The sequence below is a fragment of the Arthrobacter sp. 2MCAF15 genome (assembly GCF_052115605.1).
In the GTDB taxonomy this organism is placed as follows: Bacteria; Actinomycetota; Actinomycetes; order Actinomycetales; family Micrococcaceae; genus Arthrobacter.
Genome location: NZ_JBFRGZ010000012.1, coordinates 170,579 through 216,190, shown reverse-complemented (window position 1 = coordinate 216,190; position 45,612 = coordinate 170,579). Strand labels below are relative to the sequence as shown.

Annotated in this window: 38 protein-coding genes and 3 pseudogenes (1 of these 41 running past the window's edge); 22 read left to right on the top strand and 19 right to left on the bottom strand. The window is 64.7% G+C overall.

Features of this window, described 5'->3' with window-relative positions; genetic code table 11:
• A partial coding sequence (locus AB4089_RS15025) for a hypothetical protein (protein WP_441410073.1) occupies positions 1–490 on the top strand: 490 nt, incomplete at its 5' end.
• Positions 491–944: 454 nt separating this feature from the next.
• Positions 945–2,207: a DnaJ domain-containing protein gene (locus AB4089_RS15020; protein WP_441410072.1), complete on the top strand. Its 1,263-nt coding sequence runs from the start codon at positions 945–947 to the stop codon at positions 2,205–2,207.
• A gap of 107 nt (positions 2,208–2,314) precedes the next feature.
• Here AB4089_RS15020 and AB4089_RS15015 read toward each other — a convergent pair whose 3' ends face one another.
• On the bottom strand, positions 2,315–2,518 hold the full coding sequence (locus tag AB4089_RS15015; RefSeq protein ID WP_441410071.1) for a hypothetical protein: 204 nt from the start codon (positions 2,516–2,518) through the stop codon (positions 2,315–2,317).
• Between the two features lie 120 nt (positions 2,519–2,638).
• On the opposite strand from AB4089_RS15015, the pseudogene AB4089_RS15010 reads away from it, so the two are divergent.
• The 7 genes and pseudogenes from AB4089_RS15010 to AB4089_RS14980 all read left to right on the top strand — a co-directional run.
• Positions 2,639–3,426, top strand: a pseudogene (locus AB4089_RS15010) (YegS/Rv2252/BmrU family lipid kinase); the annotation flags it as partial.
• A gap of 132 nt (positions 3,427–3,558) precedes the next feature.
• Positions 3,559–4,581 carry a LacI family DNA-binding transcriptional regulator gene (locus tag AB4089_RS15005; protein WP_441410070.1) on the top strand — a complete coding sequence of 341 codons (1,023 nt, stop codon included), beginning with the start codon at positions 3,559–3,561 and terminating at the stop codon, positions 4,579–4,581.
• A 137-nt stretch (positions 4,582–4,718) separates the two neighbouring features.
• The gene (locus AB4089_RS15000; protein WP_441410069.1) at positions 4,719–6,041 is read left to right on the top strand and encodes an ABC transporter substrate-binding protein; all 1,323 of its coding nucleotides are present in this window, start codon (positions 4,719–4,721) and stop codon (positions 6,039–6,041) included.
• 79 nt (positions 6,042–6,120) lie between these two features.
• Positions 6,121–7,203 carry a carbohydrate ABC transporter permease gene (locus AB4089_RS14995; RefSeq protein ID WP_441410068.1) on the top strand — a complete coding sequence of 361 codons (1,083 nt, stop codon included), beginning with the start codon at positions 6,121–6,123 and terminating at the stop codon, positions 7,201–7,203.
• The gene (locus AB4089_RS14990; RefSeq protein ID WP_441410067.1) at positions 7,200–8,132 is read left to right on the top strand and encodes a carbohydrate ABC transporter permease; all 933 of its coding nucleotides are present in this window, start codon (positions 7,200–7,202) and stop codon (positions 8,130–8,132) included. The genes AB4089_RS14995 and AB4089_RS14990 overlap by 4 nt, the downstream gene beginning before the upstream one ends.
• Positions 8,129–9,823: an alpha-amylase family glycosyl hydrolase gene (locus AB4089_RS14985; RefSeq protein ID WP_441410066.1), complete on the top strand. Its 1,695-nt coding sequence runs from the start codon at positions 8,129–8,131 to the stop codon at positions 9,821–9,823. Before AB4089_RS14990 ends, AB4089_RS14985 begins: the two co-directional genes overlap by 4 nt.
• Before the next feature lie 671 nt (positions 9,824–10,494).
• A complete protein-coding gene (locus AB4089_RS14980; protein WP_441410065.1) occupies positions 10,495–10,641 on the top strand; it encodes an SHOCT domain-containing protein in 147 nt (48 codons plus the stop codon).
• Positions 10,642–11,049: 408 nt separating this feature from the next.
• Here the strand turns inward: AB4089_RS14980 and AB4089_RS14975 are convergent.
• A pseudogene (locus AB4089_RS14975) lies at positions 11,050–11,361 on the bottom strand (amino acid permease); the annotation flags it as partial.
• 202 nt (positions 11,362–11,563) lie between these two features.
• Between AB4089_RS14975 and AB4089_RS14970 the strand changes: the two are divergent.
• Positions 11,564–12,415 (top strand): fumarylacetoacetate hydrolase family protein, encoded by an 852-nt coding sequence (locus tag AB4089_RS14970; RefSeq protein ID WP_441410064.1) that lies wholly within the window; start codon positions 11,564–11,566, stop codon positions 12,413–12,415.
• A gap of 54 nt (positions 12,416–12,469) precedes the next feature.
• Positions 12,470–14,092 (top strand): FAD-dependent monooxygenase, encoded by a 1,623-nt coding sequence (locus AB4089_RS14965; RefSeq protein WP_441410063.1) that lies wholly within the window; start codon positions 12,470–12,472, stop codon positions 14,090–14,092.
• Between the two features lie 222 nt (positions 14,093–14,314).
• Here the strand turns inward: AB4089_RS14965 and AB4089_RS14960 are convergent, their stop codons facing one another.
• The 4 genes from AB4089_RS14960 to AB4089_RS14945 form a co-directional block, all read right to left on the bottom strand.
• Positions 14,315–15,466 carry a flavin reductase gene (locus AB4089_RS14960; protein WP_441410062.1) on the bottom strand — a complete coding sequence of 384 codons (1,152 nt, stop codon included), beginning with the start codon at positions 15,464–15,466 and terminating at the stop codon, positions 14,315–14,317.
• Between the two features lie 15 nt (positions 15,467–15,481).
• Positions 15,482–16,915 carry an MmgE/PrpD family protein gene (locus AB4089_RS14955; protein WP_441410061.1) on the bottom strand — a complete coding sequence of 478 codons (1,434 nt, stop codon included), beginning with the start codon at positions 16,913–16,915 and terminating at the stop codon, positions 15,482–15,484.
• Positions 16,916–16,923: 8 nt separating this feature from the next.
• Positions 16,924–18,447, bottom strand: coding sequence for a 4-hydroxyphenylacetate 3-hydroxylase N-terminal domain-containing protein (locus AB4089_RS14950; RefSeq protein WP_441410060.1), 1,524 nt, complete (start codon positions 18,445–18,447; stop codon positions 16,924–16,926).
• A gap of 132 nt (positions 18,448–18,579) precedes the next feature.
• Entirely contained in the window at positions 18,580–19,665 is a 1,086-nt protein-coding gene (locus AB4089_RS14945; protein ID WP_441410059.1) for a zinc-binding dehydrogenase, read from the bottom strand.
• A 185-nt stretch (positions 19,666–19,850) separates the two neighbouring features.
• Here AB4089_RS14945 and AB4089_RS14940 point away from each other — a divergent pair, with 185 nt between their 5' ends.
• Positions 19,851–20,942 (top strand): Zn-dependent alcohol dehydrogenase, encoded by a 1,092-nt coding sequence (locus AB4089_RS14940; RefSeq protein WP_441410058.1) that lies wholly within the window; start codon positions 19,851–19,853, stop codon positions 20,940–20,942.
• Between the two features lie 105 nt (positions 20,943–21,047).
• Here the strand turns inward: AB4089_RS14940 and AB4089_RS14935 are convergent, their stop codons facing one another.
• The gene (locus tag AB4089_RS14935) at positions 21,048–22,571 is read right to left on the bottom strand and encodes a carboxylesterase family protein (RefSeq protein ID WP_441410057.1); all 1,524 of its coding nucleotides are present in this window, start codon (positions 22,569–22,571) and stop codon (positions 21,048–21,050) included.
• Entirely contained in the window at positions 22,568–24,559 is a 1,992-nt protein-coding gene (locus AB4089_RS14930) for a flavin-containing monooxygenase (protein WP_441410056.1), read from the bottom strand. The genes AB4089_RS14935 and AB4089_RS14930 overlap by 4 nt, the downstream gene beginning before the upstream one ends.
• Before the next feature lie 130 nt (positions 24,560–24,689).
• On the opposite strand from AB4089_RS14930, the gene AB4089_RS14925 reads away from it, so the two are divergent.
• Positions 24,690–25,403 carry a GntR family transcriptional regulator gene (locus tag AB4089_RS14925; RefSeq protein ID WP_441410055.1) on the top strand — a complete coding sequence of 238 codons (714 nt, stop codon included), beginning with the start codon at positions 24,690–24,692 and terminating at the stop codon, positions 25,401–25,403.
• Between the two features lie 69 nt (positions 25,404–25,472).
• Here AB4089_RS14925 and AB4089_RS14920 read toward each other — a convergent pair whose 3' ends face one another.
• From AB4089_RS14920 to AB4089_RS14905, 4 genes are read right to left on the bottom strand one after another with little or no spacing between them, the layout of a single operon-like run.
• The gene (locus AB4089_RS14920) at positions 25,473–26,279 is read right to left on the bottom strand and encodes an ABC transporter ATP-binding protein (protein WP_441410054.1); all 807 of its coding nucleotides are present in this window, start codon (positions 26,277–26,279) and stop codon (positions 25,473–25,475) included.
• 35 nt (positions 26,280–26,314) lie between these two features.
• A complete protein-coding gene (locus AB4089_RS14915; RefSeq protein ID WP_441410053.1) occupies positions 26,315–27,166 on the bottom strand; it encodes an ABC transporter permease in 852 nt (283 codons plus the stop codon).
• Positions 27,159–27,938 carry an ABC transporter permease gene (locus AB4089_RS14910; RefSeq protein WP_441410052.1) on the bottom strand — a complete coding sequence of 260 codons (780 nt, stop codon included), beginning with the start codon at positions 27,936–27,938 and terminating at the stop codon, positions 27,159–27,161. The genes AB4089_RS14915 and AB4089_RS14910 overlap by 8 nt, the downstream gene beginning before the upstream one ends.
• A 38-nt stretch (positions 27,939–27,976) precedes the next feature.
• On the bottom strand, positions 27,977–28,999 hold the full coding sequence (locus AB4089_RS14905) for an ABC transporter substrate-binding protein (RefSeq protein ID WP_441410051.1): 1,023 nt from the start codon (positions 28,997–28,999) through the stop codon (positions 27,977–27,979).
• Positions 29,000–29,136: 137 nt separating this feature from the next.
• Between AB4089_RS14905 and AB4089_RS14900 the strand changes: the two genes are divergently transcribed.
• Positions 29,137–30,642 (top strand): aldehyde dehydrogenase family protein, encoded by a 1,506-nt coding sequence (locus tag AB4089_RS14900; RefSeq protein WP_441410050.1) that lies wholly within the window; start codon positions 29,137–29,139, stop codon positions 30,640–30,642.
• A gap of 84 nt (positions 30,643–30,726) precedes the next feature.
• Here the strand turns inward: AB4089_RS14900 and AB4089_RS14895 are convergent, their stop codons facing one another.
• Positions 30,727–32,319, bottom strand: coding sequence for an FAD-binding oxidoreductase (locus tag AB4089_RS14895; RefSeq protein WP_441410049.1), 1,593 nt, complete (start codon positions 32,317–32,319; stop codon positions 30,727–30,729).
• Between the two features lie 146 nt (positions 32,320–32,465).
• Between AB4089_RS14895 and AB4089_RS14890 the strand changes: the two genes are divergently transcribed.
• Positions 32,466–33,416, top strand: coding sequence for a LysR family transcriptional regulator (locus AB4089_RS14890; RefSeq protein ID WP_441410048.1), 951 nt, complete (start codon positions 32,466–32,468; stop codon positions 33,414–33,416).
• 27 nt (positions 33,417–33,443) lie between these two features.
• Here the strand turns inward: AB4089_RS14890 and AB4089_RS14885 are convergent, their stop codons facing one another.
• The 3 genes from AB4089_RS14885 to AB4089_RS14875 form a co-directional block, all read right to left on the bottom strand.
• Entirely contained in the window at positions 33,444–34,751 is a 1,308-nt protein-coding gene (locus AB4089_RS14885; protein ID WP_441410047.1) for an NtaA/DmoA family FMN-dependent monooxygenase, read from the bottom strand.
• Positions 34,752–34,948: 197 nt separating this feature from the next.
• The gene (locus AB4089_RS14880) at positions 34,949–36,271 is read right to left on the bottom strand and encodes an MFS transporter (protein WP_441410046.1); all 1,323 of its coding nucleotides are present in this window, start codon (positions 36,269–36,271) and stop codon (positions 34,949–34,951) included.
• A gap of 236 nt (positions 36,272–36,507) precedes the next feature.
• On the bottom strand, positions 36,508–37,401 hold the full coding sequence (locus AB4089_RS14875) for a VOC family protein (RefSeq protein ID WP_441410045.1): 894 nt from the start codon (positions 37,399–37,401) through the stop codon (positions 36,508–36,510).
• A gap of 238 nt (positions 37,402–37,639) precedes the next feature.
• Between AB4089_RS14875 and AB4089_RS14870 the strand changes: the two genes are divergently transcribed.
• The 3 genes from AB4089_RS14870 (at position 37,640) to AB4089_RS14860 (ending at position 38,774) form a co-directional block, all read left to right on the top strand.
• Positions 37,640–37,783: an SRPBCC domain-containing protein gene (locus tag AB4089_RS14870; protein ID WP_441410044.1), complete on the top strand. Its 144-nt coding sequence runs from the start codon at positions 37,640–37,642 to the stop codon at positions 37,781–37,783.
• A 94-nt stretch (positions 37,784–37,877) separates the two neighbouring features.
• On the top strand, positions 37,878–38,123 hold the full coding sequence (locus AB4089_RS14865; protein ID WP_441410043.1) for a hypothetical protein: 246 nt from the start codon (positions 37,878–37,880) through the stop codon (positions 38,121–38,123).
• 300 nt (positions 38,124–38,423) lie between these two features.
• On the top strand, positions 38,424–38,774 hold the full coding sequence (locus AB4089_RS14860) for a DUF3846 domain-containing protein (RefSeq protein ID WP_441410042.1): 351 nt from the start codon (positions 38,424–38,426) through the stop codon (positions 38,772–38,774).
• Positions 38,775–38,882: 108 nt separating this feature from the next.
• Here AB4089_RS14860 and AB4089_RS14855 read toward each other — a convergent pair whose 3' ends face one another.
• From AB4089_RS14855 to AB4089_RS14845, 3 genes and pseudogenes are all read right to left on the bottom strand, one after another.
• Positions 38,883–39,455 carry a GNAT family N-acetyltransferase gene (locus AB4089_RS14855; protein ID WP_441410041.1) on the bottom strand — a complete coding sequence of 191 codons (573 nt, stop codon included), beginning with the start codon at positions 39,453–39,455 and terminating at the stop codon, positions 38,883–38,885.
• 87 nt (positions 39,456–39,542) lie between these two features.
• A complete protein-coding gene (gene pdxA, locus AB4089_RS14850; RefSeq protein ID WP_441410040.1) occupies positions 39,543–40,607 on the bottom strand; it encodes a 4-hydroxythreonine-4-phosphate dehydrogenase PdxA in 1,065 nt (354 codons plus the stop codon).
• 220 nt (positions 40,608–40,827) lie between these two features.
• Positions 40,828–41,916, bottom strand: a pseudogene (locus AB4089_RS14845) (four-carbon acid sugar kinase family protein); the annotation flags it as partial.
• On the opposite strand from AB4089_RS14845, the gene AB4089_RS14840 reads away from it, so the two are divergent.
• The 4 genes from AB4089_RS14840 to AB4089_RS14825 all read left to right on the top strand — a co-directional run.
• Complete coding sequence (locus AB4089_RS14840; RefSeq protein WP_441410081.1) at positions 41,824–42,069, top strand: hypothetical protein; 246 nt, start codon at positions 41,824–41,826, stop codon at positions 42,067–42,069. The pseudogene AB4089_RS14845 and the gene AB4089_RS14840 sit on opposite strands and share 93 nt — an antisense overlap.
• Positions 42,070–42,192: 123 nt before the next feature.
• Positions 42,193–43,767, top strand: a complete 1,575-nt coding sequence (locus tag AB4089_RS14835; RefSeq protein ID WP_441410039.1) for an ABC transporter substrate-binding protein — start codon at positions 42,193–42,195, stop codon at positions 43,765–43,767.
• 2 nt (positions 43,768–43,769) lie between these two features.
• Complete coding sequence (locus tag AB4089_RS14830) at positions 43,770–44,705, top strand: ABC transporter permease (RefSeq protein WP_441410038.1); 936 nt, start codon at positions 43,770–43,772, stop codon at positions 44,703–44,705.
• On the top strand, positions 44,702–45,612 hold the 5' portion of the coding sequence (locus AB4089_RS14825; protein ID WP_441410037.1) for an ABC transporter permease. Its footprint extends 40 nt past the window's final position; the window shows 911 of its 951 coding nt (coding positions 1–911); its start codon is at positions 44,702–44,704; the stop codon falls past the right edge of the window. Before AB4089_RS14830 ends, AB4089_RS14825 begins: the two co-directional genes overlap by 4 nt.

Genomic DNA, 45,612 nt, shown 5'->3' with positions numbered 1-45,612 from the left:
GGCAGCGTCGGACGCCACAACGATAGGCTCAGTCAAGGCTCGTGGTCCTGTTCCTGGTTTGAATGCTAGACACACTCATCCCAGCAGGGCCACGGGCCCCTTCTTTATCTACGACACGGAGTCATTTCCCCACGAACCACGAAGAGCCCCTTTACTCGTCCCGGGCGCCAAAGACCTCGATGACTTCAAGCATGCGAATCTCAGCGTGCTTGATATTCGTAATCAGGCCAAGCTTGCCGGCCGCGAAATTCTTCCTGCTTCCCCCGCTCAAGCACCCTTGTCGCAGATCATCAGTGCGTGCAACGAGTACTTGGAGAACAGCATGTATGCGCCCGACCAGTACTACTTCGGCCTGATAGAGCTCCGGAGTTCGATTCACAAATGTGTTAAGGATATTGCTGCCACGGATGCAAAAGTCACAGCGCTTGAACCGGGAATTTCCGCCTTTACCCGCGCCAGCCAGCAGCCAGTTGCACCGCCAAGTCTGTGACAACGTCAGCTGCTGGGGCCCAACGTCCCCATCGTCTCCCGCCATTAGCAACAAGTCGGGCTCCCCCAGAGTAGCCATCGACGACTCAAGCACGCGAACTTAAGCGTTCTGGACATACGGGAACAGACTAAACGTGTCGGTCATCACCTGCGCCCAAATTCCCCCGCCCAAGAACCGGTGCCTGGCTTGATCAAAGGCTGTAATCGGTACCTCGAAGCGGGGATGTACGAGCCTGAAAAGTACCATTATCATCAGCAGGAACTCCGGGGCGAAGTTCAAGCCTGCATCAACAAGATTGCAGCTGGTGACGACAAGATTAAGCCTCTCGATCCAGGAAGTTCAGCCCGCTGAATTGCGGTCAAAGACAGCTCAAAAGGAAATTAGGCGTCGAGTCAGGGGCAGAAGCGCGTCCCGCGGGTAGGCTGCCTGAAGGGGAACGAGAGGAACAGATCGAATGACACAAGCAGCCGTCACGCATTACGAGGTGCTTGGAGTACAAACGACGGCCGACACAGCCGAAATCAAAAAGGCATACCAGCGAAGCCTCAGGACGTCGCATCCGGATGTGGGTGGCAGCACCGGCTTATTCCGACTCATTCAGGAAGCCTACGAGGTCCTCTCCGATCCGGCTCGTAGAGCGGCCTACGACCGCACTCCGACGGACAGAAGCTCCGGGCACGCAGGAGGAACCAGCAGCCACGGGCCGCAACAGAAACAGTCACGGTCCAATTCGGACTCATCGCAGCAGACGGCGGAAGCAGGCTTCGCTGAAATGGAGCAGCCGCCCACCCCAACTCCGTGGAACGGACCGGCGGTGGAATACCTGCCTCCACTTGTCCCGCCGTCGGGCGGAGCCCGCAAGATTCGTCGGCCCGCACCTCCCTGGACACGCACTTGGCGAACCGTCTTCTACGTCTTGGGCAGCGTGTGCACCGTCCCTCCCCTGTTCAGTACGATCTGGTACTTCAGCACTACTCAGACAAACCCCAACTGGTTGGTAATGGGGCTAACCTGTCTTCTTATCACCGCCCTAACCGCCGGATTCTGGTTTGTCGCTGCCATGTTCCCGAAGTGGTGGACAAAAAGGAAACGCCCTGCTCCTCCCGCCATCCTTGCCAGCGCTTATCTAGTTGAGGAGATTCTCAGCCGCACCGCCCATGGTGTGCCCGGTCGGGGTCTCTCGGTGGGACGCTTCGGGGACAGGGCGGAGATCGGCGCAGAGGGCGAACGGCGCACGGCCCGGCTCATCACCCACTCAGTCCTTCCGGTAATCCCGTCTGCTCGACTCATCAACGGGCTCCGTTGGCCTGGGTCCGAACACGCCGACCTCGATCATGCCGTTATTGCCGGAAACAGAATCGCTCTGATCGACTCAAAGATGTGGGCAGACGGCGCCTATTGGTGGGACAATAAGCAGCTTTTTCGCAACGGCCGAGAGCTCAAGGCCTTTGGGCTGGGAGCAGGTGTCGAGGCAATACGTGCCGTCTATCCCGGATATATCGTTGAAGGCTGGGTAGTACTGCATTCACCAACGGGAAGACTCTCCCTACCGTCGGTTGAGCGTGCTGGCATGTTCCCGCATCCCGGGCGGGCACCCATTCGGATGGTTACTCCACAAGAACTTGTATCCGAGGTCCATGCTTTCTTGGTACAGGGCGATGCTCCGCATGTGGTCCAGGTCCCAGCTTTGGCCGGACTCCTCCGCTCCATGCTGTAGACAAGGAACAAGAGGCCTGCTGTCCCCAAACTCCAACTGTCCCGGCGCGCGGTAGGACGGCGTCTTTCTCGCAGCTTCGTCGATGTCGTCCACGGTCATGAGCGGCATCAGGCAGACGAAGCCGACGCCGTCGATCCCCTGCTGGCACTCGTCAGACCCTCCACCACATTGACGCTGCCGCGGTAGGCCGAAGCGGTCCAGGCGGTGGAGTCGGCCGCGTTGCCTGCAGACGCGTTTAGCAAGGAGGCCGCGGCGATGACGGCCAGGGCCAACGGCCGGGCGGGATAGAACTTGGACGGTCTGGCGATCAAGTACCCGAAGGTCCTCCGGGTCGAGTGAACGCCGCCGGCGGTTCGAGCCCGGCGCCTCCACGCTCATAGGACCGGATGAACTGTTACCGACGGCCGCCGGCGCCATAGGAAACGCACAGGGACGGGCATGACCTGGTGGTTGTCGGCGGCGGCGACGGGACGGTGTCCTACGCCGCGGCCGGGTTGCCGGCATGAACGTGGTGCTCGGCGTTCTTCCGCAGGGCACCGCCAACGATTTCGCCCGCACGCTTGAGATACCCAACAATCTTGCCGAGGCGTGCGCCACCATCGCCGAAGGGAAGGTGGTGGACATCGACCTCGGCCGGGCCAACGGCGAGCCATTCCTCAACGTCGCGTCCGTGGGCCTGTCGGTGTCTGTCACCGAAGCTCTCAGCCCCCGCCTGAAGCGATACATCGGGCCGTTGGCGTACAGCATCGCCATGCTGACGGCTTATGCCCGGCACAAGGCGTTCCGGGCCCGCTTCGAGTTCCCCGACGGGGACCACGAACCGATGGAACTCGACGACCGGCTCCAGGTGGCCGTCGGCAACGGCCGGCATTACGGCGGCGGCAACACTTTCTCCCCCACGGCGAGGATCGACGATCACACCCTTGACTTGTACGCCATCCTGGCCGGGCCCGTCCGGGAGCACGTGAGTATCGCGCGGCTGCTCAAAGACGGAAGCTTCATCAAACACGACAGTGTGTACCACCTGACCACCAGGCGTGTCCGGCTGGTCGCCGACCAGCAGCTGCCGGTGAGCCTCGACGGCGAGATCGCCACCACAACGCTCACCGATTTCACTGTCCAGCGCAACGCCGTCCACGTCGTGGTGCCCCAGAGCAGCACGAGTGCATTGTTCGACGGACCGGGCGCCGAGGCCCCTCCTGAGGGCGTTGTTTCCTAAACAGTCACGCCTTCGGCACGTCTCCCCTTACTGTTGATCCTGCACGTAACGAAACCGTTTACGTAAACCGTTTGCGCAACGCGTCCGCAAATGCGTCAACAACCCAGCAGACACCCTCAGGGAGGAGGAACAGTGGTTACCATCCGCGATGTCGCCAAGCACGCCGGCGTCTCTCCGGCCACCGTCTCCCGGGTTGTCAACGGGCTCGTCGGGTACTCCGACGAAACCCGGGAACGCGTCGAAACCGCGGTCAAGAGCCTCTCCTACGAAACGGACTACCTCGCCCGGGGCCTCAAAACCCGGCAGACGTCCGTGATCGGGCTGCTTGCCCCCATGGTCTCGGATGCCCTGGCCTCCCAGGTCATGCAAGGTGTGGAGGAGGAAGCCCAGGAACGCGGCTACGCCGTAATGCTCGGCCGGACCGGCGCCAAATCCGCCTACATCGCCGGCTATCTCCGGACCCTGCGCACCTACCGGGCCGCCGGCGTCATCCTCATCTCCGCGGTGATCACGCCGGAGACCAGGCAGCTGCTGGGTCCTAACGTCCCCATCATCTCCGTCGCCATCAGCGACAAGTCCGGCTCGCCCAGCGTGGCCATCGACGACGAGCAGGCAGCCTACGACGCGACCCGTCACCTGCTGCGGCTCGGCCACCGGCGCATCGGCCTGCTGACCGGCGACCCGGCGTCAATCTACGTCGCCCAGCCCCGCAAACGCGGCTACCTCCGCGCCATGGCCGAGGCCAATTGCACCCCTGTCACCGCCACCGGCAGCTTCTTCTACAAAAGCGGCGCTCCCGGCGTGGACGAGCTGCTGCAGCAGGAACCCGGGCTCACCGCCATCTTCGCGATGAGCGACGAGATGGGCGCCGCCGTCGTCAATGAACTGCAGCGGCGCGGGCTCCGGGTGCCGGAAGACATCTCCGTCCTGGGCTTCGACAACACCTCCACCTCCCTGCACGTGAACCCGCCGCTGAGCACCATGGCCCAGCCGCTCGAGGACATGGGACGGATGGCCGTGAAGAAACTGCTCCGCTCCCGCGACCTGGGGCCGAAGATCATGCCGCACCGGCTGATCGAGCGCGGCTCCACCGCGCCGCCGAACCCGGTTTCGGCGAACCCGGCCCCACCCGGCACCCAAGAACCAACCAGCTAGCACCACCAACACCACCCACCCACCCACGGCGACAGCCGGCACCTCCCCCGTGCCACCAGGCAACCCGCCGCGATTCCGCATGCACCAAACCACCCGCACCACCCCACGCGCACCAACCCCACAACAAGGAGCAACACATGAGGCAGCGCCGCCGCACCTGGCCGACTCTTATGGCCACCACAGCATCCCTGACCGTCGCCGCCGTCGCCCTCACCGGCTGCGGCGGGACCGCCACGGAGGCGAAGAGCGCCCCTAAGGCCGCCGCCGCGTCCTTCGAGGGCAAGGGCCCCATCAACTACGTCTCCAACCGCGACGCCTCCGGTGCCGCGAACAAGAGCATCGAGGAATGGAACGCCGCGCACCCGGAGGAGAAGGTCACGTTCATCGAACTGCCGGACTCCGCGGACCAGCAGCGCCAGCAGCTCATCCAGAACGCCCAGATCAAGTCGGACACCTTCAGCGTGCTGAACCTGGACGTCGTCTGGACCTCCGAGTTCGCCGCCAACAAGTGGATCCTGCCGCTGCCCCAGGACGCGATCCCCACGGACAAAATGATCCCCGCCACCGTGAACGCCGCGACGTACCGGGACACCCTGGTGGGCGCCCCGTACTACACCGACGGCGCGCTGTTCTACTTCCGCTCGGACCTTCTCAAGGCCGCCGGCATCGCCGCCCCGCCCAAGACCTGGGACGAGATGAAGACCGCCTGCAAGGCCATCCTGGCCCTCCCCGAAGCCGCGGGCATGTCCTGCTACGCCGGCCAGTTCGACAAGAACGAGGCCCTCACCGTCAACTTCTCCGAGGCCGTGGCCTCCGCCGGCGGCACCGTGGTGGACGCCGACGGCAAGCCCACCGTCAACACCCCCGAGGCCAAGAAGGGCCTGAACCTACTGGTGGACGGCTTCAAGGACGGCCTCTTCCCCTCCGACGCCATCACCTACCTCGAAGAGCAGGGCCGCCGCGCGTTCCAGGACGGCAAGCTCGTCTTCCTGCGCAACTGGCCCTTCCTGCACGCTTCCCTGAGCGCCACCGACGGCTCCAGCAAGGTGGCCGGCAAGTTCGGCATCACCTCCATCCCGGGCACCGACGGGCCCGGCGTCTCCACCCTCGGCGGTCGCAACCTCGCCGTCTCCCCGTTCACCGCGAACAAGGCCACGGCGCTGGAGTTCATCAAGTTCTTCACCAGCGAGGAGCAGGCCCAGAAGCGCCTGGCCCTGTCCTCCCGCGCCCCGGCGTACGCGTCCCTCTACGCTGACCCCGCCGTCGTCGCCAAGCGCCCCTTCTTCCCCACGCTGCTGACCTCGCTGAACAACGCCCAGCCCCGCCCCAAGGTGGTCCAGTACGGCGCCACCACCAAGGCGATCCAGGAAGAGGCGTACGCGGCCATCACCGGCAAGAAGGACACGGACACGGCCCTGAACGACATGCAGGCCAAGCTCACCGAGCTCTCCGCCAAGTAATTCCGCCCCATAGCATCAGCCGGGCCGGCCGGTTCACCCCGGCCGGCCCGGCAGCTGCAACCCCAGTGAGGTTCCCAGAATGACGACGACCACCGCCCCGCCCGCCGGCGCGCAGCCCGGCACGCCGCAAACAGCCAGCCCAGCCAGCCCGCGCAAACGCGGCAACCGCGGCAACCGCACTCCCGGCGAAGGCCGCATGGCCGCGCTGCTGCTCTCCCCCACCATCCTGGTCCTGGCCTTGGTGATCGTTTACCCGCTGCTCGCCGCGGTGCACCAGTCCCTGTTCCGCGCCGAATCGGGACTGGACGCGGACGGCTTCGTGGCCGACGTCGAATCCTTCGTGGGCCTGGCCAACTACGCTGACCTCTTCGTCGGTGAAACCGGCCGGCGCTTCCTCAACGCGCTCGGCAACACCACCTTCTTCACCATCACCACCGTGTTCCTCGAGACCGTCCTGGGCCTCTGCCTGGCCCTGGCCATGAACCGCGCCTTCCGAGGGCGGTCCTTCCTGCGCGCCAGCATCCTGGTCCCCTGGGCCGTGCCCACCGCGGTGTCCGGCCTGCTGTGGCGCTGGATCTTCCAGTCCGACGGCATCGCCAACACCCTGCTCGGCAGCGAAATTCTCTGGACCGCCGAGGGCAACGCCTCCCGCGCGGCCATCATCATCGCCGAAGTCTGGAAGACCGCCCCGTTCATCGGCCTCCTGGTCCTCGCCGGCATGCAGGTCATCCCCGGCGAAGTCTACGAGGCGGCCAAGATCGACGGCGCCGGCTGGTGGCGCCAGCTCGGCTCCATCACCCTGCCGCTGGTCAAGCCCACCCTCCTGGTCGCCGTGCTGTTCCGCATGCTCGACGCCCTGCGCATGTTCGATCTGCCGTTCGTGCTGATCGGCCCCGGCAAGGAATCGGTGGAGACCCTCTCGATGCTCGCGTGGGACGAATCCAACCAGCTCCGCTACGGCTCCGCCTCCGCGTTCGCAGTCATGCTCTTCCTGTACGTCGCCGTCGTCGCGATCGTGTTCGTCAAGGTGCTCGGCGCCGACGTCACCGGCGCCAAGGAACTGAAGCTGATCTCGAAGAAGAACCGCACCAAGGCAACCCGCACCCAGGCGAACACTGACCAGGAAATCGCTGAACAGAAGAAGGCCGAGGCCACCCGATGACCATCTCCGACCTCCGCAACGCCGCAACCAACTCCGGCGCCACGGGCGCCACTGATTCCGGCGCACCCGGGGCGTCCACCGCCGTCGGCCGTCCCGAAAAACCCAAGCGCACGTGGCGCTCCTACTCGGTGTACCTGGGCCTGGCGCTGATCTTCGCCTACTGCCTGGCGCCGTTCTACTGGATGCTGGTCTCCAGCCTCCGCCGCACCGCCGACATCTTCGACAACACCCTGCTGCCGGCGCCGTTCTCGCTGGAGAATTACGCCAAGGTGTTCGACGGCTCCACCATGTTCGGCCAGGCCCTGCTGAACTCCCTGGTCGTGGCCGGCACCACCACGGTGTTCGCCCTGCTCCTTGGCGTGTTCGCCGCCTACGCGATCTCCCGGCTGAACTTCCGCTTCAAGTCGGTGATCCTGGGCGTGATCATCGCGACGTCCATGTTCCCCGGCATTTCCGTGGTGGTGCCGCTGCTGCGCCTCTTCACGGACCTCGGCTGGATCAACACCTACCAGGCCATGATTGTGCCGAGTCTGTCCTTCGCGATCCCGCTGGCGGTCTGGAACCTCACCACGTTCATGAAGGCCCTGCCGTTCGACCTCGAGGAAGCCGCGATGATCGACGGCTGCACCAAGTGGCAGGCGTTCCGCCGGGTCCTGCTGCCGCTCGCCGCGCCGGGCGTCTTCACCACCGCGATCCTGACGTTCATCCACAGCTGGAACGAGTTCATCATCGCGCTGTCCATGATCAACGACCCCAAGATCCAGACCGCCACGGTCGCGATCTCCAAGTTCACCGGCGCCACCGAATTCCAGGCGCCCTTCGGCGAGCAGATGGCCGCCGGCGTGATCGTCACCGTACCGTTGGTCATTATGGTGCTGATCTTCCAGCGACGGATCGTCGAGGGCCTCACCGCGGGCGCGAGCAAATGAGCGCGCGTCCTGTGTGCCCGGTTGAGGAGACCGCTGTTGCGCCCGCCCCGGACTGGTGGCAGTCCGCCGTCATCTACGAGGTCTACCCACGCTCCTTCGCCGACGGCGACGGCGACGGCGTGGGCGACCTCGCCGGGCTCATCGCCCGGCTGCCCTACATCGCCGCCCTCGGCGTCGACGGCATCTGGATGACCCCGTTCCAGCCCTCCCCGCAGGTGGACCAGGGCTACGACGTGACCGACTACTGCGACGTGGACCCGCTGTTCGGCACCATGGAACAGTTCGAGTCGCTCCTTTCTAAGGCACACGCGCTGGGGCTGCGGATCCTGCTCGACGTGGTCCCCAACCACTGCTCCTCGGAGCACCCGCTGTTCCAAGCGGCCGTCGCGGCCGGCCCGGGCTCGCCGGAGCGGGACATGTTCCACTTTGTGACGGGTCCGGTGGACATGACCGACGACGACGACGCCGGGTCCGCGTCCGGCGCCGCATCGGGCGGCTCAATCGATTCAGCCAACGACGTCCCGCCGAACAACTGGCAGAGCGTCTTCGGCGGCCGGGCCTGGAGCCGGGCGACACCCGGTTCGGCGACGGATACGGACTGGTACCTGCACCTGTTCTCGGCCGGGCAGCCGGACTGGAACTGGCGAAATCCCGCCGTCGGCGACTACTTCGACGGCGTGCTGCGCTTCTGGTTCGACAAGGGCGTGGACGGGCTGCGCATCGACGTCGCGCATGCGCTGTTCAAGGCCGACGGGCTGCCGGACTCGCCCTCCACGGGCGGGGTGGTGGACGGGCTGCGGTCCAACCCGCAGGTCTCGGACCAGGAGGACGTTCACGAGGTCTACCGCCGCTGGCGCACCCTCGCCGAGAAGTACGAGCCGCACCGGCTGCTCGTGGGCGAGGTCAACCTGGAGCCGGCCCGCGCCGCCCGCTACACCCGGGCCGACGAGATGCAGCAGGCCTTCGCGTTTGCGTTCGTGAAACTGGGCTGGGACGCCGAGGCGTGGGCCGCCGTCGGGAATGAACTCGAGGCCGCCCGGCAGCTTCACGGCGCCGCCCCCACGTGGGCGCTGGAAAACCACGACATCGTCCGATCCGTCACCCGGTTCGGCGGCGGCGAGCTCGGCAGCGTCCGGGCCCGCGCGGCCCTGGTGGCTTTGCTCGGACTGCCCGGCGCCGCCTACATCTACCAGGGCCAGGAGCTCGTGCTGCCGGAGGTCGACGTCCCCGTGGAGGCCCGGGTGGATCCGATGTGGGCCCGCGGCGGCGTCTGCCGCGACGGCGCCCGCGTCCCGCTGCCCTGGACCGACGACGCGACGATGAACCACGGCTTCTCGTTGGCCGGGACCGCCGCGGAACCGTGGCTCCCGGTCCCCTCGGGCTGGGGAACCCACTCCGTCGAGCGCCAGGAGCAGGACCCGCAGTCCGCCCTGAATCTGACCAAGACCGCGCTGGAGCTGCGCCGGCAGTTGTGGAAGAACGAGATCTTCACCGCCAACGACGGCGGCAGCTGGCGGGTCGAGCCCGGACACCTTCTCATCTGCGAACGCAACGAGCACTTCCTGGTCGCCGTCGCGATGGGCGCCGAGCCCGTGCAGCTCCCGGCCGGCACGGTGTTGCTCAGCGCCGTGCCACTGGCCGAGGAAGGCCGGCTGCAGCCTAACAACGCCGTCTGGGTGCTTCGCGGCTGAGGGTTGGCCGAGCTGATACGGTAGCCGCCGTTGCCGCAGCATCGGAACCACTCGCGCCCGCGTTCTTCGGCGGGGCCCTGCCCCAAGCAACCGGCCTCGGCGGTTGCGCTGGAGACACCGAAGACTTCGATTTCGTGCCACCACCGAATCCTGTTGCGGACCAGGAGTCGAGGCAGGTGAGTGTTCCTTCGATGGAGCTAAACATGCAGAGGCGACGCTGAACCATTTGTGATCACTGGATCGCTATAGTCGGAGTGAAATCGGCGGCACAAGTATTGGTTTGCAGCCTTTACTAAGGGGGCTTTGTGGGACGCGTAAAAGTTGAGACAAGTTGCAGAGACTGCGCGAGGTGCACCGGCAGCGCCATCGGCAATTGGGGACGGAATTTGGGCCGCGGAACTGCTGCAATTGCCTCCGTGGGGCTCACAGAGGTCGGTATGCTCGCGACACAGGACTGCCGCGGATGTGGTCACAAGCTGAGCCTGCACCAGAATGAGACTGTTCATTCGCCATTTGGAGTGACGTCCCGGGTCTCGCCATCGCAGTACGGTCCGGATGCGATCATTGGCCGCTCCGGCTATCCGAGAAGCCCTGTCACGTTGTTCTTTGAACGACTTATCACGGGCAAAGAAGCAACGAACCATGCTCTCCCGGCGGCAGATGGGCCGACTGTGAGTTCCGCGCTCCCAGCCATGCCGTCGGTACCTCCGATGGCGGGTGTTGCCGATGAGCTCAGCAAACTCGCCGCACTTCGGGACGCGGGTGTCCTCTCCGAGGACGAATTCGCTGCCCAGAAGAGACGTCTGCTCGGCAACTGACGGCTGGCGGCGGCGTTGGCCATGGTCCCGCCGAATGAACAGCACTCGAACCGAACCGCACGGAAGCCGGCCTCCACCGATTCCACATGACCCCACCGGAGGCCGGCCGCTCCATCTCTCAGGCGAGTTCCTGGAGATCGCTCCTCCGTGGTTGCTGGTGTACTCATTCCGCTGGGAGGAATCGGCGCCGGACGACCGGGAAATCGTCGTCGACATCTCCCTCGGGAGTTCCGGCAAAGGCGCGCGTAGTGCTCTCGGAGGGACCGTTCCCGACGGAGGAACGGCTGGAGATGCACCGCAACGGTTGGACCGAGTCGATCGAGAAATTGTTGAAGACCATAATCTCGCGGGATTCCCCGTCCCCCGTGCAATCACGTAGAAGTTGACACCGGTCACGATGCACAGGGCCGTCACCTCAACCAGGATTAGCACGACGTTGAACTTCACGCTCTCCCCCACGCCGCGCAGGTTGATGACCGCCAGCAGCAGCATAATGCCCAACGCAACCAAGGTGACCACCTCCCGCTCGGGCATCTCCATCCAGCCCTTGATCGCCAACCCTCCAAAGAAGTTCTGGGCTAGGACGTTCGCGCACGTGGAGGCACTGCTGACGCCGGAGCAGACGACGGCGAACGCGACCAGGAAGGTGACGAAGTGGATCCCGAACGCCTTGTGAGTGTAGAGCGCCGCGCCGGCTGACTGGGGATATTGGGTGACCAGCTCCCGGTACGGGACTCAATGGTGCAGGACCTTCGTTGCGACGGGACACCACCCTGGAGCTCACTCTGGTCAGAATGCGTAAAAACAAGATAATGTATTCCTTATCAAAAGATGCACATTCCTCCTGTCTGGCAAAGCCGCCGACAGGGAAGGGACTGCGTCACCTCCCCGGCGCACCGCCGCCGCGAAAGGATCCACAATCATGAACTACGCAAGCTTCGTATCCGCAGACGGCTCCCCCACGTGGGGCATCATTGCCGACGGACAGGCGTACGATCTCGGCCCCAGCGGAACCAACCTTGCCCGCACGCTCCGCGCCGCCGTCGAGCAGGGCATCTTCGGCACGGTCGGTGAAGAGTTCCGCAGCGCCCCGTCCCGCGCGGAATCGGACATCAAGTTCCTCCCGGCCGTCACGGATCCCGGCAAGATCATCTGCATCGGCGTGAACTACCGCAGCCACCAGGAGGAATCCGGCAAGACGGAGCAAAAGGCCCCCACCGTCTTCACCCGCTTCGCCGACTCCCAGATGGGCCACCTGCAGCCGGCCCAAATGCCTGCCACCACCACCAAGTTCGACTACGAAGGCGAAATGGCCCTGGTGATCGGCAAGGAAGCGTTCCACGTCGCCGAAGAGGACGCCTTTGACTACGTTGCCGGCTACGCCGCCTACAACGACCTCAGCGTCCGCGACTGGCAGCTCGCGGCTTCCCAATGGATCCCCGGTAAGAACTTCCCCGGCACCGGCGGCTTCGGCCCCTACCTCGTCCCCGCCGCCGAGCTGGGCGACGTCAACGGGCTCACCCTGGAAACCCGGGTCAACGGCGACATTCGCCAGAAGGCCTCCGTGGCCGACCTGTACTTCACCATTCCGCAGCTGATCGCCTACGTCACCGGCTTCACCAAACTCTCCCCCGGCGACGTGATCGTCACCGGCACCCCCGGCGGTGTGGGCCTGTTCATGGAACCGTCTGGCCTGCTCTCGGAAGGGGACGTGGTGGAGGTGGAAATCACCGGCCTGGGCACCCTGAAAAACGCGGTGGAACTCGTCTCCTGACCGGCTCTGCGCCCGCCCCCGACTGCACTCTTAAGGAACGGAACTTAGATCGGCATGGACAAAATCATCGAAACCGACGTACTGGTCATCGGGGCGGGCCCCATCGGCCTGGCTGCGGCGAACCTGCTGGCGGACCAGGGCGTCAACGTGATGCTCGTTGAACGCCATGCCGGGACCAGCGATGAACCGCGGGCCATCAGCGCCACCGACGAGACGCTGCGGGTCATGCAGCAGATCGGCATTCTGGACCGGCTGGCGCCGGAGATGCTCCTGGACACGGGCGCCCGCTACTTCGGCCGGAAGGAACAGCTGCTGGCGGAGGTCCACCCGGCGAGCCCTCGGCTGGGCCAGCCCGGCAAGTCGCAGTTCGACCAGCCCGTGATGGAATCATTGCTCCTCGAAGCCACCCGGGCCCGTCCGCTGATCGACGTCCGCTTCAGCACCGAAGCGTTCCGCATCACGGACGGCCCGGAGCATGTGGACACGGTGCTGATCGACGACGACGGCAAACACACCGTCCGCTCCAAGTGGGTGGTGGCGTGCGACGGCGGCCGCAGCCCGGTCCGCTCCCAGCTCGGCATCCCCATGGAAGGTTCCACCCAGGTCCAGAAGTGGATCGTGGTGGACATCATCAACACCCCGGGTGACCCTGAGCGGTTCTCCGAGTTCCACTGCAACGGGACGCGTCCCGTCGTTGTGGTCCCCGGCGTCAACGGCCGCCGCCGCTACGAGTTCATGCTCCTCCCCGGCGAGGACGCCGCGGCGGTGACCTCTCCGGAGGCCATCATCAGGCTCATCGCGCCGTTCCAGAGAATTGCCCCGGCGGACATCCGCCGCGCCGCCGTCTACGTTGCCCACCAGCGAGTGGCCCTGAACTACCGCGTGGGGCACGTGCTCCTCGCCGGGGACGCAGCCCACATGATGCCCCCGTTCGCCGGCCAGGCCCTGAACGCCGGCATCCGGGACGCCGCCAACCTCGCCTGGAAAATCGCCGCGAACGTCCGCGGTAACGGCACCGATGTCCTGGTGGACACCTACCAGGCAGAGCGGCGCCCGCACGCGGTGGACATGGTGCGCCTGTCCCACCGGATCGGCAAAGTGGTGATGAACGTCAACCCTGCGCTCACCGCCATTCGCGACGCCGCCATCACCGCCTCCGGCATCATGCCGGCGGCCAAGGCCTGGCTCGCCGGCATGAAGTTCCTCAAGCAGCCGCACTTCACCGATGGCTGCGTGGCGGACCCGGGCACTGCAGTTCCGAAGCGGGCCGCCGCCCTGGTGGGCCGCTCCCTGTCCCAGCCGCAGGTCACGCTTCCCTCCGGCGACGCCGTCCCGCTGGACACCGTCCTCGGTACGGGCTGGGCGCTGTTGCACTTTCCCCACGACCGCCGCGCACCCCTTGAGGTCCGGCAGCTGGGCATCGATGGGAGCGGCACCGTGGCGAACGACGGCGGCGCGCGCCTGGCGCTGACCGGCTCCACCTCCGTGACCGACACCAGCGGCGTTTTCGCGGCCGTCGCAGGCAGCGGTATGACGCTGGTGGTTCGTCCCGACCGCTACGTTGCAGCAGCCACCACCCCGGGCACAGAGCAGGCGGCGTTTGAAGAACTGGCCGCCTACGTGCCGGACCTGGCCGGCCTGCGGCAGGTGGAAACACGGTTGCCGGCCACACGCTGACAAACAGCGGCAAACAAGACAACAGGAACAAAGGAGCGGGGAGCCAGTTGGGGCTCCCCGCCTTTTTGCTGTCTGCACGCCCAACTGACTGGCACGGGCCGTTCTGGACGCTCAGAACGGCCCCTGCCGGTACCTGGTTGGGAAGGGCGAACGACGGCGGGGCCGCACCCGCGGGATCGGAATCCCGGGGTGCGGCCCCGCCGTCGGACTATACGCTGCTTTTTAGACCTCGCCGCCGTGGCGCTCAATCACGTCGCTGGCCAGCTGTTTGCCGAAGGACGTGTGCAGGCGGAGCGCGTCCGCCGCCCGCGCGTGGTCATGTTCCTTCAGCGCTGCCGTGAGCTCCACGATGTGGCTGTGATCCATCTTCCGGGCCCACTCTTCACTATTGAGGGCCTGGCGCCAGACCGTGCCGACTCCGAGGCGGCGGAAGGCGTCGGTGAGCTGGGCGGAGCCCGCCACGCTCACCAGGCGGTTGTGGTACTTCGCGTTGGTCTTGAGGAAGGTGTCCAGCGCTTCCTGGCCGCCTTGGCGCAGCACAGCCAGCTCGTCGGTTAGCCGGCTCAGCTCCGCAATGTCCTCGTCCGTGAACTTCTCGAAGTGGCTAGCGAGGACGCCCAGCTCAATGGTGAGGCGGCCGTCGTAGACACTGTCCGTCAACTGGCGGGTGATGGGCGCGGGCAGGAATTCGCCCCTGTCTCCCCGAATAACGAGGGATTCGGCCGTCAACTTAACCAGGGCATTGTGGACGTTGTGAGGATCGGACTTGGCCTGGGCAGCGATCTCGACCGGATCCAAGGCGTGATGCAGCGGGGTGCGGCGGCCCAGCACCCAGTCACGCACGGCGTCGTAGGCCGCGAGCTCTTTGACCCTTTCCAGCCGTCCGAAGGCGCCGCGGAAGTACGCCAGCGGTTCGCCTGCGCTTGCCTTGGCGTCCGTGACCTGGCCCAGGAAGACGGTGTGCGTGCCGCCAGTGGGGGTTTCCGCCACCCTGCAGACGATGGTGGCAAGGGCGCCGTCCAGCATGGGAACCCCCTCCGCGGACATGGTGACGGAGACGCCGTCGAACTTGTCTCCACCCTTGCGTCCGAACTTCATGGCGAGGTCACTCTGGTCCTCGGCCAGGATGTTGATGCCGAACACTCCGGCCTTTAGCACGGCGTCGTGCGTGGAGCTGGAGCGGTTAAGGCAGGCGAGCATCATGGGAGGCTCCATGGACAGCGATGACACGGCCGACGCCGTCGTTCCGTACAGCTCACCGTCGACGACTGTGGTGATCACTGTGACGCCGCTGGCGAAATGGCCCACAACGTGACGGAAAGCGGCGGGATCGACGGTGATCTCCGCGGTGGGTACAACCTGGGGTGTATTCATTTCATCTCCTGGGATTTAGTGCTGAAGGTCGGGTGTGAAGAGCTTGATGAGGGGTTCCAGAGTGTCCAGCTCCTCAAGGCGCTGGATGAGCCGGACCGCTTCCTCGGCATTCCTGCGCAGGATCCTGCCGCCGAATTGGGCATTGGCGTGGTACTTGTCCAGGATTTCCGCCTCGCTCATCGGGCTGGCGTAGATGTCCCCCTTAGGCACGTCCGTCCTGGTCCTGAGCACCGAACCGTCCCGGAGCCGCAGCTCCACTTCGGCGGTGAGCGATTCCGCAGGCGGCAGTGAATCAACCAGCCGGATCTTGTCCAGCAGCCGCTGCAGCCTCGGATCCTGCATGTGCTCCAGCGTCAGGTGTTCCGGCCGGACCGTCCTATACATCAGGGCCGTGGCGGCGGTGAAACGGATGCTGAAGGCACCAGAAACCTCCGGGCAGTCCCCGATCACGAACGGCTGGCCCACGAAACCCTTCAGGGTCCGCGGGGTCACATGGATGAGGATCTCCTCGATCTCTTCCACGTTCAGCGGGTTCTCCGTGGCCAGCCGCACGCAGGCGTCCAGTGAGGGGTGGCTCGCCCGGCACGAGGCCCAGGGCTTGATCACGCAGTCTGCGTAGAAGGCGTGGCCAAGCCGACGGGTCACCATCTCCGGGGCCGGTGACGAGCAGTACATGTCCAGGAACCCGTGCGGACCCGCAATGGCGTCCGCCGGGCCGGTGAAACCGGCCTGCGCCAGCTCCGCGGACACGATCGAGTTGCGGGCGGCGAAGGCGATGGGCAGTTTGAACGCAAGCGTCTGGTCGAAGATGTTGGCCACGGTCCCGGACAGTTGGTTCACCGCGATTCCCAGCGCATTGCGGATCTGGTCCGCGTCGAGCCCCATGAGTTTGGCGGCGACGGCCGTGCCGCCGAGGCCGTTGACGGTACCTGTGTTGTCCTGGCCGCTGTAGACGTCAAAGCCCGACGCCGCGGCGAGGCGCGAGGTGAGGTCGTCCCCCAGGATCAGCGCGGTGAGCAGGTCGCGGCCCGAGGAGCGCTGCCGCTCGGCGACGGCCAGGGCCACCGGAACCGTGGTGCCGCTGATGTGGGCTGCGGACTGCGTCTGGTCCTCGTATTCCGCGCCGATCGGTTCGAAGTCGTAAGACCGCATCATGACCGCGTTGACCATCGCCGCGTTGTGTGCCGGCAGGCGGATGCCGTGGACCAGCACCCGTGATTCCTGGGCACCGCCCCAGCGGCGGGCGAGGTCCACGAGGGCGTCGTTGCCCTGGGCGCGGTGGCCTGCAGCAATGTTGCCCAGCGCATCGATGATGCGGATCTTGGCCCGGGCCACGGTGCCGGGGTCAAATGCCTCGAAGCTGGTGTCAGCGACATGCCGGGCCACGGTCCCCGTCATGTTTTCCAGGCTGCTTCCGAGGCCTGCGGCCTCTGATGTCTGCGCGGTCATGGCGAAACCTAGGCACGCGCCCCGACGGCGATCCGGTCGCTGGCGGGGGCGGCAGTTTCGCCGTCCGATGCAGCGCCGTCCGAGGCAGAGGGGAAGCCATCGATTTCCTCGAACATCGCATTGTAGGCGCCGGTCTCCCCGGCGGCCTGGGCCTTGCGGTGGTCCAGGGCGCGGGCGCGGCCGATGCTGCCGAGGTAGAACCGTTCGTAGAGTTCGATCCGGCTGCCCAGTGCCGAGCCGGCGAAGTCCCAGGCGGTGCGCATGATGCGGGCGCGTTCCTGGGCGCTGATGCCGTTGGCGCCGGGCAGGTACTTCGTCAGCAGCGGGCCCAGGCGCGGATCGTTGAAGGCGCCGCCCGTGGGAGTTGCCAGCAGGTTGTGCGAGCCCATGGACTTGATGATTTCGTTGATCCGGATCATCCAGCCGGGCATGATGGCCCGCAGGGCGCTGATGTCGTCGTGGCAGAAGAAGGCTCCGCCTCCCCAGTCCGAGGCCCGCAGTTCCGCGGAGTGGATGGCCGCGCGGGTGAGGCGCAGGTAGGTGTAGATCTCACCGAGCATCGCGCCGACGTCGGGCTTGTTCTCGGTACCGGTCACCTTGGCGATCTGCGTGCAGAGGTCGTAGGCGAACTCCAGCTTCACGGCGGCGCGGATTGCCGTCTGCTGCTGGGTGTTGCCGGAGGCGGTGCCGGCGTTGATGGAGTTGTAGACGTCCAGGTTGCCATCGATGAACACGCGGTCCCAGGGCACCAGTACGTCGTCGAAGATGATGACGGCGTCCTGCTCGTCAAAGCGCGAGGAGAACGGCCTGTCCGCAACGTCGGCGTCGACGCCGTAGTGGTCCCGGCAGACGGCGACGACGCCCGGAGTGGCCACCGGAATGGCAAATGAAATGGCGTATTCCTCGAAGCCCTTCTGGATGGGCACTGCCGGGTAGACATAGAGCTCGTCGGCGATGGGGCCCAGCGTGGCCAGCATCTTGGCGCCCTTGACGATCAGGCCCTGCTCGGTTCGCTCCACTACGCGCAGGGTGAGTTCCTCGTTCATGCCCTGGAGCTCGCCGACGCTCTTGTCGATTGCGGCATGCACGATGGTGTGGGTCAGCGCGAGGTCCTTTTCGATGACCTCGCGGTGGTACGCCGCCAGCCGCTGGTGGTACACGGGGTCCCCGGAGCGGTCGAAGATGTCCTGGCGGGAGACGTGACCGGCCAGGACCACATTGACGTAGTCCGGCGTGCGGCCAAGCATGCCGTTGGAGTACCGGGCCAGGCGGTCGAAGGCACGGTGGCGGCGGGCAATGTCCTCCCCGTTCCTGGGGAGCGAGTGGCTCACGTTCATGGCCTCACCTGACATGGGGTCTGCGGTCAGGCAGTCCGCCGCGTATTTGTGCTGGTAGTCGAAGTAGCCGGCCATGCCCTCGACGGAACCCTTGAAGGCCGGGTGCTCGAGGACGGAGATGCGCTCCGCTCCCAGCCACACCTCGCGGCCGTCGGCCAGGCCCCGCTTGTACTCTGCTCCGGTGCGTGCAGTCACTGTGATCTCCTTCTTGGCTGGCACCTGTGGTGGCACCCGTGGAACCTTCACAACATTGTGAGGTAAAAATATATTCTTTGCTTGATTTTATATAAAATGGCTAGGCTTGGCAATGCCTCGACCGCCGTTGCGTCAGAACGACGTGATGACACTGCGGGCGATGGCACCGGATTCCTGCAGACGGTAAGCCTCATTGATCTCCCCGAGCGGAATTTCCTGGGCCACCAGGTCATCGAGGTTCAGCCGGCCCTGCAGATAGAGTTCGGCGTACATCGGAATGTCCCGGCGGATGTTGCTCGACCCCATGTAGACACCCTGGATGCGCCGCTGTGATGCGATAAGGGAGCGCAGCACGTCCACTTCCAGGGGCGCGCCTTGGGGTATGCCGATGAAGTAGGCGCCGCCGCCCACGCGGGTCATCTCGATGGCCTGGGCCTGGGTTACTCCAAGCCCGATCGCCTCGAACGAATGGTGCACTCCGCGGTCGCTGATCGCCCGGACCTTGGCCACAGCATCCTCTTCGCTGGAGTTCACCACGTGCGTGGCGCCGAAGCGGGCAGCCAGTTCGAGCTTTGCCGGATGCACATCCACACCGATGATTGTGTTGGCCCCGGCGATCCGGGCGCCGGACAGGATATTAAGGCCGATGCCGCCCAGGCCAATGACGGCAACCGTGTCGCCGGGCTGGACCTTCGCCGTATTAAGCGCCGCACCCACGCCCGTGATGGCCGCACAGCTGAGCACGGCGGCCTGCGGGAAGGGCAGTTCCTTGGGAATCCGCACCAGCGTGTTGGCGTGGCAGATGGTGTACTCGGCAAAGGCGGCGACACCAAAGGCGTGCACATCCCCGCTGCTCCTGCGCAGCTTGGACCCGGCAGCGGGCGGTCGGGAGACCTCGCCGGGATTCACGCACCGGTAGCTGTGGCCAGCCAGGCATTCCTCGCAGTGCCCGCAGAACTTCACTTCAGAGCCAACAACATGGTCCCCGACAGCGAGGTCCCGGACATCAGGACCGACGGCGGCCACGATGCCGGCCATTTCATGCCCAACAACCATAGGGAGCGGGCGCCCCCGGTCGATCGAGGCGACCAGCAGATCCGAATGGCACAAGCCTGCAGCCCTAACTTCCACGAGAACCTCGCGGCCCACCGGAACCCCAATGCTGATCTCCTCCACATCAAACCTGCCATTGATTTCGTTGATGACTGCAGCTTTCATCCTGGACTCCCTCGTCTGGTCATACGTCTGCCTGCTTGGCGAGCCTGGGACCCGCCTTTGGCTCAACGTCAAATAATCGATTATTTATATATTTTGCACTTCATTAACCACTATATTTATATTTGTGGTCTGAGTCACGTCCATGCCGGTGATTCCGGCTCACTCATTGAGGGGAACAAGCGGTCATGAAAGCAGCAGTACTCGACGGTGTGGGTCAGCCGTTCCAAGTCCAGGACATCGACATCGCCGATCCGATCGGCCGCGAGGTGCTTATCGATGTCCGCGCAAGCGGTCTGTGCCACAGCGATATGCATGTGGCCGAGACCAATGTGGGATTCCCCATGCCCGCGTTGCTCGGCCACGAGATCGCGGGGGTGGTGGCCGAAGTTGGCCCGGACGTCACGGAATTCCGTGTGGGCGACCACGTTGTGTCCTCGCCGATCCACAGCTGCGGACACTGCCGTGGGTGCCTGACCGGCCGCCCCTACCAGTGCCGCCATCCGCAGGAAACTCAGCGGACCCAGGGCCAGGGACCGCGGCTGAGCCGCAACGGCGACGCACTGACGCAGTTCATCGGCGTCGGTGGTTTTGCCGAGCAGGTGCTCGTCCACGAAAATACGGTGGTCTCTGTCAGCAAGGACATCCCGTTCGACCGCGCCGCCCTGCTGGGGTGCGGGGTGGTGACCGGGGCCGGGGCGGCCATAAACTCGGCCCGCGTCCGCCCCGGAGATACCGTTGCCGTCATCGGTTGCGGCGGGGTAGGGCTCAACGTCATCCAGGGCGCCGCCCTGGCCGGGGCGCGCAGGATCATCGCAATCGATCTGCAGCCGGCCAAGCTCGAACTCGCCAAGGTCTTCGGTGCCACGGACACCGTCAATGCCGGGGAAGGGGACTCCGTGCAGACCGTCAAGGACCTCTCCGGCGGCGGGGTCACCTGCGCCTTCGAAGTGATCGGCCTGAAGCAGACAGCGATGGACGCCGTCGCGATGCTGGACATCGGCGGCACCGCGTTCCTTATCGGCGTCCAGAAACCCGAAACCCGACTGGAAGTGACTCCCTTCGGCGACCTGATGGGCAAGCAGAAGGGCATCCGGGGCGTGGCCATGGGCTCCACCAACCTCAAGATCGACATCCCGATGTACGCGGAACTGTATCTTCAGGGCCGCTTCAAGCTGGATGAACTGGTCTCCCGGCACATCTCGCTGGACCAAATCAATGCGGGTTACGACCTATTGCGCGGCGGATCGGTGGCCCGCTCGGTCATCACCCATTTCTGAAGTTCCTTCGGATCCCCCACAGACCCCTGACACCAGTGGAGCCGCCCTTTTCGGACGGCTCCACTGGTGTTTTGGGTCGCTTGTTTTCGGTCGCTTGCAGCGGGCTTAGCGCCGTGGCCGCAGTTCAGGCTCGACGCCGCCCGGCCCGGCGCCGGTTTCGGTTACGACGTACAGTTCCGGGCTCCTCGGATCGAAGCGCGGCACGGCGTGGCCTTCGGGCGTCCGTGGCACGCCGTCGGCGACGAAGCCGAGCAGGAGCGGCTGCAGCAGGTCCGATACCGAGTCGAAGACGTCGCCTGGGAAGCCTTCGAGCATGGGCGCATCCTCCCAGTCCGGGCGGTTTCCGAAGAGGAAGGGCAGTTCGAAACAGTGCGGGCTTCCGGCGCCGTCGAGCCTGCTGCGCACGGAGAACCGCAGCAGCGTGGCCGGGATGCCGGCCTGGGTCGCCTGGCCGGCAAGTTCGGTGGCGGCGAGCCGGAATTGGTGCAGGCTCATGGCTTCCACCAGCTTGACGTGGTCGGTCGCCGCGGGATGCCGTGCGTTGATGAAGGACAGTGCCTCGGCCGGAGCGTCGTAGTGCGCGCCGACGAAGCCTGCCAGTTGTTCCGGGCCTACTGCCGGGACAGGCAGTGCATGAAGGAACGCGGCGGCTTCATCATCGGTGCTGCTCAACAGCAGCGCATCCACATGCATCGCGGCCGCCGCGGCCTCGAAGTCCATGGCCCATGAGGGAACCGCTTCCCCGTCCGCGGCCGGCATCAGGCCCAGCCCCCTCCCGGCATAGGCCTTGGACACCGCGGCCTGGGCGGCCAGGATCTCCCCGGTCGTGGCCGCGGGCTCCGGCGAACCAGCCCCCGCACCGTCACCGGCACTGTCAATATCGCCGGTGCCGAGGGCGGCCGCGAACAGCGTGGACCGCTCGGCGAACTCCGCGGCGTTCAGCGGAGGCTGCCAGGGAAGGCTGAACAGGGCGGTCCGGCGGAAAAGCCCCCGCGCCCGGTCGGCGAAGCTGAGCACGTACGCATACCACGCCCCTGCGGAATGCCCCGCCAGGGTGGTGGCCCCGGGATTGCCGCCGAACGCTTCGATGTTCCGGTGAATCCATGTCAATGCCTGCAGGATGTCCCCGGCGGCAAGGTTTCGCGGACCGGGGTTCGCACCGCCGTCCACGCCGCCAGCGCCGCCGAGCAGTCCGAGCGCACCCAGCCGGTAATTCACGGTGACCACCACGGCGCCGCCCTCCCGGGCGAGCCGGGCGCCGTCGTACCAGCGGACATTCCCGGCGCCGCTGATGAAGGCTCCCCCGGGCAGGAAGACCAGCACCGGGAGGTCCTTGGCGCCCTCGGGCGCCCAGATGTCCAGCAGGAAGGAATCCTCGCTCTGCGGCATCCGGGACAGTGCCGGGCCGAGCAGCCAGTCCAGGGAGCCGGGACCCTGCGGGAAGACCGTCGCGGCTGCCTGCGGCCGCTCCGGTGACGGATCCCCCAGTGCGGAGAAGCGGTCTGCGGGATCCAGCCGCTCACCGTAGCGGACGCCGCGGACGCTGACGACACCGTCGTGCGTTTCCTTGACGTACACGGCGTCCCCGGCGCTGAGGACCGCCAGCGGTTCCGCTGAGGTGGCGCTCATGCCAGCTGGTTGTAGTCGTCGAGGTTCACGGTGCGGGTGATTTTCCAGAAGTCCAATACCGGGTGGGGCCAGATCTGGGAGACACGGCCGTACTTGTTCTTGTACCAGGTGTGCACGCTGGGATGGCCCCAGGCCTTCGTGGCGTTGGCAGCGTCGAGGCCCGCGACGAACTCGTCGAGGACTTCCTGCTTCAGGTCCAGGGCCTTGAGGTCGTTTTTGATGATGAGGCGCAGCGACTCGAGGATGTATTCCACGCCGTATTCGATCATCGAGTACAGGCTGCCGTTGACCACGTGGCCGGTGTTGGGGCCGGTGATGATAAACAGGTTGGGGAAGTTCGGAACGGTCAGGCCCGCGAAAGCCTTGGCGTCGCCGCCCCAGTAGTCGTGCAGGTCCGTGCCGTGGAGTCCGGTGATCTTCAAGGGCTCGAGGAACTCCGAAGCCTGGAAACCGGTGGCGTAGACGATGATGTCCACCTCGTGGAGCACCCCGTCCTTGGTGACGATGCCCTGGGGGGTCATGCGCTCAATGCCCTCGGTGACCAGCGTGGACTGGGGCTTCTTCAGCGACTCGGCCCAGACGCCGTTGTCCCGGAGCATCCGCTTGCCGCCCACGATGTAATCCGGGGTGACCTTGGCGAGCAGGTCCGGGCGGTCCTGGTACTGCTCGGCCAGGATGTCGGTCAGCCCCTGGCGCCACTGCGCGTTGACGGCGGACACACTGCCCGGTTCGTCCCAGCCCGGTTCCGCGACGGTGGTGTGCTGCCGGCCCTCGACGCCGAGCCAGTGCTGCCAGAACCGCAGCCATTGCCCGTAGTGCGGGAGCTTGCGGACCAGCCACTGCACCGAGTCTGGCATGTCCGCGTAGTAGCCCTGGGTGGGCAGCATCCAGGGTGAGCTGCGCTGGAAGACGGTGAGTGCGGAGACCTGGTCAACGATGGCGGGGACGATCTGGTAGGCACTGGCGCCGGTGCCGATAACGGCCACCCGCTTGCCGGTCACATCGACGCTGTTGTCCCACTCGGCCGAGTGCATCTGGATCCCGGCAAAGTCCTCACGTCCCGGGACGTGCGGGTATTTGGGGCGGTCGAGCTGCCCGACGGCGGAGAGCACTGCATTGAACTGGCGGGTGGCCGGCCTGCCGGCGGCATCGATGATGTCCACGTTCCACAGTCCCGCGCCCTGGTCGTAGCTGGCGGAAGTGACCTCGGTGTTGAATTCGATCTCGCCAAGGATTCCGCCGCGCTGGGCGACCTGCCGGGTGTACTCAAAAATCTCCGAACCCTGCGAGAACTGCTGGGGCCAGTCGTCACGTTGGGCGAAGGAGAAACTGTAGGCGTAGTTCGGCGTATCGAGGCGCACACCCGGGTAGGTGTTCTTCCACCAGGTGCCGCCGACGGTGTGCCCCTTTTCGAACACGGTGTAGGGGATCCCGGCCTGTTTCAGCCGGTAGGCGGCGGCCATGCCGGAGACCCCGGAGCCGATCACGGCCACGCTGAAGTCACGGCCCAGGGCGATCTCGTCGAAGTCCCACGCCGGCTTGCCGCTGTTGCCCGCGACCAGGGCCATGTCATGCATCAGCATGGGGTGATACTCCGGGTTAGCTGCGTTGGTGATCCAGGTCAGGATGTCCTCGGCCTGGGCCTCGGTCAGCATCCCGACGCTGGTCAACTGTTCCTCGCGCACCCGCTTCAGCGCCTCGAAGGCCAATCCGCGGGCACGTGCCTGCTGTTCCGGGCTCATCCCGCCATGCGGCTGGCCGATGATCTCCGCCGGCGGCTGCGGAGGACGCAGGTTCTCGCACAGGAGGGAAAAGTCTCCTGTTACTGCCGCCAGCGCCACCATCAGCGCAGGAAGATCGGACGTGTCCACGATCCTGCCCAGGAACTCGTCGTCTTCGGTGATGGCTTCGTACCTGTCCCGCCAGTAGAGGTCGTCGACGGCGCACTCCTGGCGGGTCTGGACTGCTTCGGTGGTGGAGTTGGTCACGGCGGTTCTCCTAGGTAATGACGGGATCTGTTGTGATTCAGGTCTCTCCGTACGGCTGATACAAGTTTAGAGTGGAATTTGCATAAGTCAATCAAGAAAACATTATTTGCTAGCCGGTACAATAATGCACATGTCGAAAAGTATCGAGTCTGAGACCCTCAGCACGCAGATCCGGGACTCGCTCCGGGATGACATCCTGGCCGGGCGCTGGGCCGCCGGAGACAAACTCCAGCTGGTTGCGCTGACCAAGCACTACAAGACCAGCAGTACGGTAATCCGCGAGGCGTTGACGCGGTTGGTGGGAGACCGCTTGGTGATCCTCAAGCCGAACCGCGGGTTCTTCGTGCCGACGCTGTCTTTGGCCGAGATCAAGGACATTACGGAGCTGCGCTGCGTCTCGGAGGAGTTTGGCGTTGGACTGGCGATCCAGCGCGGGAACCTGGCCTGGGAGTCCGAGCTCATCGCCGCCCACCACACGCTGGAGCGGACCCCTTACCGCGAGGCGAGCGACAATGGTGAGCTGACGGAGGCGTGGGACCGCGCCCACCAGGCATTCCATGCCAAGTTGCTCGAGGCCTGCGGGGTTCCGGTGCTGATCGACCTCGCGTCCACGCTGTCCGATTTGTCCCAGCTATACGGCCGCTGGGCAGGCCGCGCCACGCGCTATCTGGGCCGCGACATCGCCCAGGAGCATCGGGACATCCTGGCCGCCGCGTTGGACCGCAATCCCGAAGTCGCCTCCCGGCTGCTCCGGACCCACTATGAGACCACACTGAACGCCATCCTGAAGTCCGGGATCGATGAGGACGCCGCGGCGAGCGGCCGCGAGAAAGCCAAGGCCTAGGCGCAGAAAGCCCTCCGGAATCCCAGTAAAGGGAACGCGGAGGGCTTTCTCGGCCGGGGGGCGCTGAGCCTAGTGGTCGCGCAAGCGGTGCAGGATGCGTGCCCGCGCCTCAGCGAAGCGGGGGTCCGCCTTGGTTTCGACCTGGTCGCGGTGGTCGCCGAATCCGGTCTCGATCACGTCCACCACGGTGGCGGGCTTCTCCGCCAGGACGATCACCTTGTCCGCCAGGTACAGCGCTTCATCGATGTCGTGGGTGACCAGGATGATCGTGACGCCCAGGTTCGCCTGGAGGTCGATCACGAGGTCCTCAAGATCGAACCTGGTCTGCGCGTCCACCGACGCGAACGGTTCATCCATCAGTAAGACCTTGGCGTTGTAGGCCAGGGCCCGGGCAATGGCCACACGCTGCTGCATGCCGCCGGACATCTCCCACGGATACTTGTGGCCCTGGCCGGCCAGGCCCACTGCCGCGAGGTTCTTCTCCGCGGTTTCATTCCGCTCTTTCTTGCCCACCCCGCGGCCCTGCAACGGGAAGGCGACATTCTCCAGCGTGGTCATCCAGGGCATGAGCGAACGGCTGTAGTCCTGGAAGACCACGGCAAGGTCCCGGTGCGGGCCGTTGATGACTTCCCCGCCGACGCTCACGGTGCCGCTCACGGGTTGGATGAGGCCAGAGAGGCACCGCAGCAGGGTGGTTTTGCCGACGCCGGAGGGACCGACGATGGAGACGAATTCGCCGTCGTTTACCTCGAGGTTCAGATCGTTCAGGATCTTGTTCTCTAAGTCGCCGAAGCCGTAACTCATCGTCAGCCCTTGGACCTGGAGCAGCGGCTTCGTCGCCACCTGCACGTCCTCGAATGCTGCCTGAATGGCCATGGGGACTCCTTCATTTTTCTGTTGGATCGGGGGTGTCATTTTGCGCCTGACTTGAAGTACCAGCTCAGGATCCTGCGTTCAAGGACGATGAACAGGAGCGAGAGGATATATCCGATGACGCCCACGAGCAGGGCGCCCGCCCACGTCTCAGGCACCATGAAGGTCGCGGAGGAATTGAGGATGTAGAAACCCAGGCCCTTGTTGGCGGCGAAAAGTTCGCTCACCACCATGACCGTGATGCCGATCGGAAGCGCCACACGCACACCGGCCACGATCTGCGGCAGCGCGGCCGGGAGGACCACCTTGCGGAAATGCAGCCCGCGCGGGATCCGGTAGACCTTCGAGAACTTCCGGATGGTCGGTTCCACGCCCAGGACACCGTCTATGGTGTTCAGCAGCACCGGCCACATGCAGGCAAACGCGATGGTGTAGATCTTGGGCCCCTGTCCGATTCCGAAAGCGCCGATGATCAGCGGAACCAGTGCCGCCTGGGGAACGGAGCGGAAGAAGTGGATGACCGGATCCACAATTTCCCGCAAACGCTTCGTCTCACCGAGGATCAGTCCCCCGATAATGCCGACGGCCACGGCGATCAGGAGGCCGGCGGCCAGGTTCCCCAGGCTGTAGGCGGCTCCCGAGGCGATCACCCCATTGGAGAGGTCCCTGGCCAAGCTGACCAGAATTGACTCAAGGGAGGGGATGAAAACGTTGGTGCTGTCCGCCGTCGCGATCCACCAAATGGCAACCACTACGACGATCAACCACGTCCGCTGCAGCACGTTCAAGGCCATCTGCACGGGACGGCTGCGCGCGCGCTCCGCCTCCGGCCCCCCTGCCCGAACCGCATTTTCCAGCTTTGGTGCCGAACGAAGGGCTGTCTCAGTCATTGGTCTGCCTGTTCCATTTGAGGATCCGGCCCTCGGCGAAGTTGAGCAGGCTTGCGATGCCCCAACCCACCAACCCGGCGAAGAAGAGATATGCGAATGCCGAATCCCACCGCTGAGCCTGCTGGGCCAAGGTGATCTGCCGGCCGATTCCCGGCGTCTGGCTGAGCACCTCGACGCCGACGGCGACGAGGATGGAGATCGAGGCGGAGATCCGGATTCCGGTGGCAATGAAGGGGGTGGCGCTCGGGAGCAGGACCCGTCGGAACCTGAGGAACGCGGGAATCTGGAAGATCCGCACCGTGTCCACCACCGCCGATTCCATGCGCCGGGCGCCGTAGATTGTCTGCACGAGTACCGGCCAGAGGCAGGAGAGGGCGACGACGACGGTTTCCATCTGGGCGGTGGCACCCAGGAGCATGATGACCACCGGCATCAGCGCCAGCACCGGGAAGGAACGCCCGAAGTCGATCAGGATCGACGTCGAACGGTCCAGCGCGCGGACGGAGCCGATCAGCAAGCCGAGTACGGTTCCAACCACCACCGCGATCAGCCAGCCGCTAACGGCAGCCGTCATGGTCTGCACCAACGCTGACCAGAACGTTGCCGAGGTCAGCGCCGCGCCGATGGAGGACGCAAGGGCGGCGACCCCTGGTGTCATCGAAGGAAGCGTGCCACTCCAGATGACCACCTGCCAGATGGCCAGGAGTGCAGCCACCGCCAACAGCCGCTGGGTGGCCAAACCCCAGTCCAGCGACTTTGTGCTTGTCTTCATATCGATCTCTCCGTCATGTTCCTGATGCCCGGGCGGCCTTACTTGGTGAAGCGCGGGGCGTCGGCCCAGAGCATGGCCTCGGCGGTCAACGGCTTGGTGACGAACCCGAGCTCTTTCATGGCGTCGATGCCGGCCTGGCCGGTGGCCAAGTTGATGGACGTGTTCACCGGAACATAGGCCTTGGGATTGACCTTGGCGGCGTCCACCTGTTTGATCCGTGCGGTGATGTCCACGACCGCCTTGACGTTTGCCGGGTCCGTGTAGAACTTCGCGGCTTTGGTCATTGCGTCATTGAATTTCTTGGCCGTTCCGGGGTTGCTCTTGAGCCAGGCGTCGGTGGCGGCCCAGACGGTGACAGGCATGTTGCCCTGGAATTCGCGCACCGGACTGGCGATGCTCTTGAAGCCCGCGTCGACGAGCTGGTGGTAGTAGGTATCCGCCGCGAACGCCGCATCCACCGTTCCCTGCTCCAAGGCGGCCTGCATGCCCGCGTAGGGCACGGCGATTTCCGTAATCGACTTGGGATCGATTCCTGCCGCTGCCGCAGCCTGGAGCATCGGGATGTCGCCGCCGGTGTTCACGCCGACGACGGCAACGTTCTTGCCTTTCAGGTCAGCGACCGTGTTGATGCTGCTGTTCTTGGGAATCAAAATTCCCGAGTTGTCCACGTTGGGATCAACAACGCCATTTCCGGAGATCACCTTGACCGGCATGCCCTTGGCCGTGGCGGTGGTCATCACGCCCCAGGACGCGGTGGTGATGTCGGCCTGCCCGCTCACGGTCTGGGCCAGGTTGGCCGAGGGATCGGCGCCGGGGACAATTTCCACACTCAGGCCTGCCTCATCGAAGTAGCCGTTTTCCTTGGCGACGTATGCCGTTTCGAACTGTATGGGCGCCACGACCACCTTGATGGACGTCTTGCCCTCCGAACCGCCAGCGGCATCGCCGGCTCCGCCGGCACTGCTTGAGGCTCCACAGGCGGCCAGGGACAGCAGGGCAAGACCGGCAACAGCCGGTGTCAGAACCTTGGCCAACAGTGAGTGACGTTTGTGCTTTTCCATCCAGATTCTCCTCATTGAGTACTGACTCGAATAAATGCATAATTCCTAGAACAATGTATCTTGGAGATCGAGATGTGGCAACCATCACAGATTGCATAACCCGACAATCCAGCACTCAGCCTCCCGGAAGGAAGCCCATGACTCCCGTTACCCAGACCCTCCCCACCACGGCGCGGCCGGACCTGCTGGGCAGGCCACTGCGTCTGTTGATCGACGGCGCTTGGGTGGAAGGCGGAGCCGAACCGCTGTCCATCCTCGATCCCTCCTGCGGCGAGCATCTGGTGGATTCCGCTTCTGCGAGCGCCGATGATGTGGACCGCGCGGTTCAGGCCGCACGCCGGGCCTTCGACTCCGGTCCGTGGCCGGCAATGTCGCCGGCCCAGCGGGGCCGCTTGATCTGGAAGCTCGGGGAGGCCATCGATGCCGCCGCCGACGAGCTGGCCCTGCTCGAAACGCTCAATACGGGAAAGCCCCTGGGCGTTGCCAGGGCGTTCGAAGTTGGTGGGGCCGCGGAGTCATTCCGCTACAACGCGGGCTGGGCGACCAAGCTCAATGGCGAGACCCGCAATGTTTCCCTGCCCGGTGAGTGGCATGCCTTTACGCTCCGTGAAGCCATGGGCGTCGTGGGTTTGATCGTTCCGTGGAACAGTCCGCTAGCCATCACCGCCGCCAAACTGGCGCCCGCCTTGGCGGCAGGCTGCACTGTGGTCCTGAAACCCGCGGAACTCACGCCGCTGACCGCGGTGCGGCTGGGCGAGCTGGCCCTTGAGGTGGGCTTCCCGCCCGGCGTGCTGAACATTGTCCAGGGCCTCGGCACCGTTGCCGGCCAGCGGATCGCGGACCACCCTCTGGTGGACAAGATCTCGTTCACCGGGTCGACGGCCGTGGGCAAGCGCCTGCTGTCCTCCTGCGCGGGGAACCTGAAGCGCGTCTCGCTGGAGCTCGGCGGAAAGTCCCCTGTGGTCGTCTACCCGGACGCTGACCTCGAGCGGGCGATCGACGGCGCGGCGATGAGTATCTTCGGAAACACAGGGCAGGTGTGCGCTGCGGGCTCCCGCTTGTACGTCCACGAGGAAGTGGCGGATGAGGTGATCGCAGGAATCTCGCAAAGGGCCACGGCGCTCAGGATCGGTGCCGGGACCGACCCGCAGACCCAGATAGGTCCGGTGATTTCCGCCCAGCAGCGCGAAAGGATCCTCGGCTATATCCAGAGCGGCCGGGAGGAGGGCGCGGAAGTCGTCACGGGCGGCGCCGCAGTCCCCGGGAACGGCTTCTTCATCCAGCCGACCATCCTGCGCAACACCACCCACGACATGAAGGTGGTCCGTGAGGAGATCTTCGGGCCCGTGCTCTCCGCGGCAACCTTCGGCGACTCGGACAGCGTGGCAGACATAGTGGCACGCGCCAATGACACGGTCTACGGCCTCTCCTCCACCATCTGGACCAAAGACATTTCCAGGGCCCACCAGTTCGCCCGAAGGATCAAGGCCGGCAATGTGCGCGTCAACGCTGCGGGCGGCATGGATGCGAATATGCCGTTCGGCGGTTTCAAGCAGTCCGGCTGGGGCAAGGAGAACGGCCGCGAAGGGGTGGAGGCCTACACCGAGGTCAAGTCCGTCGCGATCAATATCAGCGGCTCTTAGCCGGCGGGCGGAAGAGGGGCAGGCGGAAGGGGCCGGGCGCTGGTCAGCCAGCGTCCGGCCCCTTCCGCTGTTAAGGGCAGCCGCCTACAGCGGGACAGCCGATTCGGCGACGCCGTCGGGCGCCTCCGCGCCGACCTCGCGGTAACGCCGAGGCCAGACGCCTTGCTTGCCGGGTGACAGGATGCCGTTGGGATCCAGCGCGTCCTTCAGCGTCTCCTGCAGCCGCCGGATGGCGTTGTTGTTGTAGTCGAAACCGTCGGCGATGACGTCCATGTAGTCCACATGGCTGCGGTAGGGTGCGTAACCATGGCTGCGGGCGGCCGCCAGCAATGCCGAGTACAGCGCCCGTGCGCGCGCCAGCTGTTCCTGGTTGTCGTTCTCGAAGAAAATCATGGTCACATGCACCATGTGGCGCTGGTAGAGGTGGTAGCCGATGTACAGGTCGAAGCCATACTGGCGGTATAGTTCCTTGGCCTCCCGGTAGAACGCCCACACTTCCTCCCCGCGCGCGGGAATGATAGGGGCTGCATCAATGTGACCGCCGTTTTCCGCCGCCCAGGCCACCGTGGACAGCGGCTTGAGCGTGGGCACGCCGGCCATCTGGGTGCGGTCCATGTCGGCAATGTCGTCATAAGCCACCTGCACGCCTTCGGCACCTTCATAGAGCCGGGCTTTGACGGTGAACCCTTCCAGCCCGGCGAAGCGCTCCTGAATGATCTCAAGCCTGCGTTGGGAGAGCCCTTTGTCGCCGTAGATGGCGAATTTGGCGTTCCACTGGCCGATGCCCATTTCCTGGCGCATTTCTTCGAGGCGGTCGTCCGGAATGGACCCCTCCCCCTCGTACCAGCGCGATCGCGGCCCGTTCATGGTGGCCGCCCGCACCACGTTGCCGCAGAGGGCGTTGTTTTGGATGACGTCCTCGCGCCGGAGTTGGGTCAGGATGTCCACCAGCTTGGGCATGTCCTCCTCACGCTCCACCACAACGTCGCCGTTGATGTATACGTCCGGCCACGGCATCAGCCAGAGGCCGATCTTGGTGACGATGCCGAGGTTGGACTGGGTGAAAATGCCGTCCAGGGTGGGGCCGAAGCCGCCTTTGAAGATGGGCCCGAGCTCCGTTCCCTCCATGGCCCACATTCCCGTCCGCACCAGCTCGCCGTCCGGCAACACCACCTCCATGCCGCAAATGGACTGGACATGGTCGCCCATCGGCGTCATGCCGTAGCCGCGGTCCAGCGCATTGCCGAGGATTGACCCCCATCCGAGGGCGGGAACGGACATCCACAGCTTGAGCCCCTTTTCCTGGATGTGTTCGAAAAGGTCGAAGAAGCTGACTCCGGGCTCGATGACCGCGTAGTTGAGGTGGTCATCGACCTGGATGACCTTGTTGAGGCGGCTCAGGTCGAGCGCCACCATGCCACGTGTGCGGGGTTCCGGTCCCCCGTACCCCAGGTTCTTGCCCTTGGAGAAGGACCACAACGGAACGCCGACGTCGTTAGCGAGCCGGACGATCGCTTGGACCTCCTCCACGCTCCCGGGACGCACGCCCGGCCACTTCGCCCGCCCGGGGTTCAGTGGGTACGGATCGATGTAGCCCTCTTCGGGCGTGGCCCGGACAACATTGTCGGCGCCGACAATGGCTTCTGCCTGGTCGAGGAATGCGGCTTGGGCGTCCATTTTCGTTCACGTCACTTTCGGGAGGGTGCCGCCGCTGCGGCATTAACTGGGGCGCCGTCGTCGGCGTCATTTCTTTCATGATGGCAAGCTGACCTGCTCAAGTAAATCGTCTATTTGTGCTGTTGATTGTCAGTAGAATTGACAATGTGAATATCACCCTTAACCCCTCGATCACACTGCGCCAGGTCCTCCACTTTGTAGTGGCGGCTGAAACCGGAACCATGAGCGAGGCGGCACGGCGGCTGCATATGGCGCCGTCGGCCATTTCCATGTCCATCGCGGAACTGGAGCGGATCGTCGGAGCTCAGCTGTGCATCAAGCGCAAGTCAAAGGGGCTCACCCTGACTTCGACGGGCATCGTCGTGTTCCGTCAGGCGCGCCAATTGTTAGACCTCGCGGATGAAATCGCGTCGCTTTCCAAACGGGACAGGACGGACATCCGTGGCCCGCTGACCGTCGGCTGCTTCATGCCCCTGGGACCCACCATCATTCCCCCGATGCTGGCCGACTTTGCGGATCAATGCCCGCACGTGGAAGTGGACTTCATCGAGGGATACCACGAGGACCTTCAGGACCGGCTGCTCAATGGTTCCATCGACGCCGCCTTCGTCTACGACATGGACATTTCCCCTGCCCTGAAGACGGCGCCGCTGCTGTCTGTGGATCCTTACATCCTGCTTCCGGCAGACCATCCCCTGCGCGAGGCAGAGGTGGTTTCGCTCCGGGACGTGGCAGCCAGTCCGCTCATTTTCTTCGACGCCCCACCCATTTCCACGCGCATCATGGACATGTACCGCGATTCCGGGCTAACTCCCGACATCCGGCACCGCTCGCGCAGCTACGCCACTGTCCGGTCCCTGGTGGCTAGCGGCCGCGGCGTTGCCGTGCTCTTCCAGCAGCCCATGCTGGACGCGCCATATGAAGAGCTGAAGGTTGTCCTCAAGCGGGTTGCCGAGCCACGTGTCCACACCCGCGCCCAGGCCACAGTTTCGCTGGCCTGGACCCGGAGCATGCGGCTGAACGCCCGCGCCCAGGCATGGGTGGATGTCGCCGTCGAACGTTTTGGTTCCGCAGGCCCCCAGGCTGAGCGGCCCTGAGCCGAGGGCTCCTCAGCCGAGCGGCCCCTAAGCTGTCGGGCGCGAGAGCCCGAGGTTGTCACGCAGGGTGGTGCCCTCATACTCGGACCGGAAGTAGCCGCGGTCCTGGAGCTCCGGCACCAGCTTGTCGCAGATCAGCTTGAAACCCCCTGGGTTGAAGGGAGCATTGAGGTTGAAGCCGTCGCAGGCCTTGGACTCGAACCAGTCCACCATGCGGTCAGCGACCTGGGAGGGAGTGCCGGCCATCCATTGGTGTCCGGTGGAACGAGCCAGGTCCACGATCAGCTCGCGCAAGGTCATGCCCATGTCCACGCTCTTTTTGCGGTAGATCTGGTATCGGCTGCCCATCCGGGGGTCGTCGGAGAACCATTCGACCGGGATCGTTTCATCGAACTCCAGCTCGGAAAGGTCCATCTTGAGGTCGGCGCCGACCTGCTGGCGGCCGTTGCCCAAGTGCACATAGCCGGCCAGCTCGTTCGCGAGGTCCTGCGCTTCCTTCTCGGTGTCGCCGAGAATCGGCAGGATGCCCGGAATGATTTTGACGTCGTCGGGATTCCGCCCCTTCTCGGCCAACATGTTCTTGAACTTGGTGTAGAACTCAATGGACGGTTCCTTGAACGGCTGGGCGGTATAGATCCCGTCGGCCACGGAGGACCCCAGGTCCATGCCGGGTCCTGAGGATCCCGCCTGGACCAGAACGGGGCGTCCCTGCGGCGACCGCGGCATGTTGATGGGCCCCTCAACTTCAAAGAACTCGCCCTTGTGCCGGATGGCCCTGAGCTTGCTCCGGTCCACGTACTCGCCGGAGGCCCGGTCCACCACGATGGCGTCATCAGACCAGCTGTCCCAGAGGCGCTGCACAACGTCCACGAACTCGGTGGCGCGCCGGTATCGCACCGCCGGGTCGGGAACGTCCTCCACACCGTAATTGCTGAAACCGTCCGACGACGTGACGATGTTCCAGCCGGCCCTGCCGTTGGACATGTGGTCCAGTCCGCACAGCTGCCGGGCAAGGTTGTACGGCTCGGAGAATGAGGTGGACATGGTCCCGATCAGGCCAATGTTCGTGGTCCTGGCGGCTAGCGCCGCAAGCACGGTCATCGGTTCGTAGAACCCGTTCATCTTGATGTCGCCCCGCATGACCGTGTTGGCATGGACGATGTCGCCGAAGAATACGGCGTCAAGTTTTGCGGCCTCGGCCATGGCCGTCAGGTCTGCCACAAAATCAAGGTTGCCCAGTTCTTCGGCCCGGCTTCCTTCCATCCGCCAGCTGTCCTTGTGGTAGCCCGCGGGCAGCATGAAGGTGGTGAGCACCATGTGATTCTTAGGCTTCATTGCCTGGTTCCTTTCGTGATGTGCGCCTATCCGAGCGCCTAGCTGCCTCCAGCATGGCAGTCACCTCTTCCTGCGTAAATGGAGAAGTTTCAGCGCAATCAGTTCAATAAAATTGACAATGTTACTGGCGGTGAACCCACGCCGAACTGACAACGCCTTGCGGGCAGATCAGCCGGGAGTACCGCGTTCGCGAATGCCTAAACTGCGTCGAGCTTGAGGCGCGAGCCCTCACGCGTCAGGCGCACGGCCACGAGGCCAGCAGCCAGGATCACGATCCAGAACGCGGCCACCATCCATACGCCACCGCCGGCTGCGAGAACCAGGCCCGTGGCGATCATCGGGGTGAAGCCGGCACCGATCATCGAGGCTCCCTGATAGGACAGGGACGCGCCCGTGTAACGGACGCCGGTGGGGAACTGTTCAGAAATATAAGCACCGATGGGTCCCGCGAGCGCCCCCTGGACCACTCCGTTGCCGATCACCACTGCCACCGCAAAGCCCCAGAGGGTTCCGTTCGTCAGCAACATGATCAGGGGAAATGCCAGGAGGACGGCTGCCACGCCCGCGCCGGTGAGGACAGCACGCCGGCCAATCCGGTCACTGAGCCGTGCTGAATAGAAGCAGACCGCCACCGTCACGACGGCGGCAACCCCCTTCCAGTTCAGGACGCCGGAGCGGTCCACACCGCTTGCCACCGCCATGGAGACACCCCACACAGTCAGCAGTCCCTGGCAGGCGTAGAATCCCAGCGTCGCCACGAGGGTAACCACCACGAGGCGAGGGTGGTGGCGGAGCACCTGCATCAAGGGTGGATGCTTGATTTTGGCGGCTTCCGCGTCGAGCTCCTGGAAGACGGGGGTCTCTGCCACCTTGAGCCTGATGATCATGCCAATCAGGATCAGCAGGGCGCTGAGCAGGAACGGTATCCGCCAGCCCCAGACCAGGAACTGGTCCCCGGTCAGGGCGGAAACGGCGGAAACCACGAGGGTGGCCAGCAAGCCGCCGGCCGGTCCGCCGGCATTGGCGAACGCTGCTGCGAGTCCGCGCTTTTTCGCCGGGGCATGCTCCAAGGCAATCAGCGTCGCCCCGCCCCACTCCCCGCCAACCGCGATGCCCTGGATGATCCGGAGGAGCACCAGCGCAATTGGGGCGGCAGCACCTACTTGGGCCGTTGTGGGCAGGAATCCGATCAGGACAGTGGCGCCGCCCATCATGAGCATCGAGAGCACCAGCATTTTCTTCCGGCCGATGCGGTCGCCGAAGTGGCCGAAAATGATGCCGCCCAGAGGCCGTGCGACGTATCCTGCTGCAAGCGTCGCGAAGGAGGCAAACAGGGAGAGTCCAGGGCCGAGGTTGGCGAAGAAAACGCGATCGAACACCAGGGATGCAGCGGTGGCGTAGAGGATGAAGTCGTAGTACTCGATGATGCTGCCAATGAGGCTGGAGCCAAGGATACGGCGCATGTCCTTGGTGTTCAGCGAGTCAGCCGCTGCTGGCTTCCTGCTCGAGGGCAGGTTCACCGGCCCCTGACTTCTCTGGGCTGTTTTCGGGGTCAACATGGTCTCTTTTCGGAAGCTGTGAGAGTTCGGTGGCCGACGGCGTTGTTGGTCACATCCCGAAGCAAGCCCTTCGTTCGCATTTCCAAGCATGGCGCAGATCACACCGGAAGGCCAATAGATTACGCATAACCTTGGCGAATGTGTTTAATCCAGTGGATAGGGCTCCGGGATTCGGGAAGGAATGACCACGGAACGCGTCAGCGGTGGAGGCTGCTTAGGGACCGGCGGTCTACCGGAGCGAGTCCGAACTTGCGGAACTCCAAGGGGCGGTATTGGCCCCACATGTTGTACCAGTTCTCATCCTCGCCCCACACCACCGGGGGACGTGCGTCGTCGTAGATCTGCTCCAGATCCGTGTAAAGCTCGACGACGGCCCCCGAGTTTTCCACATAGTATGCAGCGATATTGTGGCCGGCCCCGTGACGGACCGGACCCCAGATCAGATCCCGGCCAAGCTTATTCAGCCTGTCACCAAGCTTGCCAAGGTCAGCAATGCTTTGCGTCTGCCACGCATGGTGATGCAGGGTTCCTTCGCCGCGGACCAGGGCAATGCCGTGGTGGTCAGGGTTGCAGCGCATGAAATAGGCGAAGTCGTCCCCGATGACGTCCGAGAGGCGGAAGTCCAGGACCCGCTGCAGGAACCGCATCATCCCGCCGACGTCCCGGGGATGGAAATTGATGTGGCCGTAACGGTCCGGACCGAAGGACTGCTGGAGGGCAATGTTCTCCTGCATGCCGACGTAGATTTCGAACACGAAGCCCTCGGGCCCGATGAAGGAGAAGCCGTCCTCAATGCCGACTCCGCGGGGCTTGTTGCTGAGGATAGTGAAGTTTTCGTCCGCCACGCGCCGGCGGATCTCGCGCAACGCATCGCCATCCGCCGCTACCAGGCCGAAGCCATCCACGCCGTTGACGTCGGACTCGACGTAGACCAGTTCGTGGTGGACATTGCCGGCAGCGAGGTACACGGCATCGGACGTCCGCTCGGTTTCACGGAGTCCAAGGATCTGGGTCGCGTCAAAAACGGAGTTGGCGAGGTCCGTCGTCTGAATGCTTATGTGGCCCATGGCGCTAATCAATCCCCAAGACATCCTTGTCTCCTACTCGTTGCACGGCTCCTTCAGATCGCGTATTCACGGATCTGTGACTAAGAAAACACTATCCTATTTAGAATCGATTATCTAGATAAAAAAGCACAATCCACGCTGCGGGGCGCGTTTCCGCCGCACCGCACTCGGTGGGGCCGCACTAGGTCGGGCCCTCGGGCCGATGACGCTTGGATGCCAGCCCGGTCCGCTTCCGTAAGTGCCGGCACGATGCCAGAGTTGAATGACGCCACCGGACGGCGAACAGTTCCACCTGTCAGGCGAGTTCCTGGAGATCGATCCGCCGTGGCGACTGGTGTACACATTCCCCTGGGAGGAACCGGCGCCAGACGACCGGGAAACGGTCGTCGACCCCTCACTTAAGTAGTCGCACCTGAGGAAGCCCCAGGATGTGGATTTACTCCCTCTTTGGCGACGTCCTGTGATCCTTCGCTCTAACGGGAGCGGCAAAGAACAACAAAATGTCCACCCCCAGGAAAATCCACGACTGCGCGCAAAAAGACCGACTGGCATTTAAATTTAAAGTAGGTATGGTGATGTGTAGTCAGAGAGATAAGAAAGGCCGATACTCCATGGCAGGAAAAAGCATCAAGAAAATCACCGGAAAAAAGCCCGGGAAATCGCTTCTTGAGAAGAGAGCCGACAAAAGAGCCAAGGCTGAAAGCCACGAGTCACTTTTCCAGAAGCCGCGCAAGAATCACCGCTAAACACCCCCAGTGAAGGCTTTGGTGTCCCCAAGGGCTGGAGTCCGAGGGCGGAGAGGTCCGCCTCCGGAAGTGCCCATGCCGGTCCGCCGTTTCGCTCTAACGTCTGACGTGCCGGGGTTGACGGCCGGCGAACGCGTCTCGCGAACACCGAGGAAAGGGGACAGTCCCGACCGAGACTAAGGATTTACGTTGCGTGACAATTACTTGGAGCACGTCACTGCTCAATGCCGTTTCAGTTGTAATTCTATGAAGCGACTTCACATTTTAAACCGAATTTGTTCCTGAGGGAAAGGACCAATCATGGGAACGATCTGCGCCGCCCTGGTTATCCCGCATCGCCTTAGTAGCCCTATTCGTATCGAAGACATCGATCATGATTTGGTCTCTAGACAGGTCCTGGTGGAGGGAAATGTTAATGCAATCAGTTACATGGATTGGGTCGTTTATCTGAATGACGAGGCCGAGGCTATTCCGTTACCTCTCAACCTGCGAGCCGAAGTGCTGATCCGGGAAGCGGGTGTCCCGCTTGCGGCGGCAGTCGGGGGGACCGCCGTCTTCCTCGGCAACGGGACCAACGGCTGGGATGCAGATGCACCCGTACATCTGCTTCGTTTGGCCGAACGCCTCTTCGGAGCGGACCTGGCCGCGTAGCTGCCGGCGCACCGCCCAGTGGGACCGGCCCTCTTCCGGCTCGAGGCGGCCGGGCACTTCCGGATCCTCGGGGATGAACAGACCGCCCGCACGATTGTGGAATCTCCGTTATGGCGATTGAGTCCGGTCTAGCTCCCATTCAGTTCGGGAGATCGCGTACTCGACATCGCCATGTTGATTGCCAGGAATGGACACGGGCCACTCAGCGACGAACGTACGTACTAGACGCATCCCGGATTTCTCCATCACCCGTCGCGAGGCTGTGTTGACTGCCATGGTGGAAGCAACGACCCGTTGCACGTCAAAGTCGGCAAACCCCTTGGCGATCAGCGCACGGGAACCCTCAGTCGCATACCCCTTTCCCCAAGCCTCGCAACGCAAGCGATAGCCGAGTTCCGGCTCATCGAGTGGATCCCCGGGGGCGGGCCGGTAGTGGAACCAGCCGAGGAAGTCATTAGTTGACTTCTCGATCGCGGCCCAGAAGCCGTAGCCGGGGAATCGCTCGTAGTAGCCAAGGAACGCGGGAAGGTACTCGCCTTCAACCTCATCCCGGGACGTCGAGGCGCCGCCCGTGATGTACCGCATCACGCGCGGATCGCCGTCCAACTCCACGAGCAGGTCTGAATCGTGATGATCAAACTGCCGCAGCAACAGCCGCTCCGTCTCCAGGAATATGCGCATGCGCACATTCTTGCACCCGGGCCGTAGGACGCCCACAAAGGCCTCCGACTGAGCGGCAAGTGACACCGCGCTGCTTATAGGGCGGTCCTACCCCTGCAGCACCGGGCTCGGGGACATCTCCGCGGCCTGGCGCAGGGCCTCGATCATGCTGCGCACGTCCACGATGCCCTTGCCCGCGATGTCGAAGGCCGTGCCGTGGTCCACGGAGGTGCGGATCACGGGCAGGCCCACCGTGATGTTGACGCCGGCCTCGATGCCCAGGACCTTCACCGGGCCGTGGCCCTGGTCGTGGTACATCGCGACGATCAGGTCGAAGTCGCCGCGGCCGGCCAGGAAGAACGCGGTGTCCGCCGGGAGTGGGCCGCGGGCGTCGATGCCGTCGGCCTGCAGCTTCTCGATGGCGGGGGTGATCTTCTCCGCTTCCTCGCCGTAGCCGAACAGGCCGTTCTCCCCCGCGTGCGGGTTGATGGCGCAGACGCCGATCTTGGGGTTGGCTATCCCGGCGCGCTGCATGGCGCTGTAGCCGCGCCGGACCGTGCGTTCCACCAGGCCCGGCTGGATCTTGTTGATCGCGTCGATCAGGCCGATGTGCGTGGTGACATGGATGACCTTGACCTTGGGCGTGGAGAGCATCATGGACACTTCCTCAATGCCCATGAAGTGCGCCAGCAGCTCCGTGTGGCCCGGGTAGACGTGCCCGGCCTTGTGCAGCGCGGCCTTGTTCAGCGGCGCGGTGCAGATCCCCTGCACCTCCCCCTTCATCCCGAGCTCGCAGGCGATCCGGATGTAGTGGTACGCGGCGTTGCCGGCCTCGGCCGATTCCACACCCCAGGGAAGGTCGGGCGAGAGCAGCTTCGGATCAATCACGTTGATGCGGCCCGGTTCGAACACGGCCTCGGTCACGTCCTGGATCTCCACGATGTCCGCCACGACGCCCAGCGCCTTCGCACCCAGTTCCAGCCGGTACACATCCCCGATCACCACCGGGCGGCAGTCCCGGTAGGCGTTTTCGGCCAGCAGCGCGCCCACCGTCACTTCGGGGCCGACGCCGGCGCCGTCGCCCATGGTGACGGCGATGACGGGGCGGGTGTCCGGTGCTGTTGCCTTCAAATCGGCGGCATTCAACTCGGCGGCTTTCAAGACTGAATTCATGGTTTCTCCAGATTTTGCGGAAGGGTCGAGTGGTTCTTGGCGTGCTGTGCCGGCCGGTTCGGTGGCCCGGCGGCTTTGGATCGAGTGATAGAGCTGCAGCAGGGCCTGGCCATCGCCGAAGCTGCCAGGCTTGGTGCCCCAGCCTGCCGTCGTCGGCGAGGCTGACCACCGCACCGTGCTGTGGGGCGCCGAGCGGTTCCAGCGCCCGGATGCCGAGGCGGTCCAGCACCTCGCGGGCGGTCTCGCCGCCGGTCAGGATGAGATCGGGGAGGACGACGTCGAGTCCCGACTGGGGGACGACGGCGGCGGACACGAAGTCCGCCAGGTTGCCGACAATCTCGCCGGCCTCGCTGGGATCCACGTTCTCGGCGACGACGGTCACGACTACAGGCTCGCCGGCGGCCAGGGCCTCGCGGACCGCGCTTAGCTTCGCGGCCGTTCCGGGCTTCCGCAGTTCCTGCGGACTCAGCCCGACGAGCTTAAATCCTCCAGCCTGAAGCTCCCGCAGTTGCCGGCGCGCGGCCTCGGACGCGGACCCGACGACGGCGAGCACCGGCCGTGCTGCCCGGTGTCCTGTCGGGTCCGTGGTGCTGGAGTCCGCTGCCGCAGACTGCGCATTTCGCGCAGCCTCAGGGGATTTCGTGTCCGCCGCCGTCCGCGCCGTCCGCGCCGTCGGCCGCACTGTCTGCGCGAGTACTGCAGCGATGCCGCCCGTGCCCACGAGGACGATCCTGCGGCCCCCGACGGCATAATCCAATCCCGCCAAGGCTGCGACCACGGCTTCCAGGTCGGCCTCGATTTCGCCGTCGGCCACCACGGTCACGGACCCGTCACCGGAGAACAACTCACGGAGCTTGTCTGTGAGGTTCGTGGAGCGCACTGCGGCGAGATCCAGCCCCAGAACGGGACTCTGCGGCAGAACATCCGCGATCAAAGAGGGCGGCATTGCTGCCTCAGCCTTCCAGAGTGCTGTTTCGGCCAGCGGCACACCGTCGGCGTAGGGACGTCCGTCCAGCACGGTCCGCCCCAACTGCGGCAGCGCCCCGGCAACCAGCACGTGGAAACCGAGATCCGTCAAGGACGCCACTTCGGCGCCGACGTTGCCCCGCCACAGCGAGTCGAGCTTCTTGAACAGCACGGCTGTCTCAGCCGCGGCCGACCCGGCAAAGACACGGGCCACGGCGCTTGCAGCCTCCTCCGCAGAGGAGGACCTCGAGTGGGTGTCAACAACGATCACGTCGGAAGTCGCGGAAGATGGTTCGAGCAGGATCCGCGTGTCGAACCCCTGCCGGGCAAAGCACTCCCCCACTTCAGCGGCGCCGGAAAAGTCGTCGGCCTGTACGAGCACTGTTGCCATGTCTCCCTCCTCCCTTGGATCGGACCGGTCATCGAACTGGCCATGGAGCCAGTAATGAAGCTTGCCATCGAGCTCTTCATCAAGCCCTCGATGTCCTCATCATGACACAACTGCGCGAATCGCGCTAGAACTATTGCGCGAATCGCGCAAACGTGGCAAGGTGATCCATGTAACACGGCGCAGGCCATCCGGTCGCCAGCCGTCCCCCGTTCTACCGAGAGGTCAACGATGACCGTTCTTCCTCAAGGACCCGAGATTTCCCGGCGCCGCCTGCTGCAATTCGGCGGACTGGCCGGACTTCTCCTGGGCACAGGCAGCGTCGCCGGATGTGCCGGCCCCACCGGCCTGCCAGGACCCAGCACCTTGACCCTGGCGCTCAACCGCTCCCTGGTCAGCCTGGACAACAAACTCAACCAGTTCGACGCCGCCGTCACGGTCCAGCGCGCCGTACGCCAGGGACTCACCGCCATTGGCCCCGAGACCAAGCCCGTCCTGGTCCTGGCCGAAAGCTTCGTCATGACCTCCCCCACGGTATGGACGGTCAAGCTCCGCGAAGGCATCAAGTACTCCGACGGCACTCCGCTGCAGATCGAGGACGTCGCCACGGCCCTGAAGATGTACCAGCAGGTCCAGGGCTCCTTCGTTGCCGGCTTCTTCCCCGAGTTCCCCACCGTGGTACCTCTGGATGACCGGACCTTCCGGATGGAATCCAAGAAGCCGATTCCCATCCTCGATTCGCTCATGAGCATGATCCTGATCAGCCCCGCGGCCAAGAACAAGCCCGAAGAGCTGCAGGAAGGCGTCGGCACCGGCCCGTACGTCGTGACCAAGTTCAACCGCGGCGCCGGCACCTACAGCCTCAAGCGCAACGAGAACTACTGGGGCCCGGCACCCGCGGTGGACACCGTCGAGGTCCGGTTCCTCCCGGAGGAATCCAGCCGCGTCATCGCCCTGCGCAGCGGCGAGGTGGACGTCATCGACTCCATCACACCCGACTCGCGCGAACAGCTGGCCGGACTTCCCGGCGTCGTACTGAGTGAAGCATCCAGCCTCCGGCTGAACCAGATCTTCTACAACTTCCGCAAACCGGCCGGGCATCCGCTGGCCGACGTCCGGGTCCGGGAGGCCCTCAGCTGGGCCATCAACGGCGAAGCGCTGGTCAAGGACGTGCTGGTGAACTCCGTCAGCCAGGCCGAGGGTGTCACCCCGTCCAGCTTGACCGGCTTCGCCAAGACCGGCACCTACGTTTACGATCCCGAGAAGGCCAAGGCAACCCTGAAGAGCCTGGGCGTCAACGACCTCAGCCTGAAGATCATCTGGGAAACCGGCGAATTCGCTTCCGACACCTCCGTCATGGAGGCCCTCGTGGAGATGTTCGGCAACATCGGCGTCCAGGCCCAGCTCCAGCAGTTCGAAGCCGGCGGCAACATCTCGGCCTGGCGCCAGGGCAAGCAAGGCGACTGGGACCTGCTGGGCAATGGCTTCAGCAGCCCCACCGGCCTGGCCATCACCATGATGCAGGGCATGTACGCCGGCACCGCGGAGAAGGAAAAGACCCGCGACACCTACCAGGGATACGTGAATCCCGCCGTGCACGCCAAGATCCAGGCCGCCGCCACCGAAGTTGATCCCGTACGGCGGCAGCAGCTGCTCGCTGTGGCCCAGCAGGCCATCTGGGAGACCTGGCCCTGTGCCTGGGCGTTCGTGCCCAAGTCCGTGCTGGCCCACCGCAACCGGGTGGGCGGCCTTTCGCTGGCACCCACCAACTCCTACCCGCTCGCTGACGTCCGACTGGAGGCCTGACCATGACGAAGTACATCCTGAAGAGGATCGGCCAAGGCCTGCTGACCGTGTTCCTCACGGTTTCCACGGTGTTCATCCTGATTCGCCTGGCCCCGGGCGATCCCGCCGTGGCCTACGCCGGACCGCTCGCCACCACCGAACAGCTCGCCAAGGTCCGGGAGCAGTTCGGCCTGGACCTGCCCTTGATCCAGCAGTACTGGATCTTCCTGCAGGAGCTGTTCACCGGCAACCTCGGCACCTCCTACTCCTTCCAGGCCCCGGCCGTGCAGGTGGTCATGGAGCGGTTGCCGTACACGCTGACCTTGGCCACGTCCGCGATCCTGCTCACCACAGTGGTCGCCATCCCGCTGGGCGTCTGGATGTCCCGCCGGCCGGACACCAAAAAGGAATTCGGCGTCAACGTCCTGACCATCGCCGGGCAGTCCATGCCGGACTTCTGGACCGGCATCATGCTGCTCACCTTCTTCGCCGTCCTCATCCCGATTTTCCCGGCCTCCGGCTTCGCCACCTGGGGCAGCCTGGTCCTGCCGACCGTCACCATCGCCATCCTGCAGATCGCCCTGATCTCCCGGATGGTCCGGCGGGAAATGACGGCGAACTTCGCCGCACCCTACCTGACCGTTGCCCGCTCCCGCGGCGTCCGGAATTCCCTGCTGACCTGGCGCTACGCCATGGGCAACTCCGCCATCCCCGTCTTCACGGCCCTCGGCACCCGCTTCGCGGCCATGCTCAACGGCGTGGTGGTGGTGGAAGTGGTGTTCGCGTGGCCCGGCGTCGGCTCCCTGATTGTGCGGGCGCTCGAAACCCGCGACTACCCGCTGATCCAGGCCACGGTCCTGATCACGGCTCTGCTGGCGGTTGGAGTCCAGCTGCTTGTCGACCTCGCCTACCCGCTACTTGATCCCCGCATTCGTCTTGGAAAGGCGGCCACAGCATGAGCATCAGCGACACCGCAACTCCTTCCGCAGTCCCTCCGGCAGGCGTACCCACCAAGCCCCCGGCCAGGAAGTCCTCCCCCAGCGCCGTCACCAAGGAGCTGATCGCCAAGGCCGGCGCCACCCGCCGACGGGCAGGCGCCAAGTTCAAGATACGCACCGGCGTCATCTGCACGCTGCTGGTGGTCGTTCCCATCGTGCTGGCCGGGTTCCTGCCGCTGGCGGACCCCAACCACCAGGACCTTGCCCACCGGCTGCTTCCACCGCTGAGCGAGGGTCACCTGTTCGGCACCGACCAGCTGGGCCGCGACCTGCTCTCCCGGGTGCTGCATGGCGGCCAGGTCTCGCTCACCATCGGTGTCCTGGCCGTGGTGGTCTCCGGCACCATCGGCATCATCTTTGGTGCGGCAGCCGGGTACTTCGGCGGCAAGCTGGACACCGTGGTCTCCCGCCTGATCGAGGCGCAGATGTCCCTCCCGCTGCTGATGATGCTGCTGCTGGTGGTGGCCCTGTTCGGCCCGTCCATTCCGGTCATTACTTTCGTGATCGCCATTGCCCAATGGCCCGAGGTGGCGCGCCTGACGCGGTCCATGGTGCTGGTGGAACGCGAAAAGCCCTACGTCTCCGCCGCCCGGATCCTGGGCCTGCACCGCGTGCAGATCCTGATCCAGCACATCATCCCCAACGTCATCAAGCAGGCCACGCTGGTGGTCCTGCTCCTCCTGGCTCAAGCCGTGCTGTTGGAAAGCGCGCTCGCCTTCCTCGGCGCCGGCCCGCAGCGGCCGTTCGCCACGTGGGGGCGCATCATCTCCGACGGTCAGGGCTACCTCACCACCGCCTGGTGGCTGGTGACGGTGCCCGGCCTGGTGATCGCGATCATGGTAGTGGGCGTGAACCTGCTGGGCGACGG

Coding starts and splice junctions, on each gene's coding strand:
- AB4089_RS15020 (WP_441410072.1), top strand. CDS start 945: ATGACACAAGCAGCCGTCACGCATTACGAGGTGCTTGGAGTACAAACG.
- AB4089_RS15000 (WP_441410069.1), top strand. CDS start 4,719: ATGAGGCAGCGCCGCCGCACCTGGCCGACTCTTATGGCCACCACAGCA.
- AB4089_RS14995 (WP_441410068.1), top strand. CDS start 6,121: ATGACGACGACCACCGCCCCGCCCGCCGGCGCGCAGCCCGGCACGCCG.
- AB4089_RS14990 (WP_441410067.1), top strand. CDS start 7,200: ATGACCATCTCCGACCTCCGCAACGCCGCAACCAACTCCGGCGCCACG.
- AB4089_RS14985 (WP_441410066.1), top strand. CDS start 8,129: ATGAGCGCGCGTCCTGTGTGCCCGGTTGAGGAGACCGCTGTTGCGCCC.
- AB4089_RS14970 (WP_441410064.1), top strand. CDS start 11,564: ATGAACTACGCAAGCTTCGTATCCGCAGACGGCTCCCCCACGTGGGGC.
- AB4089_RS14965 (WP_441410063.1), top strand. CDS start 12,470: ATGGACAAAATCATCGAAACCGACGTACTGGTCATCGGGGCGGGCCCC.
- AB4089_RS14960 (WP_441410062.1), bottom strand. CDS start 15,466: ATGAATACACCCCAGGTTGTACCCACCGCGGAGATCACCGTCGATCCC.
- AB4089_RS14955 (WP_441410061.1), bottom strand. CDS start 16,915: ATGACCGCGCAGACATCAGAGGCCGCAGGCCTCGGAAGCAGCCTGGAA.
- AB4089_RS14945 (WP_441410059.1), bottom strand. CDS start 19,665: ATGAAAGCTGCAGTCATCAACGAAATCAATGGCAGGTTTGATGTGGAG.
- AB4089_RS14940 (WP_441410058.1), top strand. CDS start 19,851: ATGAAAGCAGCAGTACTCGACGGTGTGGGTCAGCCGTTCCAAGTCCAG.
- AB4089_RS14935 (WP_441410057.1), bottom strand. CDS start 22,571: ATGAGCGCCACCTCAGCGGAACCGCTGGCGGTCCTCAGCGCCGGGGAC.
- AB4089_RS14925 (WP_441410055.1), top strand. CDS start 24,690: ATGTCGAAAAGTATCGAGTCTGAGACCCTCAGCACGCAGATCCGGGAC.
- AB4089_RS14920 (WP_441410054.1), bottom strand. CDS start 26,279: ATGGCCATTCAGGCAGCATTCGAGGACGTGCAGGTGGCGACGAAGCCG.
- AB4089_RS14915 (WP_441410053.1), bottom strand. CDS start 27,166: ATGACTGAGACAGCCCTTCGTTCGGCACCAAAGCTGGAAAATGCGGTT.
- AB4089_RS14910 (WP_441410052.1), bottom strand. CDS start 27,938: ATGAAGACAAGCACAAAGTCGCTGGACTGGGGTTTGGCCACCCAGCGG.
- AB4089_RS14905 (WP_441410051.1), bottom strand. CDS start 28,999: ATGGAAAAGCACAAACGTCACTCACTGTTGGCCAAGGTTCTGACACCG.
- AB4089_RS14900 (WP_441410050.1), top strand. CDS start 29,137: ATGACTCCCGTTACCCAGACCCTCCCCACCACGGCGCGGCCGGACCTG.
- AB4089_RS14895 (WP_441410049.1), bottom strand. CDS start 32,319: ATGGACGCCCAAGCCGCATTCCTCGACCAGGCAGAAGCCATTGTCGGC.
- AB4089_RS14885 (WP_441410047.1), bottom strand. CDS start 34,751: ATGAAGCCTAAGAATCACATGGTGCTCACCACCTTCATGCTGCCCGCG.
- AB4089_RS14875 (WP_441410045.1), bottom strand. CDS start 37,401: ATGTCTTGGGGATTGATTAGCGCCATGGGCCACATAAGCATTCAGACG.
- AB4089_RS14870 (WP_441410044.1), top strand. CDS start 37,640: ATGACGCCACCGGACGGCGAACAGTTCCACCTGTCAGGCGAGTTCCTG.
- AB4089_RS14865 (WP_441410043.1), top strand. CDS start 37,878: ATGTCCACCCCCAGGAAAATCCACGACTGCGCGCAAAAAGACCGACTG.
- AB4089_RS14860 (WP_441410042.1), top strand. CDS start 38,424: ATGGGAACGATCTGCGCCGCCCTGGTTATCCCGCATCGCCTTAGTAGC.
- AB4089_RS14855 (WP_441410041.1), bottom strand. CDS start 39,455: ATGCGCATATTCCTGGAGACGGAGCGGCTGTTGCTGCGGCAGTTTGAT.
- pdxA (WP_441410040.1), bottom strand. CDS start 40,607: ATGAATTCAGTCTTGAAAGCCGCCGAGTTGAATGCCGCCGATTTGAAG.
- AB4089_RS14835 (WP_441410039.1), top strand. CDS start 42,193: ATGACCGTTCTTCCTCAAGGACCCGAGATTTCCCGGCGCCGCCTGCTG.
- AB4089_RS14830 (WP_441410038.1), top strand. CDS start 43,770: ATGACGAAGTACATCCTGAAGAGGATCGGCCAAGGCCTGCTGACCGTG.